Origin of the sequence: Lamprobacter sp., from assembly GCF_034860625.1 — a bacterium.
Lineage (GTDB): Bacteria > Pseudomonadota > Gammaproteobacteria > Chromatiales > Chromatiaceae > Lamprobacter.
In genome coordinates, this window is the sequence record NZ_JAYESN010000016.1 from 1 (window position 1) to 57,671 (window position 57,671).

At 62.5% G+C, this 57,671-nt stretch carries 46 protein-coding genes and 1 pseudogene (1 of these 47 running past the window's edge); 22 read left to right on the top strand and 25 right to left on the bottom strand.

The features are described 5' to 3' along the window. A pseudogene (locus VBE63_RS06170) lies at nt 1–237 on the top strand (hypothetical protein); the annotation flags it as partial. Further along, nucleotides 234–707: a hypothetical protein gene (locus VBE63_RS06175; RefSeq protein WP_323682130.1), complete on the top strand. Its 474-nt coding sequence runs from the start codon at nt 234–236 to the stop codon at nt 705–707. The pseudogene VBE63_RS06170 and the gene VBE63_RS06175, both read left to right, overlap by 4 nt. A gap of 81 nt (nt 708–788) precedes the next feature. Here the strand turns inward: VBE63_RS06175 and VBE63_RS06180 are convergent, their stop codons facing one another. Genes VBE63_RS06180 through VBE63_RS06190 form a run of 3 tightly spaced genes read right to left on the bottom strand, consistent with a single transcriptional unit; the run spans nt 789 to nt 6,434 of the window. Next, a complete protein-coding gene (locus VBE63_RS06180; RefSeq protein WP_323682131.1) occupies nt 789–1,349 on the bottom strand; it encodes a Uma2 family endonuclease in 561 nt (186 codons plus the stop codon). 55 nt (nt 1,350–1,404) lie between these two features. After that, nucleotides 1,405–3,939, bottom strand: coding sequence for a DEAD/DEAH box helicase (locus VBE63_RS06185; protein ID WP_323682132.1), 2,535 nt, complete (start codon nt 3,937–3,939; stop codon nt 1,405–1,407). Continuing rightward, nucleotides 3,936–6,434, bottom strand: coding sequence for a site-specific DNA-methyltransferase (locus VBE63_RS06190; RefSeq protein ID WP_323682133.1), 2,499 nt, complete (start codon nt 6,432–6,434; stop codon nt 3,936–3,938). The genes VBE63_RS06185 and VBE63_RS06190 overlap by 4 nt, the downstream gene beginning before the upstream one ends. A 315-nt stretch (nt 6,435–6,749) precedes the next feature. Here VBE63_RS06190 and VBE63_RS06195 point away from each other — a divergent pair, with 315 nt between their 5' ends. Next, on the top strand, nt 6,750–7,148 hold the full coding sequence (locus VBE63_RS06195) for a nucleotidyltransferase domain-containing protein (protein ID WP_323682134.1): 399 nt from the start codon (nt 6,750–6,752) through the stop codon (nt 7,146–7,148). Beyond that, nucleotides 7,105–7,743, top strand: coding sequence for a hypothetical protein (locus VBE63_RS06200; protein WP_323682135.1), 639 nt, complete (start codon nt 7,105–7,107; stop codon nt 7,741–7,743). The genes VBE63_RS06195 and VBE63_RS06200 overlap by 44 nt, the downstream gene beginning before the upstream one ends. An 88-nt stretch (nt 7,744–7,831) precedes the next feature. Here VBE63_RS06200 and VBE63_RS06205 read toward each other — a convergent pair whose 3' ends face one another. After that, nucleotides 7,832–9,649, bottom strand: a complete 1,818-nt coding sequence (locus tag VBE63_RS06205) for an AAA family ATPase (protein WP_323682136.1) — start codon at nt 9,647–9,649, stop codon at nt 7,832–7,834. A gap of 372 nt (nt 9,650–10,021) precedes the next feature. On the opposite strand from VBE63_RS06205, the gene VBE63_RS06210 reads away from it, so the two are divergent. Both VBE63_RS06210 and VBE63_RS06215 read left to right on the top strand, forming a co-directional pair. Continuing rightward, entirely contained in the window at nt 10,022–10,273 is a 252-nt protein-coding gene (locus tag VBE63_RS06210; protein WP_323682137.1) for a type II toxin-antitoxin system Phd/YefM family antitoxin, read from the top strand. Between the two features lie 9 nt (nt 10,274–10,282). Further along, nucleotides 10,283–10,726 (top strand): type II toxin-antitoxin system VapC family toxin, encoded by a 444-nt coding sequence (locus VBE63_RS06215; RefSeq protein ID WP_323682138.1) that lies wholly within the window; start codon nt 10,283–10,285, stop codon nt 10,724–10,726. A 12-nt stretch (nt 10,727–10,738) separates the two neighbouring features. On the opposite strand, the gene recQ is transcribed toward VBE63_RS06215, so the two are convergent. Beyond that, on the bottom strand, nt 10,739–13,114 hold the full coding sequence (gene recQ / locus VBE63_RS06220) for a DNA helicase RecQ (protein ID WP_323682139.1): 2,376 nt from the start codon (nt 13,112–13,114) through the stop codon (nt 10,739–10,741). A gap of 250 nt (nt 13,115–13,364) precedes the next feature. On the opposite strand from recQ, the gene VBE63_RS06225 reads away from it, so the two are divergent. Together VBE63_RS06225 and VBE63_RS06230 are read left to right on the top strand one after the other, a co-directional pair. Continuing rightward, nucleotides 13,365–14,204 carry a transglutaminase-like domain-containing protein gene (locus VBE63_RS06225; protein ID WP_323682140.1) on the top strand — a complete coding sequence of 280 codons (840 nt, stop codon included), beginning with the start codon at nt 13,365–13,367 and terminating at the stop codon, nt 14,202–14,204. Between the two features lie 42 nt (nt 14,205–14,246). Next, nucleotides 14,247–14,459, top strand: coding sequence for a hypothetical protein (locus VBE63_RS06230; RefSeq protein WP_323682141.1), 213 nt, complete (start codon nt 14,247–14,249; stop codon nt 14,457–14,459). Between the two features lie 17 nt (nt 14,460–14,476). Here the strand turns inward: VBE63_RS06230 and VBE63_RS06235 are convergent, their stop codons facing one another. The 4 genes from VBE63_RS06235 to amrB form a co-directional block, all read right to left on the bottom strand. Then, entirely contained in the window at nt 14,477–15,448 is a 972-nt protein-coding gene (locus VBE63_RS06235) for a hypothetical protein (protein WP_323682142.1), read from the bottom strand. A gap of 73 nt (nt 15,449–15,521) precedes the next feature. Then, entirely contained in the window at nt 15,522–16,874 is a 1,353-nt protein-coding gene (locus tag VBE63_RS06240; RefSeq protein WP_323682143.1) for an HlyC/CorC family transporter, read from the bottom strand. A gap of 15 nt (nt 16,875–16,889) precedes the next feature. Continuing rightward, a complete protein-coding gene (gene amrA / locus VBE63_RS06245; protein ID WP_323682144.1) occupies nt 16,890–17,459 on the bottom strand; it encodes an AmmeMemoRadiSam system protein A in 570 nt (189 codons plus the stop codon). A 16-nt stretch (nt 17,460–17,475) separates the two neighbouring features. Continuing rightward, nucleotides 17,476–18,288 (bottom strand): AmmeMemoRadiSam system protein B, encoded by an 813-nt coding sequence (amrB, locus tag VBE63_RS06250; RefSeq protein ID WP_323682145.1) that lies wholly within the window; start codon nt 18,286–18,288, stop codon nt 17,476–17,478. Nucleotides 18,289–18,523: 235 nt separating this feature from the next. Between amrB and amrS the strand changes: the two genes are divergently transcribed. From amrS to VBE63_RS06265, 3 genes are all read left to right on the top strand, one after another. After that, on the top strand, nt 18,524–19,666 hold the full coding sequence (gene amrS / locus VBE63_RS06255) for an AmmeMemoRadiSam system radical SAM enzyme (protein WP_323682146.1): 1,143 nt from the start codon (nt 18,524–18,526) through the stop codon (nt 19,664–19,666). 102 nt (nt 19,667–19,768) lie between these two features. Next, nucleotides 19,769–20,449, top strand: a complete 681-nt coding sequence (locus VBE63_RS06260) for a Uma2 family endonuclease (protein WP_323682147.1) — start codon at nt 19,769–19,771, stop codon at nt 20,447–20,449. 133 nt (nt 20,450–20,582) lie between these two features. Further along, nucleotides 20,583–21,599 carry a recombination-associated protein RdgC gene (locus tag VBE63_RS06265; protein WP_323682148.1) on the top strand — a complete coding sequence of 339 codons (1,017 nt, stop codon included), beginning with the start codon at nt 20,583–20,585 and terminating at the stop codon, nt 21,597–21,599. 14 nt (nt 21,600–21,613) lie between these two features. On the opposite strand, the gene VBE63_RS06270 is transcribed toward VBE63_RS06265, so the two are convergent. From VBE63_RS06270 to VBE63_RS06285, 4 genes are all read right to left on the bottom strand, one after another. After that, nucleotides 21,614–22,621: an NAD-dependent epimerase gene (locus tag VBE63_RS06270; protein WP_323682149.1), complete on the bottom strand. Its 1,008-nt coding sequence runs from the start codon at nt 22,619–22,621 to the stop codon at nt 21,614–21,616. Nucleotides 22,622–22,705: 84 nt separating this feature from the next. Continuing rightward, nucleotides 22,706–22,906, bottom strand: a complete 201-nt coding sequence (locus VBE63_RS06275; RefSeq protein ID WP_323682176.1) for a Trm112 family protein — start codon at nt 22,904–22,906, stop codon at nt 22,706–22,708. A 195-nt stretch (nt 22,907–23,101) separates the two neighbouring features. After that, a complete protein-coding gene (locus VBE63_RS06280; RefSeq protein WP_323682150.1) occupies nt 23,102–23,407 on the bottom strand; it encodes an RNA-binding protein in 306 nt (101 codons plus the stop codon). A 282-nt stretch (nt 23,408–23,689) separates the two neighbouring features. Next, nucleotides 23,690–24,112: a hypothetical protein gene (locus VBE63_RS06285; RefSeq protein ID WP_323682151.1), complete on the bottom strand. Its 423-nt coding sequence runs from the start codon at nt 24,110–24,112 to the stop codon at nt 23,690–23,692. Between the two features lie 219 nt (nt 24,113–24,331). Here VBE63_RS06285 and VBE63_RS06290 point away from each other — a divergent pair, with 219 nt between their 5' ends. Next, nucleotides 24,332–26,122 (top strand): putative bifunctional diguanylate cyclase/phosphodiesterase, encoded by a 1,791-nt coding sequence (locus tag VBE63_RS06290; RefSeq protein ID WP_323682152.1) that lies wholly within the window; start codon nt 24,332–24,334, stop codon nt 26,120–26,122. Nucleotides 26,123–26,185: 63 nt separating this feature from the next. On the opposite strand, the gene VBE63_RS06295 is transcribed toward VBE63_RS06290, so the two are convergent. From VBE63_RS06295 to VBE63_RS06315, 5 genes are all read right to left on the bottom strand, one after another. Continuing rightward, nucleotides 26,186–26,503: a P-II family nitrogen regulator gene (locus VBE63_RS06295; RefSeq protein ID WP_323682153.1), complete on the bottom strand. Its 318-nt coding sequence runs from the start codon at nt 26,501–26,503 to the stop codon at nt 26,186–26,188. Between the two features lie 104 nt (nt 26,504–26,607). Beyond that, complete coding sequence (locus tag VBE63_RS06300; RefSeq protein ID WP_323682154.1) at nt 26,608–29,349, bottom strand: DUF2309 domain-containing protein; 2,742 nt, start codon at nt 29,347–29,349, stop codon at nt 26,608–26,610. Between the two features lie 109 nt (nt 29,350–29,458). Beyond that, entirely contained in the window at nt 29,459–29,905 is a 447-nt protein-coding gene (locus tag VBE63_RS06305) for a putative inorganic carbon transporter subunit DabA (protein ID WP_323682155.1), read from the bottom strand. A gap of 179 nt (nt 29,906–30,084) precedes the next feature. After that, nucleotides 30,085–30,879 (bottom strand): hypothetical protein, encoded by a 795-nt coding sequence (locus tag VBE63_RS06310; protein ID WP_323682156.1) that lies wholly within the window; start codon nt 30,877–30,879, stop codon nt 30,085–30,087. A gap of 12 nt (nt 30,880–30,891) precedes the next feature. Then, on the bottom strand, nt 30,892–32,571 hold the full coding sequence (locus VBE63_RS06315; RefSeq protein ID WP_323682157.1) for an NADH-quinone oxidoreductase subunit L: 1,680 nt from the start codon (nt 32,569–32,571) through the stop codon (nt 30,892–30,894). A gap of 263 nt (nt 32,572–32,834) precedes the next feature. Here VBE63_RS06315 and VBE63_RS06320 point away from each other — a divergent pair, with 263 nt between their 5' ends. Then, on the top strand, nt 32,835–34,754 hold the full coding sequence (locus VBE63_RS06320) for an ExeA family protein (RefSeq protein WP_323682158.1): 1,920 nt from the start codon (nt 32,835–32,837) through the stop codon (nt 34,752–34,754). Between the two features lie 137 nt (nt 34,755–34,891). After that, nucleotides 34,892–35,950, top strand: a complete 1,059-nt coding sequence (locus VBE63_RS06325) for a general secretion pathway protein GspB (RefSeq protein ID WP_323682159.1) — start codon at nt 34,892–34,894, stop codon at nt 35,948–35,950. Nucleotides 35,951–36,174: 224 nt separating this feature from the next. Here the strand turns inward: VBE63_RS06325 and rapA are convergent, their stop codons facing one another. Together rapA and tsaA are read right to left on the bottom strand one after the other, a co-directional pair. Further along, nucleotides 36,175–39,114 carry an RNA polymerase-associated protein RapA gene (gene rapA / locus VBE63_RS06330; RefSeq protein ID WP_323682160.1) on the bottom strand — a complete coding sequence of 980 codons (2,940 nt, stop codon included), beginning with the start codon at nt 39,112–39,114 and terminating at the stop codon, nt 36,175–36,177. Between the two features lie 238 nt (nt 39,115–39,352). Then, the gene (gene tsaA, locus VBE63_RS06335; RefSeq protein WP_323682161.1) at nt 39,353–40,063 is read right to left on the bottom strand and encodes a tRNA (N6-threonylcarbamoyladenosine(37)-N6)-methyltransferase TrmO; all 711 of its coding nucleotides are present in this window, start codon (nt 40,061–40,063) and stop codon (nt 39,353–39,355) included. Between the two features lie 308 nt (nt 40,064–40,371). On the opposite strand from tsaA, the gene purL reads away from it, so the two are divergent. After that, nucleotides 40,372–44,709, top strand: coding sequence for a phosphoribosylformylglycinamidine synthase (gene purL / locus VBE63_RS06340; protein ID WP_323682162.1), 4,338 nt, complete (start codon nt 40,372–40,374; stop codon nt 44,707–44,709). A 3-nt stretch (nt 44,710–44,712) separates the two neighbouring features. Here the strand turns inward: purL and nifA are convergent, their stop codons facing one another. Both nifA and nifL read right to left on the bottom strand, forming a co-directional pair. After that, nucleotides 44,713–46,281 carry a nif-specific transcriptional activator NifA gene (nifA, locus tag VBE63_RS06345; protein WP_323682177.1) on the bottom strand — a complete coding sequence of 523 codons (1,569 nt, stop codon included), beginning with the start codon at nt 46,279–46,281 and terminating at the stop codon, nt 44,713–44,715. A 127-nt stretch (nt 46,282–46,408) separates the two neighbouring features. Next, on the bottom strand, nt 46,409–48,139 hold the full coding sequence (nifL, locus tag VBE63_RS06350; protein WP_323682163.1) for a nitrogen fixation negative regulator NifL: 1,731 nt from the start codon (nt 48,137–48,139) through the stop codon (nt 46,409–46,411). 489 nt (nt 48,140–48,628) lie between these two features. Here nifL and rsxA point away from each other — a divergent pair, with 489 nt between their 5' ends. The 7 genes from rsxA to VBE63_RS06385 all read left to right on the top strand — a co-directional run bounded on the left by rsxA (nt 48,629) and on the right by VBE63_RS06385 (nt 54,485). Continuing rightward, complete coding sequence (gene rsxA, locus VBE63_RS06355) at nt 48,629–49,204, top strand: electron transport complex subunit RsxA (protein WP_201246821.1); 576 nt, start codon at nt 48,629–48,631, stop codon at nt 49,202–49,204. 78 nt (nt 49,205–49,282) lie between these two features. Next, on the top strand, nt 49,283–49,810 hold the full coding sequence (locus VBE63_RS06360; RefSeq protein WP_323682178.1) for an RnfABCDGE type electron transport complex subunit B: 528 nt from the start codon (nt 49,283–49,285) through the stop codon (nt 49,808–49,810). A 32-nt stretch (nt 49,811–49,842) separates the two neighbouring features. Then, nucleotides 49,843–51,369 (top strand): electron transport complex subunit RsxC, encoded by a 1,527-nt coding sequence (gene rsxC, locus VBE63_RS06365; RefSeq protein WP_323682164.1) that lies wholly within the window; start codon nt 49,843–49,845, stop codon nt 51,367–51,369. Beyond that, nucleotides 51,363–52,496 (top strand): RnfABCDGE type electron transport complex subunit D, encoded by a 1,134-nt coding sequence (locus tag VBE63_RS06370; RefSeq protein ID WP_323682165.1) that lies wholly within the window; start codon nt 51,363–51,365, stop codon nt 52,494–52,496. The genes rsxC and VBE63_RS06370 overlap by 7 nt, the downstream gene beginning before the upstream one ends. Next, nucleotides 52,496–53,290 (top strand): RnfABCDGE type electron transport complex subunit G, encoded by a 795-nt coding sequence (locus tag VBE63_RS06375; RefSeq protein ID WP_323682166.1) that lies wholly within the window; start codon nt 52,496–52,498, stop codon nt 53,288–53,290. Before VBE63_RS06370 ends, VBE63_RS06375 begins: the two co-directional genes overlap by 1 nt. 124 nt (nt 53,291–53,414) lie before the next feature. After that, a complete protein-coding gene (locus VBE63_RS06380; RefSeq protein WP_323682167.1) occupies nt 53,415–54,125 on the top strand; it encodes an electron transport complex subunit E in 711 nt (236 codons plus the stop codon). A gap of 99 nt (nt 54,126–54,224) precedes the next feature. Further along, on the top strand, nt 54,225–54,485 hold the full coding sequence (locus VBE63_RS06385) for an RnfH family protein (RefSeq protein ID WP_323682168.1): 261 nt from the start codon (nt 54,225–54,227) through the stop codon (nt 54,483–54,485). A 141-nt stretch (nt 54,486–54,626) separates the two neighbouring features. Here VBE63_RS06385 and VBE63_RS06390 read toward each other — a convergent pair whose 3' ends face one another. The 3 genes in view from VBE63_RS06390 to VBE63_RS06400 are tightly spaced (each overlapping or abutting the next) and all read right to left on the bottom strand, a layout consistent with a single transcriptional unit that may run on beyond the window. Next, the gene (locus VBE63_RS06390) at nt 54,627–55,373 is read right to left on the bottom strand and encodes a DUF1828 domain-containing protein (protein ID WP_323682169.1); all 747 of its coding nucleotides are present in this window, start codon (nt 55,371–55,373) and stop codon (nt 54,627–54,629) included. Next, the gene (locus VBE63_RS06395; RefSeq protein WP_323682171.1) at nt 55,370–55,849 is read right to left on the bottom strand and encodes a hypothetical protein; all 480 of its coding nucleotides are present in this window, start codon (nt 55,847–55,849) and stop codon (nt 55,370–55,372) included. Before VBE63_RS06395 ends, VBE63_RS06390 begins: the two co-directional genes overlap by 4 nt. Next, nucleotides 55,846–57,671, bottom strand: partial view of an EAL and GGDEF domain-containing protein gene (locus VBE63_RS06400; RefSeq protein WP_323682172.1) — the 3' portion only. It continues 829 nt past the right edge of the window; the window shows 1,826 of its 2,655 coding nt (coding positions 830–2,655); its start codon lies off the right edge, out of view; its stop codon occupies nt 55,846–55,848. The genes VBE63_RS06395 and VBE63_RS06400 overlap by 4 nt, the downstream gene beginning before the upstream one ends.

A 57,671-nucleotide genomic window follows, 5' to 3' on the forward strand; every position in this document is an offset into this window, starting at 1 on the left:
GGGCGCGGCAGTGCAATCTGGCTGTTTGGCTCGGCACTTGACGATCGCGCCATCGGCGGTGATGTTGATCTCTATATCGAGCCGAACGCACCGGTCGTGGACAATCTCTTACTCGCCCGTCAGGCCTGCGCGCGCGAGTTGGAGCGGCGGCTCAAGCGGCCATTTGATGTGGTGGTGCGACGCGGCTCGCCAACGGCCTTCATGCGCCAGGCCGTGGCGGAAGGACAACAGTTATGAGTGTGCACGCAGAGGTGTTGGCGGAAACCGTTCAGGCTCTGAGTCAAGCCGCGGCACGCTTACGCGCCACCCATGGTGATCTGGCGGGGCATTTCCCGCTGACATCGGTGCGGCTCAACACCTTGAGCCAAATCGACCAGGAGCGGCTTGATACCCTGGCCGTGCGTTATGCGCGTTGCCAGGATCTGCTTGCACCGGCCATGCGTGCGCTGGCCCGGGCGCAGTTGGAGCCAAAGGCGGACGCGAGCTTCCTTGCGCTCCACGCGCTGATGCAGAAGCAAGGTATTGTCACCACAACCGCTGATTGGGAACGGCAGCGCAGTCTGCGCAATGCCGTCGGCCATGAGTATCCCGATCCGGAGACGATTGCCGATCTGCTCAACGGCATCCACGCCGAGACCCCGGCCCTGCTGAGTATGGTCGAGCGACTGCGACAAGTCGCGAGCACGCTCGTTGCTGAGCATCACTGATTCCCGCCCATGCATCTCGTCGGGTTGTTACGCAGATCGCGCGGTTGAGGCAACGCTCGCTCGCTTTAATGAGCCTCGGCGTCAGCTCCAGAGGTTGCTGAGCTCGAGCATCAGTGCCTCGAAGGGGGCGACCGCGATGCAGCCGTTGCCGGCTGCCTCCGCGAGTAACCGCCATTCGCCGCTATCCAGTCCATAGGCCTCGAAAGTTCGTCGTTTGGGATCAACGAGCCAGACGTAGGCAACCCCGTAATGGGCGTAGAGGGGCATCTTGATGTGACGGTCTTTGCTTTCGGTCGAGGGGGACAAGATCTCGCAGACCCAATCCGGGACGATCTCGAAGCGATGTCCCTCGGGGATTTGAGGCATGCGTGCTTTGCGCCAACCCGCAAGGTCAGGAACCGCGACCTCCACATCGGTGATGAAGTGGATCTCGGGCTCGACGATGATCCACCAGCCGCCGGGTCCGCCCCGACCGCGCCCATAGCTGCCGACCAGATCGTAGGTCAGCTCGCTTTCTGCTTTCGCGTGAGGTCCGGCTGGCCGAGGTTGGGTGTGCAATTGGCCGTTGAGGATCTCTCCTGTCAGCCCCTCGGGCAGGGTTTCGAGCTGTTCGTACAGCGTTTGCATGTAAGCATGTTGCATGGCTGTTGCCTGTTTGACGGCCTTTGTAGGAGCGCATTACTCATTGTTTGATCAATCAACAAATCTGCCCATGCGCATCAAACAACGCATCCAACTGCGGGTTAGCGGTGACCAGCAAGACCTGTCTGCAGATGTTGGAGTCATTCATCTCCAGGTGCTGGAAGTGATCGCCGCTGACTTTGCGTAGCAGTTGAATCCGTCCAAACAGATGCCCATGCTGTTCGGCAAAGCGTGCCAGGCCGATGGCCTTCTCAAAATTGTCAGATCGACTCGGGTCATGCGGTTCGAGGATGTCGAACAGATAGCTGGGCTCTTCTCCATCGACAGCGGTTTGCTGGCGCACCATGACCAAATCGGGAAACATCGGCCGAATGTCGCTGCCGGTTTGGTAGGGGATCTCCAGCGACCAGGACTTGCGATCCAGGTTGCGCAGCCAGGCCAAGCGGTCCGGCTTGGCCAGTTCTTGTTCAAGCAGTTCACGCTCCCAAGTGCCAAGGTCCGCCCGAAACTGGCCGTCTTCCTCCAGATACAGGTGCTTCGGGTAGATCGGTGCGTTTGCGCTGCGACGGAAGTCGATGCTGGCTTCTAGCCGCCAGTCGATCGGCTGCGGTTTGGCGGTTGCGAGGCGCAGTCGGTCGTAACGCTGTCGCTCCTTCTCGCCTAGCTTGCCGATGGCCTGTTTGTGCTGATCGTAGAGGCGATTGAACGCCTGCTCGGCCTTGGCTTCGAGATCCGCGATGCTCTGCGGCTGACGGCTCAGGACGATGACTTCGACCTTGACCTCCAAGGCATCGCGCTCAGCCTGGGCTTCCCAGTAGGCTTGATGCAAGGCGTTGCTGAACCGGCGGCCCGCCTCGGCAAACTGTCGCTCGATGTCGGCCTCGGAGACCTCCAACGCGTAGTCGCGCACCGGAGTGCTGAGGCCACTGCCAAGCAGTTCCGGGTGATCCGGGTCGGACTCTGCGGTAATGGTGGTCACCTTCACGCGCGTGATCGCTGCCTCGGCCTTGGCATAGCGGTCGTCTGCTTTGAGTTGTTCAACCGCTTGTTGCATCCAGGCGATCATCTGCTGCTTGGCCTGCTTCCAGGCGGACGGCTCGATCGCGTCGATATTCAGCCGCCGACCCAAATCGACATAGCGCCGGATCGGACTCTGAGCGCGCACGGCGTTGACCCGATAGGTCTTGAGCGCTTCGCTGGCGGCAAAGATCGCCTCGGTGCCCGGTCGCCGGGTCAAGATCACCAGCTCGCGGCTGGAGCCGGTCTCGGCCGGCGGTGTTTCCTCGACGTTGTTGAGATCCTGAATCACCGCCTCGACCGCATCCTTGTCGAAATGAGGCAGGAACAGATGCACGTCGTTCAGCGTTGCATCGCGCTCGATCCGCCGCGCCAGGGGGGTGCGCACCATGCGTCCCAGCAACTGGGCGATGTAGGTGTGATCCTCTGCCCGGCGAAAGGACATCATCACTTCGGCGCGCGGGCAATCCCAGCCGGTCGACAGACTGGTCTTGAAGAAGACCACGCCGATGTCCTTGTTCTCATCGATGCGCGAGGCATCCACTCGACGGATGTTGTGACCACGGATCGCCAGGTCGCCGCAGTCATGCAGCGCATGCACCGCCTCGCCTTCGCGCAGGGGCTCGCCGATGGCGCGCTCGATGGCGGCCAGCGCGGCAGCCAGATCGGTGCGCGAGGTCTGGTTCTCGCCGCCGTTCTCAATCTGCACCACCAGCACCGGCCAGACCCGCTGCGGCTCGTGCTCTGCTGTGCAGTAGGCGTCCCAGGCGCGGCGCATCTTCATCCAGGTGCAGGCGGCCTCTTCGAGCAGCGTCATCTCCGCGTCGCCTGCCTGGTCTGGGTGGTGAATCGGTACCCGATCTTTCAGCAAGCCTGATGCGCGCACATCGGCCACCGGCACGCTGACCTTGTGCTGGCTGTGCGGTGCCTGCTCAAGCAGATCGATGAAGCGCTTGGGTGTGGCCGAGATGCCGATCACCAACGGCATCGGGATCAGACCGCTTGCGGCATGCCCAAGCAGAAAGCGTTGCACCAGGGTGCGGGCCTCGTTGCGGTTGCGGGCACTGGTCATACCACGATGCGCTTCGTCGATGACTAGATAGAAGCGCTCCGGGCCTGAGCGGGCAGTGTTGGTGAAGGTGCTCCAAATCGGGTAAGCACGGCTGTCGCCGCGGCGGGTCAGGCGCTTGTCGTTGCCGAGCTTCTGGATGTTGATGAAGTGGATCACGCCCGGCTCCAGGCGCTCGCGATCGAAATCGGCATCGATGGTCAGCAGGCGCTGCTCGCCGATGCGATCCGAGACCTGGTTGATGCGCTTATGCGTCTGTTCGTTCAGCTCTGGCATGTCGGAGAGCCAGAGGATGGAGGCATCGGGTTGGGCCTCCAGGCCCAGCGCGCCGAACAGGATGTCCTCGAACAGCGCGGCCATGATCACCGTTTTGCCGCTACCGGTTGGCGCCGAGAAAGCGATGGCCTGTGGATACTGTGGACTCGCCAGTGCGCGCGCCTGCCTGACGCGCACGCGCAACTGCTCCAGCGCGGTTTGCTGAAAGTCGAACAGCTCGAATTTCATCGGCCAGCCTCCCGCTGCGCGGCCTGGGTCGGGTCGATATTGATTAGGAAGTTCTCGAGGTAATCCCGGTAGAGCTGCACCGTTTCCAAGGCCGGACTTGAGGCCGTCAGACGAGCGCGTGCCTCGGCGGACAATTCCTGGAAGGCCTCCTCGGCATCGGTGACGATGAACAGCAGGCGCAGATCGGCGCGCCCATCGAGTGCCTGCAGCAAGGGTTGCATGGCGCCTTCATCGAGCAGGACTGCGAAGGGGTTCTCCGGCGGTGCGAAGAAGTCGGGATCGGGCGCTTCGGTGGGCAACTCCGGTCGCTGCCCAATGGCCCCGGCCTTGAGCCAGAGCAGCGGCAGAATCTCGCGAAAGGCGCGTTTGAGCGCGACCCGATGTTGGTCGAGAAAGTCCAAGCGGAAGTAGGCGAGATTGGCGGCAAAGCCCTCGGCGAGCGGGCGCTTTTCTTCCTCGGTGATGCGCAAGGGGCCAAGCAGGTTCTGCACCTCTGACTTGATCCGATCGAAGACCGCCTTGGTCGTCGCGACAACGTAGAGGTCGGAAATCTGATCTTGGCCCTCCAGCGCATCCAGCCAGTCTGAGGCGGCTTCCTCGTGGAACAGGACGCTGGCGGAATGATCCTCTGAGACGATATAAGCGTTATCGCGCGTCACGAGCTTTTGCGGCAGATCGGGCAGCAGCGCGACCAGTTGCTTTTTGCGTGCTGCCGTGTTGAGTGCGGCCGGATCGACGAAGCCGATATGGACGATGCGACGCGGGCGCTCGCGCTCGACCGTTCCGCCGGTTAGATAGTCACCCGGTAGCGGGGTGCCGTCGTCACGCTGCCCGCGAATGGTGAATTGGCTACGCGGCCAGGTCACCGAGCGGCAGATGCCCTGAGCTTCCCAAGCCTCATCGCCCGGTTGTAGCCCACGAGCGCGCATGGCTTCCGCTTCGTCGCCCGAGACCTCGTTGTTGGTGACCAGGATGCAGCGGCGCTGGCCTCCGTCGGTGGCATTGAGCAGGTTGACTGCATTCAGGGTGGTGCCACTCCCACAAAAGAAATCAAGAATAATCGCGTTTGGCCGATCCGCAACAAAAAAGCGGATGCAATCATGGACTGCGTAAATGCTTTTCGGAAAGGGAAACTTAAGGTCAGGAATAATTTCTGACAGGAAACGTGACCCGTATTGAGTCGCATCATGCGAGCTAATTCGCCATTGACTAGCCGGGACCGCCCGCACAAAATCCGTATCAATACTATCGACAATTATCGACCCGTCAGGGCCTCTGCCGATTTCCTGAAACTCACCTCTATGGATCTTCGCGTACTCGCCATCTTTTAGGATGGAGATAACAAATCCCCGTTCCCGTGAACCAGTAATGCGGACCCTTCCTTGCAGCAGTCGCTCCCTGAAAGTCATTGCTGACCACTGCCAAACTCCCTCGCTTCCGTCTTTACGAATTGGCAGTACAGGCACTAAACCATTTATTGGTTCAGGTAACGAAACCCCTGCTGGCAGAGCATCGCCAACGAGTTCGACCTTCGGAACGTCGGGGTCAACATAGATTGGAAAAAAGCAGCCGGGCGAATGGCTTCTCGTCGTATTGGTACCTGAGCGACGCAACAGATCCCATCGGATGTTGCCTGTATGAGTTCTGCCTTTGGCTGAAACCCAATCGCGCTTCAGTCGAAGTCTCTGCGGCGCAGAGTCTCCCAGAGTTACGAAGAAGATATATTCATCACTTCGAGCAAAACCACCTTCACGCGCAACACCGGCGGGGTTAATAAGGGTGCTGACCATTTGCAGCTTGCAACCCTTGAATACATCTTCTAGTAGAAGACCTAGATGCGTATACTCTTTTTCATCTATGGTGATAATCAATACTGCTGCAGATGGATTCAGTAACCTTCTTGCCAATTGCAAACGCTTTTCCATAAAAGACAACCACTTGGAATGTCGCCAGGCATCATTCTTATCGACATAGTCATTGTTGTACTTCCAATCCCGAGCCCCGGTGTTGTAGGGCGGATCGATATAGATGCAGTCGACCTGTCCCGCATAGAGGTAGCCCAACAGTTGCAGCGCATGGTAGTTATCGGCCTCGATCAGACCATGCCAGGGCGCATCGGCTGGGCCGTTCTGTACCTGATCGATGGGGGTGAGCGAGGGAAAGATCGGCTCGCCGAACTGGCGCACCACCACCAGCTCCGCCAGCGGCCAGTCGAAGCGCGCGCCGGCATCTGCTGTGCCTTCGGGGCGGACGCATTCGGCCACCCCATCGCGGACTCGGCGCACCTGCCAGCGCTCGGTGAGCGACTGACCTTTCTTCGCCACCAGATCACCACGCCTGGGTGCCACCTTCGGCAGCGGTACCAGCTCTGGCAAGTGACGGTCGAACACCAGCCCAAACTGCCGCGTCTTGCGCACCTCCGCCCACTCGCGCTTGAGCTGATCGCGCACGCGTGGTTCTGAGACTTGGGCGATGAGGTCGTCGATCGAGGCCACTATGGGCTCCTTGGCGGGATGGGAAACTTGGATTCTGGCGCTCTTGCGACGGGTCGACTGGATGCTCGGTTGGCCCGCTGGGTTGGGGGGCAGATTGTTGCTGAGCAGGTTGTGCCGACGATGAGCAGGACTATCTGGCCTATGTTACAACTGTTGAGCCCTCTGGTAGCGAGCGAGGCTGGCGGCAGAGCGAAGCCCGGATGCTGTGACCTGTTTTTTGCTGCGCTGACGGCCACGTTTCGTTTGAGATCAGACTTCTGGTCAGCAACACTGTCGGCGCTGCAAGCATGATGAGCAACGGAAACGACGGTAACCGTGAAAACCTGGATGAACGGTGGCTTTGACTTTCATCGATTCCTAGATCGGCAGGCGCAACAAGCGCGCGAGGCCCTTGCCCGCTCGTCAACCCTACTGGAGCAAGCACGCGTCTGCGCGCGTCCGATCTTGGAGCGCTATGGCGCCGAACGCGCCTTGGTTTTTGGCTCGGTCGCCGCAGGACAGGCACATCGGGGTTCTGATCTTGATCTGCTGGTCTTGGGGACCGCCGCTGCTGATTATTGGGCCTTGCGGGAGGAGCTGGAGACGGCCTTTGAGCGCCCGCTTGACCTTATCACCGAGGCTGATGATCCTCAGATTATTCAACAGGCATTAGCCCAGGGGGTGACGATCTATGGCGCGGAATCCACAACTGCTGCGTGCGCTGATCGAGGATGAGCTGAAGAAGCTTGCCCGCTTGGAGCAGAGCTTCCAGCAGATCGAGGCCAAGCTGGCGCTACCGCCGGATGGGGTGCCCGACTACGATCGCGGCGCGATCGGCTATCTGCTGCACAGTTTCTACAACGGCTGCGAGAACATCTTTCGCGCTATCGCCCGGTTCTTCGAGAACGATCTCGGCGCTGATTCCTGCCTTGATCGCGCCGGTCGCTTTCGGCGAGAAGCTCGCCACCTGATCCTCTGCGGGCCGCCAGAGCGCGATCCATACCTAGGACTTGTCCGGTTTTTCTGCCCGCGGGAGTTCTGCCAGCCGCTGCGCCCCTTCCCGTCCGAACCGAAACTCAGTACCGCTCCCGATTCAGGGCTGCGTCGTCGTCTTCGCGCGTGGCGTGAAAGTCATCGTTTCGCGCTATACGCTCGAGCGAATCAGCGAGATATCTCATCCATGGAACGCATGGTTACGCCACGCTTGTTGACGGTGCCAATCTCGAAGCCCGATCGCATCTCATTCAATTCGGGTCGATCGAGGATGTCTCGGGCCGGCGGTCCCGGCCAGATTCCATCCTGTCCTATCGGGGCATGGGCAAGGATCTGACCGAGGGTTAGCGGTGAGCAGCAAGACCTGTTTGCAGATACTGGAATTGCCCTTCGGCGCCACCAGCTCCTTGTCTGTGGGCGGTGGGTCATGCCGGTCCGGCCGCAGCCATCGCCGCCGGCACGCTGCGCCACACCAAGCGCTCAAAGCCCAGCGCCACTACGGCATGGGTATGCAGGCGCAGGCGCTCTCCGTAGGCCCGTTCTAGCCCCTGGCTGTGGCGCGCGAGCTGCGCCTCGGCGGCGTCCAGGCTGGCCGCCACGGCCGGCAGGCTGACGAGTGCCTCGCGTGACTGTGCACGCAGGGTTTGAGCCGTCAGCCCGATGTCCTTCAGGTTCAGGTACTTGAACTCCAGCAGATGGTCGAGCAGCGCAAAACGGCGCATCTCCTCGCGCACGATCAGCGACAGATCGGCATGGCCGCGGTCGATCGCCGTCTCCGAGTCCATGACGTAGAAGATGTCGGCGAAGAGCGCGACCAGAAAGACGGTCTTCACCGTCAGCTCATTCGACCAGCGATCGTCGCGGTTATCGAAGACGCGCAGATGGTTGGCCTCCAGCACCGCGATCAGCGGTGCTAAGTCGCCTTTGGTATAGAGGGCCTTGGCTGCGACGCGCAGGCTTTCACGCGCGGGATAGTCGGGGAAGAGCCCGTCGCGAAACCGCTCAACATAGAGCTTGCGGATGACCAAGTTCGGGATGCCCAGCACCAGTTCACCAAAGGGCGTCTGATCCTTGAGCGTCAGTGCGCCGAGAAAATACAGCAGTGAGCCCAGAAAGGGCGCGTCCCGAGGCGCGCGGCGCATGTCCTCGACGCCAAAGCGGTGCGCCAGACTGGCGATGACCGGTGGATGCTCGGGGTCGAGCGCGGCGCCGATGACCTCCGCGCCATGCGGCTGGCGGGCAACGAAGTCGATGCGGTTGCGGTCCATCGCCAGATTGCTGTCGAGCATCTCGCGCGGGGGCTGACCGGTGGCGGCCAGGGCCTCGAAAAAGTACAGCGCCAAGGTCGGGTTGTAGAGTCCAGGCCCAGGCTCATAGCCGAAGCGATAGCCGTTGTACCAGGCGCGCATGGTCGCCAGCATGCGTGCCGACCAGTCCGGGTCGCGTGCCTGTTCACCGGCGAGTTGCTCAAGCACCGATGCCACCTCGGCCTCGGTGAAACCGCAAAGATCGACGAATCGGGCATCCAGGCTGATGTCCTTGGCGACGTTATAGCCGCTGGAGATATCCGCTAGCACCACCGGCGAGACGCCGGTGATAAACACCCGGTCGATGCCCGCGCCCGAGGCCAAGGACTTGACCGCCTTGAAGACCGTCTTCAGCAGCCCCTCGCCCGAGACCAGGGCATCGTAATCGGCCCGGCGCCCTTGCATCAGCTCGTTGGCGAAGTTGTCGTATTCATCGATTAGGAGATAGAGATCATGGCCCTGGGCGCGGGCGGCGCTGACGGCAGAACGCAGTGCGACCAAGCCGTTGTCCGCGCGCAATCCAAGCGCGTCAACGCTCAGGTCGGCGTCGCCGAGTTGCGCGCGGTAGCGCAGAAAGAATGCCTTGACCTGACCATTGATGTGATCGTGCAGGGCCTGGCGAATCTCGGCCAGACTGCCACTGGCATCGACCATGGAGAAATCCCAGCGCAGCACGAAGTAACGGTTACGCCGTGCAGTAGGATCGCGGCCGATGGCGAGCATGCCGAACAGCGCCTCGAATTCCCCTGCACGCGCCAGATCGTAGTAGTTCTCCAGCGTGGTCAGCCAGGCGGTCTTGCCGAAGCGGCGTGGACGCAGGAAGAGGATCTGATCGCCGAGGTTCTCCAGCGTGCGGATGCGATCGGTGCGATCGGCGTAGTAGTAGCCCTCGCAGATGATCTTGTGGAAGTCAGCGATGCCGTAGGGGAATTTCATCGCGGATGACCAAAAGGCGACGCAGGTCGGCAGTATAAAGGAGCCGGGACGCTGGATCCCCCCCTGGTGCGGCGCCGACACCGCGCCTGCGCATCAACTTCGCATGGTATCGAGAAAGGCTGGCGCAGGATGAAGCCCGGATGCTGTAGCCTTGAGATCCGCGGTCGTGGTCGTTTGACGGGTCAGCCCCTCCACCGGCCTGCGTCAATCGGCTAGACTGCCTGCATGAGCTGCGCCCACTGCATCCCCGGCATGAATTGCTCGGCAAAGCCTTGATGGACGTGCTGATCGGGCTGCTGCAACAGCTTGCCAACCCCTTTGGCGTTGCCTCATCACAGCGTCGAGACGGCCCATGAGGACATTGAAATGCCGATGACTACAGTCACTTCGAGTGATTTTGCGCGTGATCTAACCGAGGCGAAGAGGGCGGCCAGTGCTGGCCCGGTGATCGTCACCGACGGGGGGCGACCGGCTTACGCGCTGCTGAAGATCGACGACTACTACAGACTGACTAGAGATGCGCCGAAAAGTCTCTTGGCGATCATGGAGGCAATACCAGGCGGGGATATCGACTTTGATCCGCCAACACTCACCGGGAACGATCTAAAACCCGCGGACTTCTGATGAGCGCGCATGTTCTTACTCGATACCAATGTCATTTCTGAGTTACGCAGCGGCAAACGACGGCCATCTGCAGCCGTTCGAGCCTGGGCAGACACCGTACCTGCACACCAGCTCTACTTATCTGCCGTGTCGGTGCTAGAACTGGAGATGGGAGTGCTGCGCATGGAGCGTAAGGACGCACTGCAGGGAGCCATTTTGCGCGCATGGGCCACAACGGTCATCCAACAATTCCAGGATCAGGTGCTGCCCTTCACAGCACAAACGGCGCAGCTCTGTGCACCAATGCATGTGCCCGACGCACGCAGCTTCCGTGATTCAATGATCGCGGCAACAGCGATTCAGCACAGACTCATACTCGTCACCCGGAATGTGTCAGACTTTGAAGGGTTGGGTATCGCGCTACTGAATCCATGGGCACCACAACGGAGTCCGGCTCCAAAATCAATGGATTGACCGAGTGCTCACTTACACTTGATCCATGCCCGCCCGCACGCAGCGCAGCACCCCGTAGTCGTATTCGCCGTTGAGGGCGTCGAAGGCGGGTTTTAGTGCCATGGCCGAATCAGGGGGGATCTGCTCAAGCGCGTAGCGGATGGTCTTCAGTTCTGCTTCGGATAGCGATACGGCTTCGCGCAACGACAACTCGCCAAGCTTGATGCAGCGCGCGAGATGGCTGTAGACGGTGGTGGGCTTGAGCGCGCGCCGTTGGGCAATCTCGTCGATATCGGCCCCGGCGCGTGCGAGTGCTAGGGTCTCGCGGACGGTGTCACTGAGGCCGCTTTGCCAGATCCGGCCGCTGGAGGTTGTGCCGGATGCGGTGCCAGCAGCGCCCGCACTCAAGCCAGCTCCGGCCGGAGTTCCTGCCCGGATTCCAGGCCCAGCGCCAGCGCCGCCGCTGCCACGGACGGCGCCCCCTTGGACATCACGCCCGCGCTCGGGGCGCAGCTTCTCTGGTGGCAGCGGCGGCAGATGCTCGGGACGGCCGTGCTCGGTCTCATGCATCAGCAGTTCGGCAAGAAAGGCCTCGCCATAGCGCTCGAGCTTGACCAGGCCAACACCGCTGATCCGCGCTAGCTCATCGGGGTTGCGTGGTCGGTAAGCGACCAGCTCGCGCAGGGTGCTGTCGGGGAAGACATGGAAGGGCGGCACGCCTTGCTCATCGGCCAGCGCGCGGCGGCGACCACGCAGGCGCTCCCAGAGCGCGTTGGCCTCGGGGTCGGTGGGCGCTGCAGCCGGTGCGCGGCGCTCGGTGCTCGAGCGCTTGCGGTCGGGATCGCGGCGCAGCTTGACCTCCTGCTCGCCGCGGAAGAGCGGCCGGCAGGCCTCGCGATTGAGCCGCAGCCCGCCGTGGCCCTCGATATCGACTTGGGCCAGCCCCGCCGCCACCAGCTGCCGATAGACCGACTTCCATTGGTCGGCGCTCAGCTCCTTGCCGATACCGAAGGTGCTGACCCGATCATGACCGAAGCGGCGCATGCGCGCATCGGCCTTGCCGAGCAGCACATTGGTCAAATAAGCGGCGCCGAAGCGCTCGTCTGTGCGATGGATGCAGGACAGCGCCTTTTGCGCAATCACCGTGCTGTCGTCGTAGCAGTCGACCGGGGTCAGGCAGGTGTCGCAATTGCCGCAGGCTGGGCTGCCGGTCTCACCGAAATAGTCGAGCAGCACCTGGCGCCGGCAGCGGGTGGTCTCGCAGAGGCCGAGCAGGGCATTGAGCTTGTGCAGGTCGACCAGCTTGAAGCGCTCTTCGGCCTCGGAGTTCTCGATGAAGCGGCGCAGGCTGACGACGTCGCTGAGCCCGTAGGTCAGCCAGGCATCAGCTGGCAGCCCATCGCGGCCAGCGCGCCCAGTCTCCTGATAATAGGCCTCGATGCTCTTGGGCAGATCCAGATGCGCGACGAAGCGCACATCGGGCTTGTCGATGCCCATGCCGAAGGCGATGGTGGCGCAGATGATCACGCCCTCGCTGCGCAGGAACTCGGCCTGGTGGGCTTGACGCATCTGGGCGCTGAGCCCGGCATGATAGGGCAGTGCATTGAAGCCCTGGGTGCGGAGAAAGTCAGCGGTCTCCTCGACCCGCTTGCGCGATAGGCAATAGACGATGCCGGCATCCTGAGAATGCTCCTGGCGCAGGAAGCGCAGTAGCTGCTGGCGCGGACTCTGCTTCTCGACGATGCGGTAGCGGATGTTTGGCCGGTCGAAACTGGAGACGAAGTGCCCGGCCTGCTCGAGCTGCAGGCGGGTGATGATCTCGTTGCGGGTCGGGCCATCGGCGGTGGCGGTGAGGGCGATGCGCGGGATCTGCGGCCAGCGCTCGTGCAGGTGATTGAGCTGCACGTACTCGGGGCGGAAGTCATGGCCCCATTGCGAGACGCAGTGCGCCTCGTCGATCGCAAACAGGGCGACCTGCGCGCGCTCGAGCAGGGCGAGGAAGCGCTCGGTCAGCAGGCGCTCGGGGGCGACATAGAGCAGATCCAGCTGGCCGCTGAGCAGGGCCTGCTCGACCTGGCGTTGCTGGTCTAGATCCAGCGCGGAGTTCAGGAAGGCCGCGCGCAAGCCCAGCTGACGCAGGGCGTCGACTTGATCTTGCATCAAGGCGATCAGCGGTGAGACAACGATGCCGGTGCCGGGGCGTAACAGCGCCGGGATCTGGTAGCAAAGCGACTTGCCGCCGCCGGTCGGCATCAGCACCAGTGCATCGCCGCCGCCGGCGACATGGCTGATGATCTGCTCCTGCGCACCGCGGAAGCTGGCGTAGCCGAAGGTGCGGCTGAGGATCTCGAGTGCGGTGGATGTAGAGAGCGAGGTCGGCAAGCTGGGCGAGAGGGTTGGCGCGTCCATCGATGTTCAGTGGCGGCTGCAAGCGTTGAGGGCGTTAGAGAGCCTGTTTAGCCTCCCGTAGTCCGGCGAAGGGGTCAATGTTTAGATCGCATGCTGGGCTTTTGTTCAGAGGCTTGACGCTGCATGCTATAGGCTTACCTGGCGCGCGTCGGTCTCCCGAGCGAGCGACCTCTGGTGCTGAACTGAGCCTCTGGTTCGGAGCCGAGCGTGTGCTAATGGCGCATGATGCCTTTCGGCAGGAGAAGTTGTAATGACCAACGCACAGCAAGCCTTCGCACAACTCGCCCGGCAACCGGATGACGGGATCGATCTCGCTGCTGCGGCACTGGCGGTGAGCGGCCTGTTTCAACAGGACTTAGCAGCCAATGAAACCCTCGCGGCCTTGGATCGACTGGCCGCTGAAGCGGGTACGCGCCTGCTGCCACAAGCCGATGTGTTCGACAAGGTGAGGGCGCTAAATCAGTTTCTGTTCGAGGAGATTGGCTTCGCTGGCAATCAAGACGACTTCTACGACCCACGCAACAGCTTTCTGGATCAGGTGCTGAGCCGTCGGCTCGGTATTCCGATCACCCTTTCGGTGCTCTATATCGAGATCGCTCGTCGCCTTGGCCTGCCAGCCTATGGGGTCGGCTTTCCTGGACATTTCCTGGTCCGCATCGGCCGCGGCGATACGGCCTTGATGCTGGATGTCTATGCCGGCGGGGTCGCGCTGCCAGAAGCTGAGCTGGATCAGCGTCTAGCCGATCTCTATGGCCGAGGCACGCTGAGTATTCAAAGCCATCCGGCGCTGCTGCGCCCGGCGACCAAGCGCGAGATCCTGGTGCGGATGTTGCGTAATCTGACTGGCATCTATCGCGACCGCGGCGAGCGGGTTAATCGGCTTGCAGCGCTGACCGCCTCACTGACACTAGCGCCGAACCTGCCTGATGAACTGCGCGAACGCGGTCTTCTGTACCGTGATCTCGACTATACGCCGGCGGCGCTTGGCGATCTGCGCCGCTTCGTCGAGGTCTCCGATGATGCTGAACAGATTGCTGCCGTGACAAGGATCATCGATGAACTGGGCGGTCAACCGATGCGGCTGCATTGAGGTGATGGCCCTCGCTCTCTAACTTATTAAGGAGAACCTTTAGTGAAACTGCTCGTGTTGTTGCCTGTCATCGTTGTCTTGGTCATCCTCGCCATCGGCGCCATGTCCTTTTTCAAAGGTCAAACCACCGCGGTGAACCTTTACCATATCTGTGGCAAAAAGGTAGGTTGGTATGAGGCGATGTTCCTTGATCCCATCCGAGATAAGTCAGGCTGTGAAAAGTATGGGCCAGTGCCTTGCTCAAATAATCCTTGAGTTTGAGCACAATGTACTCAGGGTGCGGCTTGACGCAGGGCTCCAGCCCTTAAATCCATCACCCGAATATTCTCCTCAAGAGTGAAGACCAAGTTTGGCTTGATGACGGTGTCTCTCACGATCTGCATCACCGGTCGCCCGTATGTGTCGTAAACAAGCATCCCATTGTCAATGACTTGTTTCTCTTCGAGATAGAGGTATTCCAGGCTCAGGCGGATGTTGAGCTGGTGATCTGCTTCCGGCAATCTCCTCGGTTTGATGATGGGAATCGATATCTGCACGCGATCATCCGGAGCCTCGATCGAGTAGCTGTCGAGGTTTTGGCCAAACAGGATGGCCCCGTCAAGGGCTAGCGCGCTGGTGATTCTGATCGGGTAAAGGATTCTCGGGTCATTGATCTCGACCAGCTCAAGCTCGAGATCAATGCGATCCTTATTGACCGCTAACGGGTTAGGATAGCGCGCGATGATATTGAAAACAATGTCATTCAGAGTCGTTTCACGAAATTCATAGATTTCAATCTGGTCTTCTTTGCTATAACCCGGCTCGCAGGTTCTAAATTCGGTGCATTGCATTTTAATATATTCGGTCTTGACCGTCTCGCCATTCTCCGCCTGATAAGAGATATGTTTTTCACACTCGCCGCAGTCTTCTGGGCAGGTGCATTCGTTTTCAATCGCTGCGCGTTCAGTTCCGCTTTCGGAGATGATATCTAAAAGCGGGTTAGGCGCAGGCGCTTCATCTTCGGATGTGAGTGGTTCGCGGGAAGGCTGCAGGCTGGGTTTGACGAGGCTTTCGCAAATGCCATTGCCGCAGCAATGCTCAATCATGGTGGCTTTGCAGATTCCCGCATCGCAAACGCTTTCAAAGCAAGTGCCGGATGAAGGGCAGTCACTGTCTTGCTGGCATTGTGGTTGCCGGCCACATCCTGACATCAAGGTGAGCGTCAAGAGGGTCGACAACATTAGACGGTAAAGCCGCTTCAACATGGATCACTCTCGTCTGATGAATCGAATCGTCCGAACAAGACATTGCTGAATCCAAGACATTGCTGAATCAAGGTCAGCGTCCTGGCCATTTGCCATCTCCAAGGCCATGGCTTGCCGGCTGAGTTTGCGCAGCAACTGCTTGCTTGAGAGGCGATTGGAGCAGCTGGCGATAGCGGACGGTCTTCACCGCAGTCTCATCGGTCTGGATAATCTCAAGTGGATAGCCGTGCAGTTTGAGACTGGTGCCTGGCTCCGGAATAGTCTCGAGATAGTCGATGATAAGGCCATTGAGGGTCTTCGGCCCATGGGTTGGCAGCGACCAGCGCATGGCTCGATTGAGCTCGCGGATGGTGATGGTACAGTCGATGAGCAGGCTGCCGTCGTCACCGCGATGGATATCCGGATAGGCATCGGCGGGGTCAGTGGTGAACTCGCCGACGATCTCTTCGAGCAGGTCGGCGAGGGTGACGAGACCCTGGAAATCACCATATTCGTCGACCACGAGTCCAACCCGCTGACGCGCACGCTGAAAATTCACCAGTTGCTGATACAGATGGGTTCCCTCGGGAACAAAGTAGGGCTCGCGCGCAATCGAGCGTAGGTAGTCCTTATCCAGTTGACCTCGGCCAAAGCCATGCTCGAGTAATGCGTGCATCGCGGTGCGCGAATGGATCAGGCCAACGAGGTTATCGAAGCTGCCGTCGAACAAGGGCAGCAGGGTGTAATTGGCGCGGCGGATCGCGGCAATGATCTCGTCTGCGGGATCTTGCAGATCAATGCCTTCGACCTCGTTGCGCGGGATCATGATCTCCTCGACCGTGGCATTCTCCAAGTCCAGGATCGCGATTAGCATGTCGCGGCTCTGCGGTGGGATCATCGCACCGGCCTCATTGACCACGGTGCGCAGTTCTTCGCGGCTGAGGGCGTGGGCCTGGCTCGACTGCGGGCGCACGCCCATCAAGGCGAGTAGACCATTGGTGATCAGATTGACAGCGGCGACGACCGGATACAGCAGCTTCAGCAAGGGTGTATAGACAAAGGCCGCGGGGTAGGCAATGCGCTCCGGATGCAACGCGGCTAGGGTCTTTGGGGTCACCTCCGAGAAGATCAGGATAATCAACGTGAGCAGCCCAGCCGCGGCGGCGATGGCGCCTTCGCCACCGAGGCGCAGCGCGATGACGGTGGCGAGCGAGGAGGCCAGGATGTTGACGAAGTTGTTGCCCAGCAGGATCAGGCCGATCAGCCGATCGGGGCGTTCGAGCAGGCGCTGAGCAAGGATGGCGCCGCGCTTGCCGTGCTCAGCCTGATGTCGCAACCGGTAGCGGTTCAGCGTCATCAACGCCGTCTCGGAACCAGAGAAGAATCCGGACAGCAGCAATAATGCCCCTAGCGATGCGAACAGGACAGACAGCGGGATTTCGTTCACGACGGCGGCGCGGAATTACTCGCTGAAGGATTCGGTCCGGTAGCGAGCGACCTGGATCTGCTCAGACCAGTGTTCAGGGGCGAGTCCCGCTTTTTGTTTCAGATGCCGCAGAAAGGTCTCGCGGCTTGGAAGCTGTGCCCAGACCGAGGGCAAGAAGGTGCCGCGCCGCGCCCCCTCGCGGAGGATGAGCCCATCGAGACCGGGCTCGATGGCCGCAAGCAGCTCAGCCTCGTTGCTGAATGCGATTGGCTGTGGTGGAGTCAGCACGGAGATCTCGATCTTCAGATCGTCGAATTCTTGGGCCGACAGCGGTGCGAACCTTGGATCTAGGAAGGCCGCGGCATGCGCGTTCTCGGCGACGTCGCAGGCGAGGGCGGTGATAGCCTCCAGATGGCCAATACAGCCCCGTAATCGGCCTTGGCGTTCCAGCGTGACGAAGCTCGCCCGTTGCTCGCGTAGGCGGGAGGACTCCTGTTCGGCGACGATGGGCAAGGCACCGTCCTGATTGAGACCATGCCTAATGGATTGCCGCGCGATCTCAAGTAAGCGCTGCCGTGCGGGCGCATCCAGTGATGCTGCACTCATGGCTGGGGGAGGAAGATCAACCGAACGCATAGGCGCCATAGCCTACCACGCGGTCGCGCGGTCCAGCGGTATCACCCGAGTTACGCAGATCAAGCAGCCGCGCTTTGCCTTGGTGTCGCTTGGCCAATTGCAGCAGGCCAGCGATGGCATGGCGGCCGCAAGCCTGCTCAGAGCCAATGCGCTCTGGCTGCAGGTTCAGGATGGACTCCGAGGTGCGCGCATCGAGTGCTTGCCCAGTGGCGTCATCCAGATAATGACTGAGATCAGAGCTGATCAAGATCAGGCTTTCGTCTTGCGCCCAGAAAGGCTCCAGAATCTCGGCGACCTGTTGGGCATCGATCTCGCCGACGAGCATCGGAACGATGCTGAAGTGCTCGAGCAAGACTTGGAGAAATGGAAGCTGTACCTCGATGCAGTGCTCGCCATTAAAGGCTTGATCATGACGGCTGACTTGCGGGTAATCGGCGATCAGGCGCTCGACGACTTCCTCGTCGATCGGCACTTGACCCAACGGGGTTTCAAAGGCAGAGGCGCCAGAGATCGCGATCCCGCGCACCGGGATTCGGTGTGGCGGCCCCAGGATCAGTACCCGCTTGATCTGTGCCGCTTGCTCGGCGATGGCCGCGTAGGCGCTGCCAGCAATAGCGCCCGAATAGACATAGCCGGCATGTGGCACGATGATCGCCTTGGCGCGTTGGAGCCGCTTGTCGCCGGCGCGTGCAACGCCCTCGGCGACAAAGCCTCGCACGTCGGCGCTCAGCTGTTGTGGATCAGCGGTGTAGAAGAGACCGGCGACGGCCGGCGCTTGTACCCTTCGCATCATTGTCATGTTACCTCGTGCAACGAGACCATTACGCCATGCTGGGCCGGCCCAGGCTAACCTACAGGCGGTTTCCATAGAAGGCTTCCTGTTCAGGACGCGCGCTGCGATTTCGGCTACCTCCGACGATAGCGCCCTGACTAGCGCCCTGACGGCAGGGTAACCGGTGGCCGACATGCCGACTACAATTTTAGTCAAGAAAGCGTGAGGCTTCAGAGCAAACGATGGAGCAAGAAACAGGCGCATGATGTTCAAGTCGACAGCCAACACACAAGATTCACTAGGTCCACGAGGTCTACAACATCGTCAAGCCCGCGGCCATCCCACGCCGTTCTCTCATCAGCTGGATGACGGGCGGATTCAATGCGATATCTGTCCGCGCGCCTGTGCGCTCCATGAGGGGCAGCGCGGACTCTGTTTCGTGCGTGGGCGCGAGGGCGATGAGATCCTGCTCTATGCCTATGGCCGCGCTAGCGGTTTCTGTATCGACCCAATCGAGAAGAAGCCGCTCAATCACTTCCTGCCGGGCACCTCGGTGCTCTCGTTCGGTACCGCCGGTTGCAACCTGACCTGCCGCTTCTGCCAGAACTGGGATATGAGCAAATCCCGCGAGATGGATCTGCTTGCCGCCGAGGCGACGCCGGAACAGATCGCGGATACTGCGCTCAAGCACGGCTGCCACAGCGTCGCCTACACCTACAATGATCCGGTCATCTTCCTCGAGTATGCCTGTGACACCGCTCATGCCTGCCGGGAGCGAGGCATTCGCAACGTCGCCGTCACCGCGGGTTATATCAGTCCCGGCGCACGCGAGACCTTCTTCGCCGAGATGGACGCCGTGAACGTCGATCTGAAGGGCTTCACGGATGACTTCTACAAGCGTCTCTGCAGCGCCCGACTCGGCCCGGTGTTGGAGACCCTGGAGTACCTGCGTCAGGAGACCGACGTCTGGCTCGAACTGACGACCTTGCTGATCCCGGGCGAGAACGACAGCGATGCCGAGCTGGCGCGGATGGCAGCCTGGGTGGTTGAGCATCTGGGGCCGGATGTGCCGATGCATTTCAGCGCCTTCCATCCCGCCTACAAGATGCTTGATGTGCCGCCGACGCCAGCGGCAACCCTGACCCGCGCGCGGCGAATCGCGCGCGAGCAGGGGGTGCAGCATGCCTATACCGGAAACGTGCATGACGGCGAGGGCAACAGTACCTGGTGCCACGCCTGTGGGCATCTGCTGATCGAGCGCGATTGGTACCGGCTTGGGCGCTGGGGCTTAACGGCTGAGGGGGCCTGTGAGCATTGCGGCACCCGCTGCGCCGGGGTGTTTGAGGCCGAGCAGGGTGATTTTAGTGCGCGCCGGGTGCCGCTGCGCCCGACGGCGTTGGCCTGAGGTCCCGTGCGAGTGGTATTGATGCCGGGTGACCGGCTAAGCTGAGTCTTGTGTAGCCAACAGCCTCAAGGGTGATCAGCCATGTCTGGGCATGTCCGACCAATGATTCCTCAGCCGCCGGTCAAGACTCGGCTTGCTCATGTCGCGATTCCGGCCGAGCTGCTGGCTGATGCCGCCATCGAGGACCACCGCATTTTCCTTCAACAGGCCAACTGGGATGATTTCGAGCGCGTTCTGGCCATGCGTGGCGAAAGATCGGTGCCGAGAATCCTCTATGACCGAGGAGTCATTGAAATCATGAGCCCATCTTCGCATCATGAACGGCTGAAATCGCTCATCGGTTGCCTCGTCGAGGTCTATTGCCAGGAGCAGGATATCGAGTTCACCACCCTTGGCAGCTGGACGCTCAAGGAGGCGGCCAAGGAAGCCGGCCTGGAGCCTGACGAGTGCTACATCTTTGGAACCGACACCACGCTTGAACGGCCGCATCTCGCCATCGAGGTGATCTGGACCTCGGGCGGGATCGATAAGCTCGATCTGTATCACCGGCTTGGTGTTGCTGAGGTTTGGATCTGGCGGCGCGCGCGATTGACGCCCTATATGTGGGGCGATGAGCAGTACCAGCCGGTGGCAACCAGTGAGATCCTGCCCGGTCTCGACCTGAGGCTGCTTGAGCGTTTTCTCGATGGCGATGACACCACCTCGGCGGCGATACGTGCGTACCGAGCTGCGTTGAGTCAGGCATCTGCCGATCCTGCAAGCGACCTGCCGTCTCGCGGTTAATCGTCGTCGGCTGCAGCTCCAGCCAGCCTCAACCAGGGGCGGTTCAGACCGCACCCATTGCCCGCTTTCTCGAAACCACTTGCGCAGACAGCAGCGAGGTTCATAATGCCGGGCTTTTTGCGGAGACTCGGCCATGTTCAAGAACGCCAAGGTGTATCGGCTTCAGGTGCCATTCGAGCTCGATCAGATGGGCCTACATGCGCAGTTGGGCGAGCGCCGTTTCCGCCCCTGTGGTCCGGTCGAGACCGCCACCATGGGCTGGACCGCGCCGCTGGGGCCGAAGGCCGAGATGCTGGTGCATACGGTCGGCAAGGTGCATCTGGTCGCGATGCGCCGGCAAGAGCGGCTGCTGCCAGGCTCAGTAGTGACCGAGGCGGTGGCCGAGCGCATCGCCGAGATCGAGCAGGCCGAGATGCGCGAGGTCGCCCGGCGCGAGCGCACCCAACTGCGCGAGGAATTACTCGCCGAAATGTTGCCCAAGGCCTTCACCCGCTCGCGGGTGGTGCGCGCCTATATCGACGCTGCTGAGGGCTGGGTGGTCATCGACGCCGGCAGCGACAAGGCGGCTGAAGAGCTGCTGGCGTTGCTTCGCGAGAGCTTGGGCAGCTTCCCAGTCAAGCCGCTGGAGCCGCAGGTCATCGCTGCTGAGCGCCTGAGCAACTGGATACGCTCCGGCAAGGCCGCCGACGGCATCGAGCTCGAGGATTCTTGCGTGCTGCAGGACGCCGAGGATGCGCGCTCGACGGTGCGCTGCCGGGGTCAGGATCTGAGCGCGCCGGAGATCCGCAACCATCTGGAGACCGGCAAGCGCGCGGTGAGCGTCGGTATCAACTGGAAGGAGCGGTTTTCGCTGTTGCTGGGCGAGGATCTCAGCCTCAAGCGCTTGCGCTTTGCCGATGAGGTGACGAATGAGCTCGACACCGGCGACGCCGATGATGAGGGCGCTCTGCTGGATGCGGAGCTTGCGCTGCTCTCGCTTGAATTGCGCGCCGTTCTGGCCTGCCTCTGTGAAGAGTTTGAGGTGTTGTCTGAGCCATCGGTCCCAGCGCCGCCCTCGGCGCTCGACATCCAGGCGCCGAGCCAGCCGAAGACGACGAGGGTATCGGCAGCGGAGGACGCGACCAGTACCGACACCCCGCCCTGGGCTTGAGCTTCACACCTGCGTCACACCTGGTAGTAGTCGCGATACCAGTCGACGAAGCGGCGAATGCCGTCTTCGACGCTAGTCGCCGGGCGATAGCCGAGTTCGTCGACCAGGTCGCTGACATCGGCATAGGTGTCTGGTACATCGCCAGGCTGCAGGGGCAGCAGCTCCTTCTCCGCGGTTTTACCCAGACATTGCTCCAAGGTCTCGATATAGTGCATCAGCTCGACCGGGCTATTGTTGCCGATGTTGTAGAGCCGGTAGGGGGCGCTGCTAGTGGCCGAGTCGGGGGCGCCACCACTCCAGTTCGGATTCGGCTCGGGAATGCGATCGAGCACCCGGATCACGCCCTCGACGATATCGTCGACATAGGTGAAGTCGCGCCGATGTTTGCCGTAGTTGAAGACCTGAATCGGCTCACCGGCGAGAATGGCGCGCGTGAACAGGAACAGCGCCATGTCTGGCCGGCCCCAGGGGCCGTAGACGGTAAAGAAGCGCAGTCCAGTCGTGGGTAGCCGGTATAACTCGCTGTAGGTATGCGCCATCAGCTCATTCGCCTTCTTGCTAGCGGCATAGAGGCTCAGTGGGTGATCGACGTTGTCGTGGACCGAGAACGGCATGTTGGTGTTGGCGCCATAGACCGAGCTACTCGAGGCATAGACCAGATGCTCGACGCCGTTGTGCCGGCAGCCCTCGAGAATGTGGGCAAAGCCGACCAGATTGGTGTCGACATAGGCCAGTGGGTTTTCGATCGAGTAGCGCACGCCGGCTTGGGCTGCGAGGTTCACCACTCGATCGGGCTGATGCTCGGCGAAGGCCTGCGCAATACCCTCGCGGTCTTCGAGATGCAGGCGCAGATCCGTAAAGCCGGGATGGCCCTGGGTCCGCGCGAGCCGTGCCCGTTTGAGCTCGACATCGTAGTAATCGTTGAGGTTATCGATACCGACGACCTCGTCGCCGCGCTCGAGCAGCCGAATCGATAGCGCTGAGCCGATAAAGCCAGCGCTTCCCGTGACGAGCACCTTCATGCTTGTAACCTCCTCAGCGCACTTGATGCGCTATGAATAACCTCGAACTGCTGGGCATCAGAGTGGCCGCACCTAGCGTTGCCCTCATGATGACTTCTTGCGCCAAGCCTCGGCCTCTTCCTCGCTCAGCACGCGCGCTTCGTCCTCGAGCATCACCGGGATGCCGTCGCGGATCGGATAGGCGAGTCGGGCCGCGACGGCGACCAATTCCGCGTTGTCCTTGTCGTAGATCAGTGGGCCTTTGGTCACCGGGCAGACGAGGATATCGAGGAGCTTCTTATCCAACATGATCTTCTCTTGGGCGGGGTGGATGTCTGGAACAAACCAGAATCCTACCTCAGCTTGGCCTGTTCCGTGTTGCCGATTCGTCAGCGGGGGCTGCAACGCAAAACGGCCGGAACGAGAGTGATCCCGTTCCGGCCGTTGATCTCACCGGAAGCCCCTTTCCTCGGCCGAGGAAAGGGGCCCTGTGATCAGGGCTTACCAGCGACGACCGCCGCCAGCACCGCCACCACCGCCGCCACCTGGACGACCACCACGCTCAGCGCGCGGCTTCGCCTGATTGACACGAATCGGACGGCCCTTCATCGGCTGCTCATTGAGTGCCTTGATAGCGGCGTCCGCCTCGCTGTTGTTAGGCATCTCGACGAAGCCGAAGCCCTTCGATTCGCCCGTGAATTTGTCCATGATCAGGTTCGCGCTTTCGACTTCGCCGTAAGCGCCAAAGGCTTCACGGAGCTCATCCTGGGTCACGCTGTAGGCCAAGTTGCCAACGTAGATATTCATCAGTCTCGTCTCTCTGGAAATACACACCGTAGGAAAGTGAACCGCCGCAGACCGGTGTGCACATCAAGCGGCCGTAGCGGTGGATGAACAGGTCATCCGTCGGGTCGATAAAGCGAGGTAAAGCGTGAGGCGGGGTTGCGCAGCCCGAACTCCATCGGCTTGCACAACGCGATGATCGATGGCGGGAGCATACACTGGTCGTTAGGTGGTTGAAAGGAAAATCTTCCGCCGCTGAACCATTTCAGTGATCGGCTGAGACCACAGGCTCAATTGCCCCTGGGGTTAATCAGCTGTCCCCTGACAAGAGGGATCGAGACCCTTTGCATGCCGCTCGGCTTGGGCAATATTGATGAACATCTGAATCTCTCGCTCGCGTCGGCTGGGGGATAGGGTCTTCTCTTTTGCTGCTTGCCAGGCCGCATCGATCTTAGGATAGAGCGCCTCAGCAGCCGCTAGATCGCCGCGATCACGGAGGATGGCGGCCTTCAGCATCAGCCCGCGCTCGAGATTGTCGGCATGGCCTTTTGCGATAGCCTGATCGACCAGCATCAGCGCTTGGTTGTGGCTGCACTGGCCGAAGGCGATGAGCGCGAACCGATTCTCAGGCCCCATCGGATCTTCGGCGCAGCCGCTAAGAAGCAGGACGGACAGCAGGCCAGCGATACCGAATGGGCCAAGCCGGGCGTGCAGGTTGATTGGGGTCATGAACGATGGTCCTTCTGCAGGTTGGGTGGGCAAAAACCGCCTCGAGCACCTGGTGATGCCGATGTCATTTTAGCGAAGTCTCGCGCCTCAGCCTCAAGCCCTTATGAAAGAGGCTCATGTCGATGCTACTTGATTGGCGTCGATGCCACTTGATTGGCTGACCCAGATTGCTAGAATCAAGGATCGCGATAGGATCGCTCCATAGGCTGTGCACCACCAATGCCAGAAGGACCCTCCAAGCAAGCAGATGTCACCGCCCTGGGGACGGGGAACAACGCCAGCGCCGATGTGCAAGATCCCGAGAGTCGCTTGCGCGAGCGCAGATTGCGCCTTGCGATCGCCGCGGCTGGCATCGGTGTCTGGGAATACGATCTCGAGCAACCTCAGCTCTCTTGGGATGACTGGATGCACAGGCTACATGGTCTGGACGCTCGGCATCTGAAGATCGACCTTGCCACATGGCGCCATCTGGTCCACCCAGACGACCGTTTTCGTGCACTGCGTGCCATGCTCCGCGTGACCCGGTCGGATGAAGCGCGCCTCGTGCAGCTCCGGGTGCTGTTGCCCTCTGGAGAATGCCGGCATCTCAGAGTGCATGCGCAGCGCATTCAGGACAGGATGACAGAGGGCTACTGCCTGGTCGGCGTCTGCGACGATATGACCGAGCAGCAGCAGGTCTCGGCGCGGATCGAGCAACTCGCACTCTATGACGAGCTGACCGGTCTCCCGAATCGCCGGCTTTTGCTCAACCGGTTAGAGCATGCCATCACCCTGACCGATCGTCAGGCCGGCCATCGGGCGCTGTTACTGCTGGATCTCGACGGCTTCAAACGGGTCAATGATACGCTCGGCCATGCGGTTGGTGATCAACTCTTGATCACCTTCAGTGAACGCTTGCGTGAGGCGCTGCGGCAAACCGATACGGCGGCTCGGCTTGGGGGCGATGAGTTCGTGGTGCTGTGCGAGGCGCTCAGCACGGATTCCGAGGTGGCGACTCGAGAGGCCGCGGGCATTGCCTCGAAGATCGCGCGCTTGGCCGCCGTTCCTTATCGGCTCACCGGTGCCCAGGATCGCCTGCTGTATTGCTCCACGAGCATCGGCATCACTTTGTTCGCCAATGCCGCGTGCAATGCCGATGAGGTGATGAAACAGGCCGATATTGCGATGTACGCGGCGAAGCAGGGCGGTCGCGATACCTGGCGCTTCTTCCAAGCGAGCATGCAGCAGGCGATCGAGTTCAAGGAGAGCCGTTCGCTCGCCTTGCGCCAGGCCTTGGCGCGGGAGGAACTGACGCTGCACTATCTGCCGCTGGTCAATGCCGATGGTCAATGGTGCGGCTGCGAGGCGCTGGTGCGATGGGCCGCCTCGGAGCGGGATCTACGCCGACCGGACGCCTTCTTGCAGTTGGCCGAGGACAGTGGGCTGATCCAGGCCATCGATGACTGGGTGCTGCGTCGCGCTTGCGAGGATTTCGCCTCGATACGCCCTTTGGCTGGCCACCCCGATCTACATCTTGGCGTCAATGTGAGTGTGCGCCAATTGATCGATACAGACTTCGCTCAACGTGTGTTGCGCACCGTCGAAGCGACCGGCCTGCAGCCTCAACAGATCCGGCTTGAAGTGAGTGAGCAGTCGTTGTTCACCGATGTCGAGCGCGCCGAAGCGGCGCTCAAGCGCCTGCAGCAGGCTGGGATTGCCGTGGTCTTGGATGACTATGGAACCGGCCCGTCCTCGCTGATCCAGTTGCAGCGACTGGCCTTTCATGCGGTCAAGATCGATCAGACCCTGATCAAGGATATCGAGCGCAACCCCTCGCAGCTGGTGATTGTGCGCGCCGCGCTCAGTGTGACCAGGGCGTTTTCGATACCGGTCATCGCCGAAGGCGTCGAAAACGAGGCGCAGTATCAACTCCTGCGCGCTGAGGGCTGTACCCTGTTCCAGGGCTATTACTTCGCCACCCCGATGCCGCTTGAGATCCTGTTACAGGGTTTCGAGCGGAGTCTCTGCTGAGGCCCAAGGCAGTCCGAACCTTCCGCAAGCATTGATCGCGCAAGCCTTGTCGGCATGCCGGGGCTACTGCCCGGGCGCCGGCTGCTGGAACTTGTCGAGCCGGGTCACTGAGATATCGCTGGTGAAGACCACGCCCATGTGTTTGTTGAAGAAGGGCGTCAGGCCTTCTAGGATGGGGCCGGCAAGATCCTCGGGAACGGCGGTGATGATCATCACCAACACATCATCGGTATTGAACATCAGATGACCTTCGTGGCTGCCATGCGAGCCTTTGCCGGAGAGGTTATGCACCAGGGTCCAGCCACTGACGCCGGCGCGCTCCAGCAGATCGATCACGAACTCTTGGTATTCCCCCTGAACGATAATCTCCAACTTCTTCATTGAGCTCTGTTTGAGCGCTTGCATCGTGAGTGACCTTATGTCATTGCGGTTTCAATAAAGAGCGGCTTCAAGACGACCCTCAGGAACCGATCAGGCCGAACCGATCAGGCCGATACGGATCGCGCCTCGCGCGACGTCTTAGCGTCGATCGGCGCCCAAGCGCCCGACTCGTAGCCCTGCAGGCATCCGTTCTGCGGGTCCAGTACCAGGAGCTTGATCCAACCATTGCGCACCAGTTCGCGTGGCTTATAGAGCCGATCCAACAGCCCCTGCACCAAGGGCAGCGGGGCTTCGATGAGGGTGAGCAGACGCATCGGCTTGTGATAGGGCCGGTCACCTTTGAGCACCGTCTGCGCGGGTAGCCCAGTGCGTAGATCACTGAGGTTGCCGCTCATCACGCCAAAGCGTCCGGTAATATTGTGGAAGACTTTGCTGCCACTGCCAAAACCTTCATTGTCGACCACCGAGAAATAATGCTCGAGGTTGATCCATTGGGCGACGATCAGCGGGCCGGAGAGGATGCTTTCGAGTAGGCGGCCTTGGGGATCGAGTCGATGATCATAGGAGTGCAGGAAGGCACGCCCGTCCAGATCGAGCCCACGCGTCAGCGCACGACCACCAATGATGAAGCTGGCATTCCTGGACAAGCCCCATTCGGGGCGCACCTGGGTCCAATCGAGCGCGTGGCGCTTGACGCGCCGGGCTGCGGTCTCTGGACTGCCGACGCCCTGCTCTTTGAGCTCGCGGCAGCGTTCCAAGGCGCACAGGCGCCCAGCCGCGGTCAGATCCTCTTGGATGCGAGTCATGCGTGTGAGCAGGGCGGGCGGGAGCTGATCCAGGTCGGCTGGCAGGATCTCATCGGTGGTGGTGTCGTGCAGCAGCGGGATGAACCAGGTCTCTTCCGGGATTGAGATGCCATCTTTGACAAGCAGCTCACGCACCTCGCGCCGATTGGCCATGGCGGCGAAGATGCGGGCGTTGATCAGCCCTTGATCGCCACCGCAGGCACCGCAGTCCAATGCCGACTCATAGGGGTTATTTTCCGAAGTGCTGCCATGGCCGACCACCAGGACAGTGCGGCCAAAGCCCCGGCTGAGGCCGATCGAGCGCAAGGCATTGCCGACCAGCTGTGCCTGGCGCTGGTGACGGAAGCCGATCTTGGCGAGATGCTCAAGCTGAATGCGCGCCTGGTCCGGGTTGACCCGGTACTCGACCTGCAGCGAGCGGATGAAGACCGCCTCGCTGGCCGGCTCGATGTCGAAACGATCGGCGAAGAGGGAGCCACGGCCCCGGCGTTGCCCGAGCGCGATCTCGCGCAGTTCGCGGATCATCGGATTGGTGAGTGCTTCGCGCTTGATGCCAAAATGCCGCTCGGCGGCGCGGATGATCATCTCGTCCTGCAAGTGAGTGATCAGCTCGCGTGCCTCTTCTTCGCTGATCTTATCGATCAGCAGACGCAGCGGCGGCTTTTGGCTCTCTAGCCGTTGCCGCCAGGTGTTGTAAGCCCGCGGCGCAAAGGTCTTGCCCACCATATCGAAGCCAAACAGCAGCCCGACCGCCTCGACCGTTACATAGGGCGCGAGCACCGTGTTCTTGAGGTCGTGCACCACCTCGTGCGCTAGCTCGTAGAGCGAGTGCGAGACCTTGGCATGGGTGTGCGGCATCTCGACGACGACATTCTGTGGCTGCACGACGGCCGGACAGAGCGCGGTCTCGTGGCCCTTGCCGAACTCGATGAAGCTGAGCGGGATGCCGAAGAAGCCGGCGATGCCATAGGTCTCATAGTCGCCGAGTAACTCGAGCTGGCGACGCAGGCGCTCGCTGCGCACATCGATACAGAACAGCGCCTGGACGCTCTCGCAGGGGCTGCTGAGATCCTCTTGGTTGTTCGCATCGAGCTGATTGGCTGCGCCTGGGGTCTTGGCGTTTGCGAGCGTTGGGCCGAGCGCGGCTAGCAGCCGATCGCGATAGGTCTGCTCGAGCGCACGGGTCCAGGTCATACCTTCGCTGGCCTTGAGCGCATAGAGCCCATTGATCAGCTGCAAGAGTCTGTGGTCCGGATACCCGAGCAGCTGATCACGAGCGATGCCGGCACGCTCGGCCATGGCCTGGATACGCGCTGCGCGGGTGCGGGCCTCGCGGGCTCGCTTGACGCGCTCATACTCGAGAAAGAGCGCATCCAGACGCGCCGGGTCGCCACGCTCGAGCGTAACCTCAATGCGGTGCGCGAAGTCCGGCAGTACGCTGCCGGCGTTGAGCTCGCGCCGCAGCAGGCATTCGTGGGGATGAGTTTCGGCAAAGGCTTTAAGCGCCGGCCAGCTGAGGTCGCGTTTCAGGCGTCGACCGGCGTCCTCGAGCAAGGCGAGGGCGAGCACCAGCCGGATGGCCAGGAAATCGACGAGATCCGCGGGATTGCGCTCTTGCCAGTAGTAGTGGCGGGCCTGGGCGCGCCAGCGCACGAAACCGGCCCAGCCATGGAGCTTGCTGAGCTCGAGGGTGAAGTTGTCCATCCAGAAGGCTTCTGGCACGCCGAGACGGCGCATGACCCGATCGATCATCACCTCGGGCTGGTCGGTCTCGGCGAGGATGGCGCCGACATCCATGCCCCGCATCTTCAAGCGCCGGTTGCGCCGCGCGATCCGGCTCCAGGCACGAAAGAGCCCTTGGCGGCGTCCAGGCATGCGCCAAATCGATTGGCCCTCGTCGAAGAAGTCCATCAGTCCTTTGATCAGCAGTTCGTTCAGCGTCTCGCCGATGCGGGTGCCAAAGAGCTGATCGACCGCATCGTAGAGGGTTAGCTCACGACCAAGCTGGGCGGCGAACGCTGGATTGGCATCGGCTGTCATCGCACTGATTCCCGGTTGGCGACCTGGTTGGCGGTCTGCTTGGCCAGGCTAAACTGTCTGGCCTGGCTGAGTTGGCTGAGCTGTCTGGTCTGCTTGGCGCTGATGACGATCACGGCACTGGCTGGCGAAGGCAAGCCAGCACCTCTTCGGCGCAAGGCACGCAATCACCGGGACTGGGTTGATCGAGCCCGGTCAGCATCGCCATCAGCAGGCGTTTGAGGAGAGCGTCAGCACCTGTTCTGGATTCAGCTCCATCTCCGGCATTGGCGCTGGTGTCCGCTTCACTGAGGATGTTGGCATCGGCTATGTTGTCGGCAAGCCAGGCGTCGACCTGGTCGCTGACCAGCGTCTCGAGTACGGCGAGGTCGATATCGCCCTCGGCGAGCATGCGCTGATAGTCGTTGCGGCGCAGCCAGCCGCGGGCATGGAAGAGGCGGCTCGCCTCGGCCACAGCCTGCTCAAACGGCAGGTGTTCGAGTCCGTGCAACGGGTTGTGATGGATGAAGTTGCGCATTGGCCAGAAAAACGGCAGCACCTCGCCGGCCATGGTGACCATGGAGCGGATCTTGAGACGCTGGCCGAGGCTGGGCAGGCTGTGCGGATCGACTTCCGATGTGCGCTCCGCGGTGCCTCTGAGCCTGTCCGCTGAGGTGGACCTGGTTGATTCCGGAGCAGGATGCTCGCTGGCCGAGCTGGCGGAAACGGGTCTAGCGGAAGCGGATTCGGAGCTGCTAGTCATAGGGCACGCTCTACCAAGAAGAGTCCAAACAGGGCCAACCCGAGCATGCCGGCGCCCTGAGCGACTGCGCTTGCCGGCTTAAGATCAGGATACTGGAGGTCGTCGCGCGGGATGCCAAAGACGATGCCAGTAAGCAGATTGGTACCGGCCCAGGTCCAGAGCAGCCATGAGATCCCGAGCGGCAACAAGGTGACCAGATCATGCCTGCCGACACCGCCAAAGGCTAGATCGGCAATGGCGAAGAAGCTAGGAGAAAAGGGCACGGCAATGGCGACCAAGACGGCGATGATGAACAGGGTCGAGAAGCGGGGCATGCGCTGCCCGAGCCCGGGATAGAGGCCAACGCGCGCGATACCAAAGCGGCGCGCCAGGCTGTCGAGCAAGAACAGCAGCGGCAGCAAGGGGAGCGCGAGTCCCAGTGCCGGCAGCAAGGGCGGTACCTGATGGGCAACGCCGACCCAGATCAGTGACAGCGCCGAGCTGTAGAGCTGCGCCAGCCAGATTCGCCCGTCGCGCGCACTCAGCATCCGAAAGGCATAGAGGAGGGATGTGGCGCCACCCCAGAGGGCGAAAGCGGTCATCAGGGTGGACGCTTGATCCTCAGCGAGCGCGAGTCCGAGCGCGATCAGGCCAACCCCCGCGAGCGGCATCAGCAGGATGAGTGCGGCCTGAGTCTGGGGTTGTCCAAGCCGACCCGGACGGGTCGACTGCAGCAGCAGATTGACGCCGATACTGAGCGGGAACAGTGGCAGCAGCAGGCCGGCGAGCAGGAAGCAGGCTAGGGTCAGCATCAATCTTTGACCTCAAACCCAGCGCAGCAGCGCGTTCAGGCGCTTGGAGGCGGCCAATATCGCCTCGCCGGAGCGGCTGTAGAGGTCGGCGATATAGAACTCGCGCGACATCAGTGCATAGAGGCTGATATAGGCCCCACGCCAGCGTCGGTTCAGGGGTTGGCGCTCGGCGGTGGAACGGAACACCATCAGCCAGCCACCCGCGATGAGCGCGATCAACAGCAGGAGCACCAACATGAAGGAGGTGACATTGACGGAAGCGGCTGCATACAGGGCCTCACGAAACGCCGGGTCAGGATAGAGCAGCGCATCGAAGGCATGGCCGACCAGCACATAGGTCAGGATCACCAAACCGAACGAGAGGATGACATAGATCAGTACCGAGAACGGCCGCTCGCCACCAATCTTGTAGACGAAGAACAGGGTCTGAGCGCCGGTGATCCAGCCGAAGAGCAGCAGAATGAGTGCGCCCTGATGATGCAGGAAGCCTTCATTGACCAGTTGGTGAGCGCCGAAGACGATCAATAGCGGCACGGTGATGGTGATGCCGGCGAAGATCACCCAAGAGACCGGAGGATGCGGTACCTTGCGCTCGACCATGAACCGATAGATCTCGCCTTCAGGGATGTTCGGGTCCTTACGCGCGTTGCCAATGATGGCGCCGGAGCCAAGGAAGAGCGTCGCCTTGAACACACCATGCGCGATTAGATGATAGATCGCCAGCGAGAAGGCGCCGAGGCCGCATTCCATCACCATGTAGCCCATCTGGCCCATGGTCGAATAGCCCAGCGCCTTCTTGATGTCGCTCTGCATCAACATCATCAGTGAGCCCATGATGGTGGTGATCAGCCCAACCGCGAAGGCGAGCAACAGCACCCCTTCGGTGTGCACGAAGATCGGCGCGAAGCGGTTGATCAGGAAGCCGCCGGAGTTGACGATGCCGGCATGCATGAGTGCCGAGACCGGCGTAGGTCCGTCCATGGTATAGGGCAGCCAGGTATGCAGCGGGAACTGCGCCGATTTGGCGAAGGCCGCAAGCAGGATCAGGACGCCGAGGGTCTCGGCGAGTGGTAGTCCGAGCAGTGTGGTGGTCTCGGGAGCGGCTGCCATGGCCGCGAACACCTCCGGCAGGGCCAGGGTGCCGAAGGCATGGTAGATGAGCGCAACGGCGGCGAGCAGGGGCAGGTCGCCGACCCGATGAGTGAATAGGGTCCAGAAGGCGTAGCGCGTCGATGCCGGACGACGGGTATCGTGATTGAGCAGGAAATACAGAAAGATACCGACCAGGTGCCAGGCGAGCAGTAATGTCAGCAGATCGCCGGCCATGACCATCAACAAGATCACCGCGACGATGCCATCGAGCAGTGCGAAGAACCGGGTGTAAGCCGGATCATCCTGCATGTAGCGCACCGAAAACACATGCACGACCAGGCTCACGCCGCTGACCAAGAGCGCCATCAGCGTGCTCAGCCAGTCGATGTAAAGGCTGAACAGCCCGAGGCCAAGACTGACCAATTGGCCAGGATCGGCGCTGAGCTGATCGGCGAATAAAAGCAGTGCGAACAGGAGCGTACCCGCACTCGCCCCCACGCTGATACGCGCGACCGACTCACCGAGACGCCCGGCCCCGAGCTGAACGGCGAGGGCCGAGAGAAGCATCAGTAGGGGGAGGGCGTAAGCCAAGTGGACCATGGGTTAGCGCAAGCGTCGGTCTGATCAGCAGTCAGGTGTATTGCGCTAGAAGCCTAGGCGGCGCGCGCAAATCGCCTGGCGAGTTTATCAGGATTGGTCTCGATCAGGCTTTCCCGGATCGATACAGCCGCCTTTGTCCAAGGCGATGGCGCCTGCTGCTTGCTATCCTTATGCAACAGCAAAGCCTTATGCGACAGCAAAACTGTGCATCCCGTATCGGGAAGCCCCTATTTCTCCGTCCGCGCAATCGCGCAGGTTCAGCCGTGTACCTCAACTATTTCGGCCTCAGCGAAGCCAGTTTCTCCATCACCCCAGACCCGCAGTATCTGTACCTGAGCGAGCAGCACCGCGAGGCCCTGGCGCACCTGCTCTATGGGGCTGGCGAGAATGGTGGCTTCGTCTTGCTGACCGGCGAGGTCGGCACGGGCAAAACAACGATCTGTCGTGCCTTTCTAGAGCAGACGCCGGAGCAGGTCGATGTCGCGCTGGTGTTGAATCCAGCGATGACCGCGATCGAGTTGATGCATGCGATCTGCCAAGAGTTCGGCGTTGCAACACCCGACCATCAGGACTCGGTCAAGGTGCTGGTGGATCGGCTGAACAGCTTCCTGCTCGATGCCCATGCGCGTGGTCGTCATCCGGTGGTGGTCATTGATGAGGCGCAGAACCTGCGACCCAGGGTGCTCGAACAGGTACGGCTGCTGACCAACCTCGAGACCTCGAAACAGAAGCTGCTGCAGATCTTTCTCATCGGTCAGCCGGAGCTGCGCGAGATGCTGGCCTCGCGCGAGCTGCGACAGCTCAACCAGCGCATCACAGCGCGTTTCCACCTGAGCTCGTTGTCAGCGCGCGAAACGGCCGCTTATGTCGATCACCGGATTGCCGTGGCTGGTGTGCAGAGGCCGCTGTTTAGCGCCGCGGCCCTGCGCGAGGTCCACCGGCGCTCGCGTGGCGTGCCGCGCTTGATCAACCTGATCTGCGATCGCTCGCTGCTCGGTGCTGCCGTGAGTCGGCGCATGCAGGTCACGCCGGCCATTGTGCGCCGGGCCGCGCGTGAGCTGCTGGCTGGCGAACAGCCTCAGCAATGGCCACAGCGCCAGTCGCCATGGGCGATGGCTGCAGCTCTGGTCTTGGCCCTCGGGCTCGGTGGCTGGCTAGGCGCCTCTGGCCTCTTTGAGCGCGCACAACAGCAGCTGGATCGAGCGGCCCAGGTCTGGGCCGAATTGAGCGCTGAGGAGGGCGCCGCGGTGCACTTGGCGGATGCCGATGCAAGCCAAGCAACCGATACCAGCGTCGCTGGCGGCAAGACTGAGCAGGCGCAGGACCAAGATGCGCCGCCCCCTGCTGATTCAGAGATCGGCGGTGAACAGATCGCCGGGGCAACCTCTGCGCTAGGAGCCGGGTCCGAAGCAATGTCAGATGAGCATTCCGGCGTCGAGTCTGGGGAAAATCTGGCCGCAAAGGCGGCAGAATCTCTCACCACTGTTGAGGATGCTCATACGACGCTGCCCGCAACCCATGATGGCATTCCACGCATCTCACTCGCGCGGATCAGGCCGCAGGTGCCAGAAGCCGACCTGAGCGAGCTTCCCGAGCTCTTGCTCGAGGAGGGCGAGTCGGTCTCGGCGCTGGTGCGGCGCTGGGGCTATGAGCCAGAGGTCGCTGCCGACTGTCAGGAGGTCACAACCCTAGGGCTCGACTGTGAGCGCTCTCGCGAACGCTGGAGCGACTTGCGCCTATTCGATCGGCCGGCCGTGCTGCAGCTCAGAGTCGATGGTCAGGAGCGGTATGCGCTGATCACCGGCATCGATGACGAATATGCCGTGCTCCAACGCGATGAGACACTGCGTCGCGTACCGATCGCCAGCCTCGATGAGCGCTGGTCGGGGGATGTGCTGATGCTCTGGCGGCTGCCGCCCAACGCCGTGCGGATGATCGGCCCCGGCACGAGCGGCGATGCCGTGCGCTGGCTCAGGGAGCAGTTGGCTGCGCTGCCCGACGCCTCGCTGAGCGATACGACCAGCAGGCACTATGACGCCAACTTGAGGACAGTGGTGCGGGAGTTTCAGGCTGCGCGCGGACTTGCGGTCGATGGCATCGCTGGGCCGCGCACCCTGATCCTGTTAAACAATGCGCTTGCAGACAACGAGATTCCGCGTTTGAGCCGGTCACGGAATCCCTAAAGATGCGCTTTCCGCCTGATCGCAGGACGCCACAAGCCGGAAAGCCCAGCACTGATGTGCTTGTCCTAAGTGGTCTGGTCGTCAGTGCGAATATCTCTAGCAGCGATTGACTGATTGGCTGATAGCCTCAACCCCCTATGTCTTACATCCTGGAAGCTCTGAAGAAATCGCAGCAGGCGCGCGAGATGGGTCAGGTGCCACGCCTGCAGGCGACGGCCTTTGATGATCCACCTGAGTTCGCTCGCTCCCAGCCCTGGGTCTTGGCCGCCGTCGGGCTGGCAGCGCTTGCGGCGGTGCTTGCGCTCTATGCTGCGCTGCGACCAACGGGCGCTCCTGATGCATCAATGGCGGACAGTGGCCCGTCTGAGCGAGTTGTCAGCGCCGACATTGGCGCCAGCAACAGCGCCGATGTCGGCGCGGTCAAGGATGCGGAACTTAGACCGGCTTCCGGTACAGCAGGCGATTCTGAATCGGAATCTCCAGATGGCCTTGACGGGCTTGCCGTCGCCTCTCAGCAGGGCGCTCGCGCGATCGGCCTAGAGCCTGATGAAGCGAGAACGGCAAACGCCTCATCAGGAGCAGCATTAGGTCTGAGTGACCCGGATGATCTCAGTGTCGAGCCGCAGGTGCTCATCGTGCCAGCACCACCGAAGCCGGGTGAGCGCCTCCCGCGCGGTGCCGATGAGCTGAGACGTGCGCTGCTCGGCCCCGATGTCTCGCCCTCGATCGAGCGCCGGCAGTCAAGCTCGGAGCGAACTGCCCCGCCGGCGCAGGATTCAACGCCAGTGCCACCGGAGCTGATTGCCGAGATCGAGGCGTTCAAGCGGACATTTCAAACCGAGGCTGGCACTGCATCCAGCACGAACTTCCAAGCGCCGGCGCGGGACAAGCCGGCCGTTTCAGAATCGAGCCCAGAATCGAGCCAAGTCAGCACCGACAGCAACGCTCAGCCGCATCGCCAAGGGAGAGCGGCTGACCGGCCGCCACCCTTATCATCGCGCTTGCGACAGCAGCTACCGCCGTTTCTGATGACGGTCCATGTCTACGACAAAGATCCCGCCCGGCGCTTCGTCTATCTGAATGGCTCGAAGGTCCGCGAAGGCGGGTTGACGCGCGATGGCTTCTTCGTCGAGCAGGTCCTCGCCGATGGCGCGATTGTGCGTTACGAGGAGCATCGCTTCTTCCAGTCGCCTTAACAGGCAACCGATGATCCTATAAACCGCAGATGACGCAGATTTTCACAGATTAAAATAATATAAAACAAGATCTTAGCAGGTTTAGCAAGGCCACCCATCAGGTGAAGCGATGAACGGCTGCAATGCATTGAAATCTCTGCGTTAACCTGCGCCATCTGCGGTTGAAATGCGCTTTTTAGGATGATGCCTGATGCCCGAGCTGGTTTTCGGCCCCCCGAGCCAGCCTAAGCAAAGGCGATGAGGCGGACAGCATCCAAGCGCAGTCGACTATTGGCGAGCGCCTCAGCCAGCGCATCTCGCTCCGCTGCCAGGGCCTCGATCTCCTCGGCGCGTACCGCCGGGTTTCGACGCGCCAGTGCCCGCAAGCGCGCGAGCTCGGCGTCAAGCTGCTCACGCATCAGCTGACTTGCCTGCTCCCTTAAGGCGCGGCTCTCGCGGCTGGCCTGCTGCTCAACTAGGGCCACCATCGCCTCGATGACCTTGCTCTTGGCCTTTAACAGCGCGCGTGCCAGCGGTCGGCGTGGACGCAGACACTTGCCGCCAAGGGTATTCGGGTCGATCTCAGCGCTACGCTCTTGGCCCTGTTCGTCGATCAGCATGCGCCGCGCCGTCGGTGGCAGGAAGCGCTGCGCATTCAGAATCGGCGGTGCTGGGCATTCGGCCACATAAACCGCCTCCAACAGCAAGGCGCTGGAGGCAAAACCGGGGGCTTGGGTCAGAACCAATGCGCTCGTGCCCATGTGCGAGCCTGTGATCAGCTCCAGTGCGGCACGCGCCATGGGATGCTCGCGGGTCAGGAAGCCTCGGTCTTCATGCGCGAGACCATGCTGGCGGCTGAAGGTTGCCGTCATTCCCTCATCCGGGAGCTCGGGGAAGCGCTCTTGCAGCATGTGATTGCCGGGACGAACCACGATACTGCCACCCGGACCAATCTCACGCTCGACACCAAAGGCATCCCAGAGCCCGGTCAAGAAGGTCTCGAGCGTCGGATCTTGATCTTCCGCCTCGAGCGCCTCGACCAGTGCCGCGCCGCGCGCGGGTCGATGCGAGCTGAGCTCGAGCAGCCGATCCCGACCAGCGGCGAGCTCGGCGTCGAGCCGCGCGCGCAGGGTCTTGGCCTCGGTGATGAGGCTGTCGATCTCGGCAGGCGCTGGCGCTGGGTCTGCGAGCAAGGCCTCCAGTGTCTCACGCTGCTCCCAGAAAACTGCTGGGGCTGCGGGTTGATGGGCAGAGAAGGCATCGAGACCCTCATGATACCAACGGAAGAGGATCTCATCCGCGGTATCGGCTCGGTAGGGGACATGGATGCGGATGGTCTCGGTCTGGCCAATTCGGTCGAGACGCCCGATCCGTTGCTCCAGCAGTTCCGGGTCGGCGGGCAGGTCGAACAGCACCAGATGATGGGCGAACTGGAAGTTGCGCCCCTCGCTGCCGATCTCGGAGCAGAGCAGGATCTGGGTGCCTTCCTCGGGGTCGGCAAAGAAGGCGGCGGCGCGGTCGCGCTCGACAATCGGCATGCCTTCATGGAAGACCGCAGCCTGGATGCCGGCGCGCTCGAGCAGGGCTCGGCGCAGATCGAGCAGGGTCTCGGCGGTGGCCGTGATCAGCAACAGCTTAGCGGGCGCGAGGGCTCGCAACTGTGCGATCAACCAATTGAGCCGGGGGTCGCTGTTGAGCCAGTCCGAGTTTTCGATCGCCGCCAAGAGCGCATTGATGGGGTCGAGCGCATCCATGGCATCGATCGCATCCAGCGTGCCGGCTGTGGTGGCAGCGCGCTGGTCGGCCTCCTCCTGGGGGTCGTCTGCTCTGTGCCGATCGCCCTGATCGCCCTGATCGCTTGAAACATCCTGTGTCAGTCGTGCAGGATGCAGCTCGCGTTGCGGAAAGCCGCTGATCGCCGCGCGAGTATTGCGGAACAGCACCCGGCCGGTGCCGTGGCGGTCGAGTAACTGATCGATGATGGCCTGGCGATCCTCTTTGGTCTCGGAATCTGTGGTTGACGCCATCTCGGCGTCATCGAGCAATGTATCGAGCTGCGCCTGCTCCTCTTCGGTCAGCGGCGTTTCCTCGAGCAGACGGCTGACTAGCGCAGCTACCGGGGCGTAGCCCTGCTCCTCGTCCAAGAAACGCTGGTAGTCACCGAACCGCTCCGGGTCGAGCAGCCGCAAGCGGCCGAAATGACCAGCGCGACCGAGCTGTTCAGGAGTCGCGGTCAGCAGCAGCACGGCTGGCGTGATAGCCGCCAATGCGGCAACCAGGTCATAGGCAGGGCTGCTGGCCTCGGGTGACCACTCCAAGTGATGTGCCTCGTCACAGATCAGCAGATCCCAGCTGGCATGAAGCGCGGCATCGGCCAGGCTCAGATCCCCGGTCAGCAGGTCCAGGCTGCAGAGGATCTGCTGCTCGGACTCGAATGGATTCGGCGCATCAGCACCTCCCGCCAGGGCATTGGCGCGGGCGTGATCGAACAACGCAAAGCGCAGATTGAAGCGTCGCAACAGCTCAACCAGCCATTGGTGCAACAGCGGCTCAGGCACCAGGATCAAGACCCGGCGCACGCGCCCGGCCAGCAGCAGTCGATGCAGGATTAGACCAGCCTCGATGGTCTTGCCAAGACCGACCTCGTCAGCCAGCAACACACGCGGATGATGGCGGTCCGCTACCTCAGCGGCGATATGCAGCTGGTGCGGAATCGGGCTGATGCGCGCACCGAGCAGCCCGCGCGCGGGAGCGGTTGCCAGCTGCGCGGTCTGATCCAGGGCCTGCATGCGGAGCCGAAACCAGTGATCACTGTCGAGACGCCCAGCCCGCAGGCGCTGCTGTGGGCGGCTGAGGCGCAGCCTGGGGTCGATACGGGTCTCGGGCAGCGGCTGTTCGTTGCCCGCTGTGTCGCGCACCAGATAGGTGATGAATCCATTGTGCTCGAGCAGGTCGACCACGGTCAGGTCTTGACCTTCGAGGTCACGCAACAGCTCGCCGGCGGCAAGCCGAGCCCGCCACAGGGGCGTATTGTCGGCTGCATAGGTGCGGCGCTCACCGGTTGCTGGAAACAGCAGGGTGACGCGCCGATGCTCAACGGCTTCGACCATGCCGAGCCCGAGCTCGGGCTGAGTTTCAGAGAGCCAACGTTGGCCAACGGCAAAGGCGGGGGCGGGCTCAGGCATAGGGCAGCTCGGGCGACTGAAGGGCGCAGATCAAAAGGACGGAGGTGAAATCCAACATAACAGGCGAATTATCCGGACTTTTGCCTTTGCTCGCTCGACTGCGTGATCTGAACATCAAGCAGGCGGCGATGTAGCCTGGCCGCAAAGCAGCGATCAGCAACCGCCTCAGGGTTTTTCCCGCTGCGCACAAGCGCCAGTGGGGTCCAGCGATTTGCGATGCGCGCGTGCCAGCGCGGCGCTATCTTGGCCGCACGCTGGTGACCAGCACGCGCTCGGCATCGATGCGCCATTGAATCTCCAGGTCGTAGAGCTGCAGCGCGAACTCGCGCCGTTCAGGATAGCGATCCATGTAGCCGGGACGGGGATCTTGGGCGATCACCTGCTCGATCAGATCGCGCAGCCGCAGACGGTTATCGACGTCCTGCTCGTTCATCTGGCGGTGGGCTTGTTCGCTGAAGTCGACCCGGAAACGGGCTTCCGGACGGGTATTGGCGAAACCTCCCACGGCGTCAGTAATCGCATCGGCATAGGGCACATAGGGCTTGATATCCAGAATCGGCGTGCCGTCGAGCAAATCGGCGCCAGCAACTCGGAGCATCAGTCGTTTGCCTTGACGCTCGAGTCCGTGCTGGGCAACCGCCGAGATCCCGATCGGATTCGGTCGATAGGGCGAGCGGCTGGCGAAGACCCCGACCTTGTCGCGTCCGCCTAGTCGCGGTGGCCGAACCTGCGCGCGCCAACCGGCCTGGAGGCAGTCCTGGTGGAAGACAAAGACTAGCCAGACATGGGAGAAGCCTTCAAGCCCGGCGAAGGCCTCTTCGCGGTCATAGGGCGGCAGGAGCTCGATTCGCGCCTCGGCGGCGGTGACCAGCCGCGGCTGCCTCGGAATGCCGAATTTGTCGGTATAGGGTGAACGGCAGAGGCCGATCGGCTCGAACTCAAAACGCATCTGGTGGTTGCCCTCTTAGTAGCCTTTGTAGTGGCCTTTTAGCTGCCTTTATATTGTCATTCGCCCTGACTTGCAGACCATAGGCTCTATGCCCTGCGGTTCTTTGCTGTCCGGTGATCAGGTCAGATGGCTATAGCTGCCTGTTTAGCTGCCGTTCGTCGTTGCCTTCTCAGAAGGCGAGTGTCCGGTAAAGCCTAGCGCAAGGCAGGGGGCTGAGATGAGTTGTCGCTGATCCAGGCCCTATAGGGTCTGGCTCGCGTATCATCTACGGGCTGATTCTCGCGATCCCTGATTTGGAGTCCGTTCTGATGCGCATCTTGCACGGCGCGCCCGCTTTGTCCGATTTTCGTCTGTCCAAGCTCGAGGCGCGGTTGCGCGCATCCGCTGTTCCCGATTGCAAGCTGACGGCTGAGTTCGTGCACTTCGCCGATCTGGCGCGGCCACTCGATGCCGCTGAAGAGGCCGTGCTAGTCAGATTGCTGCGCTATGGTCCAGCGCCCGAGACGCCTGATCGATCGACGCCGGAGCTCAAAGAGGATTCCACCCCAGGCTTGAGCGACAGTGCAGTCCTCGCCGCTGGAGCTGGATCTGGAACTGCGGTCGCCTCTGCTGGCGCCGATGCGCTCAGCGATGCTGCGCTGCTTCTCGTCGTGCCGCGGCCGGGAACCATCTCGCCTTGGTCATCGAAGGCGACCGACATCGCCCAGCACTGCGGACTGGACGCTGTGCGCCGGCTCGAGCGTGGTACCGCTTATCGCTTGCAGCCGCTGACCGCAGAAGGCCTCGACGAGACCGCGCTCGCGACCGCTGCCGCGCTGCTGCACGATCGCATGACCGAGGTCGTGCTGCGCGATCCGGCCGAGGCCGCGCGCCTGTTCATGCAGGCTGAGCCGCGCGCGCTAACGCGGGTTCCCTTGCTGGCCGGGGGGCGCGCGGCACTGGAGCAGGCCAATATCGGGCTTGGCCTCGCGCTCTCCGCCGACGAGATCGTTTATCTCGCCGAGCGTTTTACCGCGCTCGGCCGCGATCCGACCGACGTCGAGCTGATGATGTTCGCGCAGGCCAATTCCGAGCACTGCCGCCACAAGATCTTCAATGCCGACTGGGTCATCGACGGCGAGCCGCAGCCGCAGTCGCTGTTCGCGATGATCCGCCATACAACAGCCTGCTCGCCGGCGGGCGTGCTCTCCGCCTACAAAGACAACGCTGCGGTGATCGCCGGCTGGCCAGGCCAACGCTTCGCCGCGTCCGGCGAGGGCGACGGCCGCTATCGACGCAGCGATGAGCCGCTGCACATCCTGTTCAAGGTCGAGACCCACAACCATCCAACCGCGATTGCGCCCGATCCAGGCGCAGCGACTGGCTCCGGCGGCGAGATCCGCGACGAGGGCGCGACCGGCCGTGGCGCCAAGCCGAAGGCCGGCCTTTGCGGCTTCTCGGTCTCGAATCTGCGCATCCCCGGCGCCGAGCAGCCCTGGGAGCACGATTGGGGCAAACCAGGGCGGATCTGCTCGGCGCTCGAGATCATGCGCGATGGGCCGATCGGCGCCGCCGCCTTCAACAACGAGTTTGGTCGCCCGAACCTGGCCGGCTACTTTCGCAGCTTCGAGCAGCAGGTACCGCGGGCGGGCAGCGGCGTCGAGGAGCAGGGACCGCGCGCTGGGGGTGACGTCGAGCTGCGCGGCTATCACAAGCCGATCATGCTCGCCGGCGGCGTCGGCACGGTGCGCGCGATGCATGTCGAAAAGGGTGAATTTCCGGCGGGTGCGCCGCTGGTCGTGCTCGGTGGGCCGGCAATGCTAATCGGCCTCGGCGGCGGTGCGGCCTCGAGCATGGCCAGCGGCACCAGCGCCGAGGATCTCGATTTCGCCTCGGTGCAGCGTGCTAACCCGGAGATGCAGCGTCGCTGCCAAGAGGTCATCGACCGCTGCAATGCGCGCGGCGAGGCGAGCCCGATCCTGTTCATCCACGATGTTGGCGCCGGCGGCTTGTCGAATGCGCTGCCGGAATTGGTGCACGATGGCGGCCGCGGCGGGCACTTCGAGCTGCGTCGGGTACCGAATGCCGATCCAGGCATGTCGCCGATGGAGATCTGGTGCAACGAGGCGCAGGAGCGCTATGTGCTGGCGATCGATCCGGCGAGGCTGGCCGAGTTCGAGGCCATCTGCGCGCGCGAGCGCTGCCCCTATGCGGTGGTCGGCGAGGCGACCGATGATGAGCAGTTGAGCCTGAAGGACAGCCAGTTTGGCACTGTCCCGATTGAGATGCCGCTGTCGCTGCTGCTCGGTAAACCGCCACAGATGCAGCGCGATGTGCGCTCGGATGCGGCCGTTGGTGATCCGCTCGATCTGGCTGCAATCGACCTGGCCGAGGCGGTTGGGCGCGTATTGCGCCTGCCGACGGTGGCCGCTAAGGGCTTCTTGATCACGATTGGCGATCGCAGCGTCGGCGGCTTGGTTGCGCGCGATCAGATGGTCGGCCCCTGGCAGGTGCCGGTGGCCGACTGCGCGGTTACGCTGACCGATTTCGATGGCTGCCACGGTGAGGCCATGTCAGTTGGTGAGCGTGCCCCGATCGCGCTGCTCGACGCGCCGGCCTCGGGGCGGATGGCCGTGGCCGAGGCGGTCACCAACATGGCCGCCGCCGATGTCGCCGCGCTCAGCGATCTGCGACTCTCGGCGAACTGGATGGCTGCAGCGGGACATCCGGGTGAGGATGCGCGGCTGTATGAGACGGTGCGCGCGGTCGGCCTCGAACTTTGTCCAGCGCTGGGCATTGCGATCCCGGTTGGCAAGGACTCGATGAGCATGAAGACGGTCTGGGAGCGGCCAATATCGGAACAGGAAGCCGCTTCTGCGGCGGATGACGTTGACAGCGGATCGACAGAAAGCACTGGCATTGCGCAGGTTACGAACAGCTCAGAAAGTCGCGGCGCTGCTGGCGATGATGGACGTACGGAGCGCGTCGAGATGGCCGCGCCGCTCTCGCTAGTGATCTCGGCAGTGGCGCCGGTACCTGATGTGTGCCGCTGCCTGACGCCCTGGCTGCGACTCGATCTCGGCGACACGGTGCTGGTGCTGATCGATCTCGGGCGCGGGCAGGATCGCCTTGGCGGCTCGGCGCTGGCCCAGGTTTATGAGCACCTCGGCGAGGTGCCTCCGGATCTGGATGACGCCGAACTGCTGAAGGGCTTTTTCGCCGCGATCCAGATGTTGCGCGCCGACGGGCTAATGCTCGCCTATCACGATCGTTCCGACGGCGGCCTGCTCGCGACCCTGTGCGAGATGGCCTTTGCCGGACGCTGCGGGATCGACTGTGATCTGGGCGCACTGCCCGGGCTCGGTGATGCGGCTGAAGAAGACGAGGCGCTTTCGGTTTCGGTCGCTCAGGGCGACGCGTCTGCAGCGGGTATTGCGAAGACAGCGAATGTCGCGAGCGCTGGCGGGGGTTCAGCCGGGGATGCGTTGCGCGGGACGCGGCGCGACCCGCTCGCCGCGTTGTTCGCCGAGGAGCTTGGTGCGGTCCTGCAAGTGCCTGCGTCTGAACTGGCGGCGGTGATGAAAAGGCTCGCCGACCATGGCCTCGGCGCCTGCGGCCAGGTGCTTGGCGTACCGCGCACCGACGGCTTGATCCGCATCCGCCAAGGTGATCGGCTGCTCTTCGAGGCCAGTCGCGCCGAGCTGCAACAGGTCTGGTCCGAGACCAGTTGGCAGATGCAGCGCTTGCGCGACCATCCGGACTGCGCCGATGAGGAATTTGCCCGCATTGCCGCCGACGAGGCCTCTGCGCAGATCAGCGCCGATGCGTTGGGTCTAACAGTCAGATTGCCGTTCGATCCGGACGAGGACATCGCCGCGCCTTTGATTGCGACGGGTGCCCGACCACGACTCGCGGTACTGCGCGAGCAGGGTGTTAATGGCCAGATCGAGATGGCCGCTGCCTTCGATCGCGCCGGTTTCGACTGCATTGATGTGCACATGTCCGACCTGCTCGAGGGTCGTCTGGGGCTCGACGGCTTCCAGGGGCTGGCTGCCTGCGGGGGCTTCAGCTATGGCGACGTGCTCGGCGCTGGCGAGGGCTGGGCCAAGACCATCCTGTTCAATCCCCGCACGCGCGCGCAGTTCGAGGCCTTCTTCGCGCGCTCAGACCGCTTTGCGCTCGGCGTCTGCAATGGCTGCCAGATGCTCGCCAACCTGCGCGAGTTGATTCCCGGCACCGAGCATTGGCCGCACTTCGTGCGCAATCGCTCGGAGCAATTTGAGGCGCGGCTGCTGATGGTAGAGGTGGCGCCTTCGCCATCGATCCTGCTGCAAGGGATGCAGGGCGCGCGGTTGCCGATCGTCGTCTCGCACGGCGAGGGCCGCGCCGAGTTTCGTGACTTGGCGCAGCAGCGGGCCGCAGGGCCGATGACCGCGCTCCGCTACATCGAGGCCGATGGTGAGCCGGCCATCCGCTACCCGGCCAACCCGAACGGCTCGCCAGATGGCATCACTGGGCTCTGCAACACCGACGGTCGCGTCACCATCATGATGCCGCACCCGGAGCGAATCTTCCGTACCGTTCAGCAGTCCTGGCATCCGGACGATTGGGGCGAGGATAGCCCCTGGATGCGGCTGTTTCGCAATGCGCGCGTTTGGCTGGAGTAAGCGTTAGAACTGCTTCACCTTGATATTCATCGTCTGAATCCGATAGGCGATCTGGCGTGGTGTCATGTTGAGCAGGCGCGCGGCCTTGGCCTGGACCCAGCCGGCTTGCTCCAGCGCGGCGATCACCCGCTCGCGCTCGTCGACGTCCGGGTCTTCGAAGTCGATCGCGTCGTCTGCGGCGCCAGCGCTTGAGCCCAAGCCAGCGGGCGAAGAAAACGCCGCGCGCGGTTCCGGCAGGTTGCCGACATCGAGCCCAGTGAGGTCGATCACGTCGCGGTCGATGATGCCGCATTCGCTCATCACCGCCGCGCGCTCCATGCAGTTCTCGAGTTCGCGCACGTTGCCGGGCCAGTCGTAGCGCATCAGCACGCGCAGCGCGCTGTCGGTGATGCTGAGCTCGCGACCCTGCTGCTTGGCGACTTTGGCGACCAGGAACTGGGCCAGCTCGGGCACATCTTCGATGCGCTCACGCAGTGCTGGCATCACGATCGGCATCACATTGAGCCGATAGTAGAGGTCTTCGCGGAACTCGCCGGCCTTGACCTCCTGCTCTAAGTTGCGATTGGTGGCCGCGATCACCCGCACATCGACCTTGATGGTGCGGCTGCCGCCGACGCGCTCGAATTCGCCCTCCTGCAGCACGCGCAGCAGTTTGGCCTGGAAGGCTGGGCTGATCTCGCCGATCTCATCGAGAAACAGGGTGCCGCCGTCGGCCTGCTCGAAGCGGCCCTTGCGCTGGCTCACCGCGCCGGTGAAGGCGCCTTTCTCGTGACCGAACAACTCGGATTCGAGCAGATTGTCGGGCAGCGCCGCACAGTTGAGCTTGACGAAGGTACTCTGTGCGCGCGGCGAGTTGTAGTGGATGGCGTTGGCGATCAGCTCTTTACCGGTGCCGGATTCGCCACGCACCAAGACCGTGGTATTCCATTTCGCGACCTGACGCACCTGTTCGAAGACGATACGCATGCGCTGGGTGTGGCCGATGATGCTGTCGAAGCCGTGTGTGCCTTTGACATGGCGGCGTAGGGCATCGCGCTCCTCGCGCAGCGCGCGGCGCTCAGCATCGACCGAGCGTGCCAGCAGCACCGCCTGGCCGATGAGATTGGCGACCATCTCGGCGAAACGCGCGCGCTGTTGCAGGTGCTCATCGCGCACCGACGGCTGCAGCGCGAACACCCCCACAGCAGGCCCGTCGCCGATGCGGATCGGCACGCCGATGAAGGGCAGGTCGCGGTTGAACATGCCGAGCTTGTCGAGGAAGCGGGGCTCGTCACTGACCCGTTCCAGCAGCCATTCGCGGTTGGTCTCGAGGATGTGCCCGATGACGCCCTCGCCACGGCGATAGCGCACCTTCTCGAACGGGGCCGCGTCGTCGTCGTGCAGGGCGCTGATCAGTAGATCACCGGATTCCTCGTCGAGCAGGCTGACCATGCCGAGGCAGAGACGGCCACGCTCGTGGAGGGTTTGCAGGACCGCGCGCAGGGTCTCGCTGAGCTGCAGTGAGCGACTGAGGATGCGGCTGACATCAAAGAGCGCGGCGAGCTGCGCCTCGAGCAGATCGGCCCGGTTCATGGCTGGTCCTGTTTCTGGGGGCGTACCGGCGGTTGTATTGGAGGCCGCTTCTGGGCGCGTCACGATGCGCATGTCCAGCGCTGGCGCGTCCGCGAATTCCTTGTCGTCTATCGTCACTGGATCTCGGTCAGTCACGGGGCAGGGCGTTGGTTAGGGTGACAAGGAGGCGGCAGCCATTGCTGTAGTCTGGATCAATCTCGATGCTGCCGCCATGCTGGTTGGCGATCTCCTGCGCGAGCGGCAATCCCATGCCGGCACGGCCGCGACGGTTGCGCCAGCCGATATAGAAAGGCTCGAAGGCTTTGTAGCGATCGCCGCTCGGGAAGCCCGGGCCGCTATCCTGGATGCAGACCTCAACCGCGTCATCGAGCGCGCGGGTGCTGATGTGCAGCTCGCGCTGGCCGGTTGCACCCTCCCGGGTTGCTTGCAAGGCGTTGTCGATCAGGTTCTTGAACAGCGAGCGGAGCTCGGTCTGCCGGGCGGTGATCTCGGGCAGCACATGCGCCGGGCGCCAATCGACGGTGACACCAGAGGCCAACAATGCCTCGGTTTCGAGCGCGAGGACATGGCGCACGAGCTCGTTGACGTTGACGCTGACGCCGGCCTCAATGATCTCGTCTGGGAGTGCCGCTTGCAAGGTTTTCAGCGCCTGCTCGCTGGTCTCGGTGATCTGCGCGAGGGTCGGTGCAAAGCCCTCGAGGGTACCGGCGCCATTGGCGAGCATGGCGCTGGCGGCGCGGAGCAGATTGAGTGGGGTCTGAATCTGGTAGCTGGCCGCGGTCAGTGCCTCGCGCATGCCCTGGGTCAGGCGTTGCTCGGCGATGCGGGCGCGCAGGTGCTCCAGGTGCGCGCGCTCGATCTCGCGATGGCGGGCGGTGACATCGGTGGCCAGCAGCAACAGACGCGCGTCACCATGCTTGCCGCGTCCAAAGTAGCTACGGGCGCTGCCGTCTTGCTCACTGATGCAGGTGCCGGAGCAGGAGAACCAACGCGGTCCGAGGTGGCCGGGAGCCTCGAGACTGACCTCGACATTCTTGAAGTCCTCACCTTTGCCGCTGGCGGGAACGGTACGATCGATGGGATCGAAGCCGGCCTGCTCGCGCAGCGCAGCGCGGATCAGCGGTAAGGGCTCGCGACCGCGCAGGTCGCCAAAGAGCTTCTTGTACTCCATGTTGTCGAGAATGATCTCGCCCTCGGCATCCAGCAACACCATCACCGTTGGGGCCGCGTCGAGCACATTCTCGATACGCGTCTTCTGCTGCCTGAGAGCGGAGGCCAGCTCATGCTCGCGCGTCACGTCTCGATGCATGCCGAGGAAGTAGGCAATCTCGCCGCTGCTGTTGAGCACGGGCGAGATGACCAGTTCGGCGAGGTACTCATCGCCTCCCTTACGCTGGTTGACCAGGGTGCCGGTCCAGGTCTTCTTGCGCTGGATGGTGCGCCAGAGCTGCCGGTAGATGCTGTCGGGTGTCGCATTGCTCGATAGGATCGACTGATTCCTGCCCAGTACCTCATCGCGGAGATAGCCGGTCAGGTGCTCGAAGGCTGCGTTTACATAGAGGATATTCGCCGTCGAGTCGGTGATCGAGATGGCGACTGGGGATTGCTCCACGGTCTCGAAATAGAGCCGGGGCGGCAACGGATCAGCGGCATCACCGGCCATCAGTCGGAGGGCGGTGATGACCTCGGGCGGAGTGCCTACAGGCGGCTCGCGTAGGAAGCCTTCGATGGCATTGCGCACCATCGACTCGTCGTTGTCCGAGGTGGCCATGGCAGAGGGGCTGGCAGCGATCTTTGTGGGCGGGTTGTGGTGGGGCTGCGAATGGGATGCACTGCCCTCGGGGGATGATCGAGCCATGGGTGTCTCCTCTATCCTGACCTGTCGTTGTTGTGCCTGTGCCGCGCGCAATCAGAAGCCGATGATCGGCCACGCCGCGGGCCTACTATTTAAGCATACTTCATGCCAGGTTTCATGCCGTTTTACGCGTTCTGCTGTTGCCTACTGCTGCCTTGCCCTGACTAGCCCTGACTTGCACTGCATCGACCTGCAACAGCGTCCGCCTTGTCGGTTTTACGACAATGTGCTGCACCGCAGCATCTTGGCTGTCTCGTCCACGACAGTCACGGGGCAGCTCGTTGGCATCGGTCAGTGTCACTCGGACAAAGGCAATGCCGGCCAAGGCCCGGTTTGATGCGGTTTTCGCCCAGCGCTGGATTGATCTGCGCCACTGATGGCGGTGGTTGCGGCGTGATGGCATCAGGTTTGCTTTATGACCGCCAGCCTCGAGTGCGAGCGGCCTTGGCTGCGCGCTCACTGCCAGCTTTCGGAGCGCCTTGCCGATACGCCATGACCGAATCTCTGATGCTCATCCTCGCCACCGCCCTGGTGAACAATGTGGTGCTGGTCAAATTTCTTGGCCTCTGCCCCTTCATGGGCGTCTCCGGGAAGCTTGATACAGCGCTGGGCATGGGATTGGCAACCACCTTCGTGCTGACCCTGGCTGCAGCGGCGAGTTGGCTGCTAGAGCATTGGGTGCTGGAGCCGCTGGAGATCGGCTTTCTGCGCATCCTGACCTTCATTTTGGTGATCGCGGCAGTGGTGCAGTTTACCGAGATGATGGTGCGCAAGCTCTCGCCGATGCTGTATCAGGTGCTCGGCATTTTTCTGCCATTGATTACCACCAACTGCGCGGTGCTCGGTGTGGCGCTGCTCAATGTGCAAGAGCAGCATAGCTTTGTCGAGAGCCTGCTGTATGGCTTTGGCTCGGCGCTGGGTTTCACGCTGGTGATGGTGCTGTTCGCGGGACTGCGCGAGCGCCTGGCGCTGGCGCAGGTGCCGGCGACCTTCGCCGGGGCGCCGATCGCCTTTATCGTCGCCGGGCTGTTATCCCTAGCCTTCATGGGCTTTGCTGGGCTGGCCTGAAGTTCGTGAAGCACAGGCGCTCCGGTGCGGTGACTGACGCTTTTGACTGACTCATCATCATTGGAGCATGTCGACATGATGGTTTCTGCAATCCTGAGCTTGACCACCCTTGGCCTGGGGCTGGGCGCGCTGCTCGGCGTGGCGGCACGCTTCCTGAAGGTCGAGGAGAGCCCACTGGTGGCCGAGATCGAAGCCTTATTGCCTGGATCGCAGTGCGGCCAGTGTGGTTTTCCTGGCTGCGCCCCGGCAGCAGCGGCGATTGCCGAGGGCAAGGCCCCAGTAACGCTCTGTCCGCCGGGTGGCCGGGCGTTGGTGCAGGCGCTCGCGGAACGCTTGGGGGTGAGTGTGGATCTGAGCGCCGTCGCCGAGCAGGCGCCGCAGGTTGCTTTTGTGCACGAGAAGCTCTGCGTCGGCTGCACCAAGTGCTTCAAGCGCTGCCCGACCGATGCCATCGTCGGCGCCAAGGACCAGATCCATGCGGTGTTCGAGGATGCCTGCGTGGGCTGCGGCGACTGCGCTGAGGTCTGCCCAACCGAATGCATTGAGATGCGTCCCGCCACGCTCACACCGAGCAATTGGGTCTGGCCCAATCCGCTGGCTGCATGAGCCAGAGGCTGCACTTGCTGAGAGAGTCCCGCATGCGCTTATTCAACATCCGCGGTGGTGTTCATCCGGAGGATCGGAAAGATCGCTCCGCTGGTCGGCCCATCGAGCCGCTACCGCTGCCGAAGTTGCTGCACATCCCGCTACAGCAGCATATCGGCGCGATCGCCAATCCGCTGGTGCAGCGGCGCCAATACGTCGCCAAGGGCGAGCTGATCGCGCGTGCCCAGGGCGCGGTCTCGGCGCCGATCCACGCGCCGACCTCGGGTCGAATCGTCGGCCTCGGGCTCTATCCGGCGAATCATCCCTCCGGGCTCTCGGTGCGGACCATCAGCCTGCAACCGGATGGCAAGGATCGCTGGCATAAGCGCATCGCCGGAGTCGATGATCCCTTTGCATTGGAGCCTGACGAGATTGCCCGACGGGTCGCCGAGGCCGGCGTCGTCGGCATGGGTGGCGCCACCTTCCCAGCGGCGGTCAAGCTCGGACTCGGCAAGCGTTATCGGCTCTCGACCTTGGTCATCAACGGCTCCGAGTGCGAGCCTTATCTAACCTGCGATGATCAGCTGATGCGCGAGCAGGCGGCAGCCGTTGTCGATGGTGCGCGGATCATGGCGCATGCGCTCGGTGCGAGCCGCCTGATCATCGGTATCGAGGGCAACAAGCCCGAGGCGCTGACGGCGATGCAGAATGCTACCGCCGATCTCGATGGGGCCGAGGTGGTGCGTCTGCCGCTGCGTTATCCGATGGGCTCGGAAAAGCATCTGGTGCAGACGCTGACCGGCCAGGAGACGCCGGCGCGCGGCCTGACCGCCGATATCGGCGTGGTGGTGCACAATCCGGCCACCGCCTTCGCTGTGCGTGAAGCGCTGCGCTTCGGCCATCCGCTGGTCTCGCGTGTGATCAGCGTCACCGGCGGGGCGATCAGCGCGCCAAAAAATCTGCGCGTGCTGATCGGCACCAAGATCGAGGATCTGATCGAGCATTGCGGGCGCTTTTGCGAGGAGCCCGCGCGCCTGATCGCTGGCGGGCCGATGATGGGGCAGTCGATTCCAGAGCTGCGGGTGCCGGTGATGAAGGGTACCAACGGCATCCTGGCGCTGACCGCAGCCGAGACTGGCTTGCGCGAGCCTGCCCCTTGCATCCGCTGCGGCAGTTGCGTGCAGGCCTGTCCCTGCGGTCTGCTGCCGCTTGCCATGGCGGCCCAGGTGCGCGCCGGCGATCTCGATGCCGCGGTCGCGAACGGGCTGATGGACTGCATCGGCTGTGGCTCTTGCGCCTACGTCTGCCCGGCGCATCTGCCGTTGGTTCAGTGCTTCAACCATGCCAAGGGCGAACTCGCCGCGCGTGGGCGCGCCAAGCAGAAGCAGACCGAGACCAAGCGCCTGGCCGAACAGCGGGCGCAACGGTTGGAGGCACAGAAGCGAGCTAAGCGTGAGGCGATGGCCAAGCGCAAGCGCGAGGCGGATGCGAAGAAGCAGGCCGAAGCTGCTGCAAATGAGGCTACTGCGAAGCAGGCGGCAGTAACGGGGCAGGTCACCGCGGAGGTGGATGCATGCTAACTCCATCAGTGGTCGCCAGCCCCCATGCGCATGCGCCGGTCAGCATCGAGCGGACTATGCGGCTGGTCATGCTGGCGTTGCTGCCGGCAACCTTGCTTGGCCTTTGGCAGTTCGGCTGGCCAGCGATCTTTCTGTTCTTGGTGACGCTCTGTGCTGCGCTGCTATTCGAGGCACTGGCGCTAATCCTGGCTGGCAAGCCGCTTAAGCCTAGCCTGCTCGATGGCTCGGCCCTGCTCACTGGCTGGCTGCTGGCGCTGACCTTGCCGCCTTGGGCGCCTTGGTGGATTGGCTTCCTGGGGGCTTTCGTGGCGATTGTCATCGGCAAGCAGGTGTTCGGCGGGCTCGGCCAGAATCTGTTCAACCCGGCGATGGTGGCGCGGGTGGTGTTGCTGGTCTCCTTTCCATTGGAGATGACGCAGTGGGTAGGGCCAGAGCCGTTATTTTTCGCGCAGGCGCCAGGCCTCGGTGATGCCCTGACTATCAGCCTGGACGGGCTGGCTGCGCCCTGGGATGCCATGAGCGGGGCCTCGATCCTTGGCCAGGTCGATCTGGCCCTGCAGCAAGGCGGCGATCTGGGTGCGGCGATGCCGGCGCTGTTCCCGCCGTTGAGCGCGCTGCTCGGCGGCATCCCCGGCAGCCTGGGTGAGACCTCGGCATTACTGCTGCTGCTCGGCGGACTCTTCCTGCTACGCAAGGGCGTGATCGACTGGGTGATTCCGGTCGCGGTGCTACTCGGCGTCGTGGTTCCCGCTAGCCTGTTGCACCTGATTGACCCGAGCCGCTTCGCCGCTCCGCTGCTCCACCTGCTCGCCGGCGCCACCTTACTGACGGCCTTCTTCATCGCCACCGATCCGGTCACCTCGCCGGTCTCGCGGATGGGGCAGGCGGTGTTTGGTGCTGGCATCGGCTTGCTGATCTATCTGATCCGCACCTTTGGTGCCTATCCCGAGGGCGCCGCCTTCGCGATCCTGCTGATGAACGCGGCAACGCCGATGCTCGATCATTATCTGAAGCCGCGCATCTTCGGTCGCGATCGGCGCGGGCAGCCGCTGCCGGTGCCCGAGGAGGCGACTGGCCAGGCGACGGCGGGTCATGCAACTGCACCTGCTACCGGGGAGGGCAAGTGATGAACGAAGATCAGGGATCATCTCGAGCCTTGTCCCGCCTGCGGCCTTGGGTGTTGCCGAAACTCGACCGTGAAGGAATCGGCTATCAAACGCTGCTACTCGGGGGCTTCGCGCTCGCGGCCTCAGCGCTGCTGGTAGTTGGGAATCTGCTCACCAAGGGGCCGATCGCTCAGCGCGAGGCCGAGGATCTGCGCGCGTCACTAGAACAGGTGATCCCCGACTCGCTGCATGACAACGATCTGCTCGCCAATCCCTTGCTGCTGCCACGCTGGACGGCGGGCGCGGGTAGCGCGATGAGTAGCGCGGCGGTAGCCGCTGCAAAATCAACCGCGGGCGCCGATGCGGGTCCGACGGCGAGGCCTGCCGCCCGCCGCCAGGGTGCCGATGCGATCACTGTCTACCGCGCGCTCGACGGGCTGGATGTGACCGCCGTCGCGTTCGAAACCCTCGGCCAGGGCTATGCCGGCCCGATCCGCGTGCTGCTCGGTATCCGCGCCGACGGGCGCATCCTCGGCGCGCGCGTGCTCTCGCATAGCGAGACGCCGGGCCTCGGCGACAAGATCGAGATCAGCCGCGACGATTGGATCACGGCCTTCAATGGTCTCAGCCTGCGCGATCCGCCGCCCGAGCGCTGGGCGGTGAAGAAGGACGGTGGCGTCTTCGATCAATTCAGCGGCGCGACCATTACTCCGCGCGCCGTGGTCGCGGCGATCAAGAGCGGGCTCGAGACCTTTGCCGCAGAGCGCGATGCGTTGACCGCCTCGGCCGTCATCAGGGTTGAGACCAGCCAATGACTCACCGCTCTTTTCGGACTTGCTGTGTCAGCACCATCGGTCGAGCACTCCTTGTTCAGCTGCGCCCCTGGTTCAGATCCAAGCGCTTGTTCGATGATTTTTTGGCTCACTGGACGCTTTTGTGATGACCGCAGACGGCGATGAAACCACGCGCGAACGCACCCCTTGGGGCCAGATCGCTCGCGATGGGCTCTGGGACAACAATGTGGTGCTGGCGCAGATGCTCGCGCTCTGCCCACTGCTGGCGGTCACCGGCACCGCCACCAATGGCCTCGGGCTCGGGCTTGCCTCGCTGGTGGTGATGGTAGCCTCCGGGCTGCTGGTGTCGAGTCTGCGCGGACTGATCACGCCGCAGGTGCGCATTCCGGTGTTCGTGCTCATCATCGCCACCCTGGTGACCCTGGTCGATCTGGCGATGAACGCCTGGCTGCACGATCTGCACAAGGTGCTCGGGCTGTTCATTCCGCTGATCGTCACCAACTGCGCGATTCTCGGTCGCGCCGAATCCTTCGCCTCGCGCAATCGGGTCGCGCCGGCGGTGTTCGACGGCCTGATGATGGGCATCGGCTTCACGCTCGTGCTGATGACGCTCGGCGCGCTGCGCGAGATCATCGGCTCCGGCACCCTGTTCGCCAATGCTTCCTTGTTGCTCGGCGAGACGATGGGCTTCTTGGAGATGACGCTGATTCCGGACTATCGCGGCTTCCTGCTGATGATCCTGCCGCCCGGCGGCTTCCTCGCGCTTGGCTTTCTGCTCGCCGGGCAGCGCTTGCTCAAGCGCTTCCGGCTGCCAATAGGGCGCGGCGCCGCCAAGACCTCGGCCGCCTCGCGCTGAGCCTGTTTTCATGGAGCCAGCAATTCCCGGTGAACACTAACCTGCTGAAAAATTCGGCCGTATTTTTGCGAGAACCGCTGATAAGGAGCAGATGAACCCATGCACATCGGTGTCGCCTACGCAGACAAGTTTAAACGCACCTGGCTTCGGCTTGATGTCCCGGACGGCAGCACGCTGCGCGAGGCGATCGAGCACTCCGGCCTGCTGCGTCAGTACCCGGATATCGACCTCGACATCCAGCGCGTCGGCATCTTCGGTAAGCTCAGCAAGCTCGACACCCCGGTCAGCGATGGCGACCGCGTCGAGATCTATCGCCCCATCACCGTCGATCCCGAGACGGTCGAGCGGCGCGATCAGTGAGGGGCGTGCCTGATCGGCAGCATGTCGTAGACCGGCGCTAACCCTGCAACGATTCTTGCAACGATATTAGGGGCGATCGATCAAATCAATCAAATCGTTATGCCGGTTCAACGCCTGGTTCGTGAAACGATCCTTGACCGGCTAGTGCAGCATCTGCGTCGCAATCAGTCCTTTTAGGGCGCCCGGCTCGGTGAACTCAACCGTCTTGTCAGTGTAGTAGTTGGCGCGCGTGTATTGGCTGATCCCAACGGCGCGCGCGGACTCAACGGTGGCGAGCACATAGAGCGGCACGGCACGGCGCTGAGCGTCGAGCCAGGTCATTTGTGCTTCCATCAATCGGTGCGCGCTGGTAGCCGCAAATACGGCAATCGGGGTCTTGCTGCAGAGATACAGGTCAGCCAAGATAGATTGGCTCTCATCGGCGGGCACATTGCGGTGTGTCTCGATCTGAGCGTCGCGCGCGACGGCCTCGATGAGCGCAACCACCTGTTCACGAAACACAGAGGCCACACGCGACCTTGGCTCAATCGCCAAACCCTGGAGTTGAGCCGCTGCTTCGGCAACGGCCAGCACGCCGGCCTCGAGGTTGGCGTCATCAGCGAACGCAACGAGCTGCTCGCCATCTTCATCAACCCGCACCCCAAGCAGTTGTGGCAGTACCGCCAAGCGCGCCTGTAAGCGCGTGCTCTCTGGATCAACGCCAGCGGCTGCAAGCCGAAACAACGCCTCACCGTTGTCATCCAATCGCCACCAGCGATCCGATTCGCGGCTCACGAAGACCACCACACGATCACCGTCGTCATAACGCCAAGGCGTGACGATGTGGCCATCCGCGTCCACAGCCGGGCCTACCCATGAAAATTCACGGCAAAGCGTTTGCAGGTTCATAACAGTTGCTCGTCGTCAGGCGCGATACGGATGCCGCAGCGCTCACAAAACAGCGAGATCAGTTGGTTGCGATCTTGCTGGTTCTCCGGGTCCAAGGCGGTTGGTGCGTGTAACGCTAGTTCTGGCGCTCCGGGTAGCTGGCGCTCGGTGTAATCCCTGGTTGTCTTGCAGTTCACCAACACATGCACACCCTTGTGACTCGGATGGTAGTGCAAGATCAGCAGCGGCAACAGACCACGCTGCGTTTGCTGAAACAGATAGCCAAAGAATGCGCGGCGCACTCGCGTCTCGCCCGAGCGAACCAGGAACAACACGCAGAGATCATCAGCCACTTCGAGTAGGCCGCTGTGGCTTAACCTGGGGCCTCCGAGCTGCTGCAGGGGCTTTGGCAACTGCCGCCGGCGCAGCGGCTTGAAGGACACCGCGCGTAGACGCTTCGGTCGGCACTTGAGCGCCTTCAGTTCAGCGCGATTCACAACGCCCCACCTTGCCAGACACAGCGCCCTGCAGCGAGTGCGCGTTCGAACTCCTCGATCGGCATCGGCCGGGCGAAATAGTATCCCTGGTACCGATCGCAGCCGAGGGCGGCGAGGCGCTCGCGCGCGGTCTCGGTCTCGACGCCCTCGGCGATGACGGCAAGCCCCAGGCTTTGTCCGAGCGTGACGATGGTGCGCACGATGGCGACATTGCTGTGATCCGACTCCAGATCGCGCACGAACGACTGATCGATCTTCAGCTCATCCACCGGCAACTGCTTCAGGTACGACAGCGACGAGAAGCCGGTGCCGAAATCATCCAGCGAGAACCTGATCCCCAGCGTCTTCAACCGCCGCATGGTCTCGGTGACCCGATCGAGGTCATCGAACAGCAGGCTTTCGGTGATCTCGAGCTTGAGCAGATTGGGATCGGCCTGCGCACAGTCCAGCGCCTCGGCGACTCGTTCGATGAAATTCGCCTGCTGAAACTGTTTCGGACTGACGTTGACCGACAGACTGAGCTGTTTCAGCCGCGGATCATGCCGCCAGCGCGCCAACTGCTCGCAGGCGCTGTGCAAGATCCACTGGCCCATCGGCAGGATCAAGCCCGACTCTTCCGCCAAGGGGATGAAATCGCCGGGGGAGATCAGGCCCTTGCTCGGATCTTGCCAGCGCACCAAGACCTCGGCGCCGACCGCTTGGCCTTGGCGATCGACCAGCGGCTGAAAATGCAGCCGCAACTGCTCGGGGATGGCCTTACGCAGCAGGGCCTCGAGCTCGACCCGATGCTCCAAGGCCTGCTGCATGCCCTGATCGAAGAAGTGCAGGCAATCGCGACCGATCTTTCTCACCTGCAGCATGGCCGCATCGGCACGCTTGAGCAGCGCGGTGACGGAGTCGGTGGCGCCATCAAAGAGGCTGACGCCCATGCTGGCGGTGATGACATACTCGCTACCATCGATCTGAAGCGGCTGGCGGATCGCGGCCAGCAGGCGCTCGCCGGTGTGCTTCGCTTGCAGCAGCGAGGCCTCGGCCTGGGTGTCGAGGTTTTCGATGATGACGACGAATTCATCGCTGCCGAGACGGGCGACGGTATCGTCACCAGCGACCGCGGCGACCAGATTGCGAGCGATCTCGATCAAGACCTTATCGCCGACGTCATGGCCTTGGGTGTCGTTCAGCGCGCTGAAGTCGTCGAGGTCGATGAAGAACACCGCGCCGTGATGCCGCGACCAGTCGCTGGTGCGCAAGGCCTGTTGCAAACGGTCGATGAAGAGTCGGCGATTGGGCAGCTTGGTCAGTACATCGAAGTAGGAGAGGCTGTGAATCTGGGCCTCGGCCTGCTTGTGCCGAGAGAGATCCTCAAAGGCGCCGACATAATGGCTGACGCGGCCTTCCTCGTCGGTGACCACGGAGATGTGCAACCATCCTGGATAGATCTGACCGTTCTTGCGCCGGTTCCAGATCTCGCCTTGCCATTGCCCGTGCTGGTTGAGATCCTTCCACAGCTCGCGATAGAAGGCGGCACCATGGCGCCCCGACTTCAGTAAGGCGGGCGTCTGTCCAATGACCTCGTCCTGGCGGTAACCGGTGGTCTCGCGGAAGGCGCGATTGACGCGCAGGATGCGTTGCGCCGCATCGGTGACGACCATCGCTTGTCGGGTCTCGAAGGCGGTGGCGGCGATGCGCATCTCGCGCTCCGCCTCTTTCTGCCGCGTGATGTCCTCGGTGAAGATGACGATACCGCCAATCGACGCATCGGCCCGATACCAGGGCCGCACCTCCCAGCGTTGCCACTGGGTGCGGCCATCGGGGCGGATGA

Bases quoted from the DNA above. Each gene is read 5' to 3' on its own strand.
- VBE63_RS06175 (WP_323682130.1), top strand. From the start codon at position 234: ATGAGTGTGCACGCAGAGGTGTTGGCGGAAACCGTTCAGGCTCTGAGT.
- VBE63_RS06180 (WP_323682131.1), bottom strand. From the start codon at position 1,349: ATGCAACATGCTTACATGCAAACGCTGTACGAACAGCTCGAAACCCTG.
- VBE63_RS06185 (WP_323682132.1), bottom strand. From the start codon at position 3,939: ATGAAATTCGAGCTGTTCGACTTTCAGCAAACCGCGCTGGAGCAGTTG.
- VBE63_RS06200 (WP_323682135.1), top strand. From the start codon at position 7,105: ATGGCGCGGAATCCACAACTGCTGCGTGCGCTGATCGAGGATGAGCTG.
- VBE63_RS06205 (WP_323682136.1), bottom strand. From the start codon at position 9,649: ATGAAATTCCCCTACGGCATCGCTGACTTCCACAAGATCATCTGCGAG.
- VBE63_RS06210 (WP_323682137.1), top strand. From the start codon at position 10,022: ATGACTACAGTCACTTCGAGTGATTTTGCGCGTGATCTAACCGAGGCG.
- VBE63_RS06215 (WP_323682138.1), top strand. From the start codon at position 10,283: ATGTTCTTACTCGATACCAATGTCATTTCTGAGTTACGCAGCGGCAAA.
- recQ (WP_323682139.1), bottom strand. From the start codon at position 13,114: ATGGACGCGCCAACCCTCTCGCCCAGCTTGCCGACCTCGCTCTCTACA.
- VBE63_RS06225 (WP_323682140.1), top strand. From the start codon at position 13,365: ATGACCAACGCACAGCAAGCCTTCGCACAACTCGCCCGGCAACCGGAT.
- VBE63_RS06235 (WP_323682142.1), bottom strand. From the start codon at position 15,448: ATGTTGAAGCGGCTTTACCGTCTAATGTTGTCGACCCTCTTGACGCTC.
- amrA (WP_323682144.1), bottom strand. From the start codon at position 17,459: ATGAGTGCAGCATCACTGGATGCGCCCGCACGGCAGCGCTTACTTGAG.
- amrB (WP_323682145.1), bottom strand. From the start codon at position 18,288: ATGACAATGATGCGAAGGGTACAAGCGCCGGCCGTCGCCGGTCTCTTC.
- amrS (WP_323682146.1), top strand. From the start codon at position 18,524: ATGATGTTCAAGTCGACAGCCAACACACAAGATTCACTAGGTCCACGA.
- VBE63_RS06260 (WP_323682147.1), top strand. From the start codon at position 19,769: ATGATTCCTCAGCCGCCGGTCAAGACTCGGCTTGCTCATGTCGCGATT.
- VBE63_RS06265 (WP_323682148.1), top strand. From the start codon at position 20,583: ATGTTCAAGAACGCCAAGGTGTATCGGCTTCAGGTGCCATTCGAGCTC.
- VBE63_RS06270 (WP_323682149.1), bottom strand. From the start codon at position 22,621: ATGAAGGTGCTCGTCACGGGAAGCGCTGGCTTTATCGGCTCAGCGCTA.
- VBE63_RS06280 (WP_323682150.1), bottom strand. From the start codon at position 23,407: ATGAATATCTACGTTGGCAACTTGGCCTACAGCGTGACCCAGGATGAG.
- VBE63_RS06285 (WP_323682151.1), bottom strand. From the start codon at position 24,112: ATGACCCCAATCAACCTGCACGCCCGGCTTGGCCCATTCGGTATCGCT.
- VBE63_RS06290 (WP_323682152.1), top strand. From the start codon at position 24,332: ATGCCAGAAGGACCCTCCAAGCAAGCAGATGTCACCGCCCTGGGGACG.
- VBE63_RS06295 (WP_323682153.1), bottom strand. From the start codon at position 26,503: ATGAAGAAGTTGGAGATTATCGTTCAGGGGGAATACCAAGAGTTCGTG.
- VBE63_RS06300 (WP_323682154.1), bottom strand. From the start codon at position 29,349: ATGACAGCCGATGCCAATCCAGCGTTCGCCGCCCAGCTTGGTCGTGAG.
- VBE63_RS06305 (WP_323682155.1), bottom strand. From the start codon at position 29,905: ATGGTCACCATGGCCGGCGAGGTGCTGCCGTTTTTCTGGCCAATGCGC.
- VBE63_RS06310 (WP_323682156.1), bottom strand. From the start codon at position 30,879: ATGCTGACCCTAGCCTGCTTCCTGCTCGCCGGCCTGCTGCTGCCACTG.
- VBE63_RS06315 (WP_323682157.1), bottom strand. From the start codon at position 32,571: ATGGTCCACTTGGCTTACGCCCTCCCCCTACTGATGCTTCTCTCGGCC.
- VBE63_RS06325 (WP_323682159.1), top strand. From the start codon at position 34,892: ATGTCTTACATCCTGGAAGCTCTGAAGAAATCGCAGCAGGCGCGCGAG.
- rapA (WP_323682160.1), bottom strand. From the start codon at position 39,114: ATGCCTGAGCCCGCCCCCGCCTTTGCCGTTGGCCAACGTTGGCTCTCT.
- tsaA (WP_323682161.1), bottom strand. From the start codon at position 40,063: ATGCGTTTTGAGTTCGAGCCGATCGGCCTCTGCCGTTCACCCTATACC.
- purL (WP_323682162.1), top strand. From the start codon at position 40,372: ATGCGCATCTTGCACGGCGCGCCCGCTTTGTCCGATTTTCGTCTGTCC.
- nifA (WP_323682177.1), bottom strand. From the start codon at position 46,281: ATGAACCGGGCCGATCTGCTCGAGGCGCAGCTCGCCGCGCTCTTTGAT.
- nifL (WP_323682163.1), bottom strand. From the start codon at position 48,139: ATGGCTCGATCATCCCCCGAGGGCAGTGCATCCCATTCGCAGCCCCAC.
- rsxA (WP_201246821.1), top strand. From the start codon at position 48,629: ATGACCGAATCTCTGATGCTCATCCTCGCCACCGCCCTGGTGAACAAT.
- VBE63_RS06360 (WP_323682178.1), top strand. From the start codon at position 49,283: ATGGTTTCTGCAATCCTGAGCTTGACCACCCTTGGCCTGGGGCTGGGC.
- rsxC (WP_323682164.1), top strand. From the start codon at position 49,843: ATGCGCTTATTCAACATCCGCGGTGGTGTTCATCCGGAGGATCGGAAA.
- VBE63_RS06370 (WP_323682165.1), top strand. From the start codon at position 51,363: ATGCTAACTCCATCAGTGGTCGCCAGCCCCCATGCGCATGCGCCGGTC.
- VBE63_RS06375 (WP_323682166.1), top strand. From the start codon at position 52,496: ATGAACGAAGATCAGGGATCATCTCGAGCCTTGTCCCGCCTGCGGCCT.
- VBE63_RS06380 (WP_323682167.1), top strand. From the start codon at position 53,415: ATGACCGCAGACGGCGATGAAACCACGCGCGAACGCACCCCTTGGGGC.
- VBE63_RS06385 (WP_323682168.1), top strand. From the start codon at position 54,225: ATGCACATCGGTGTCGCCTACGCAGACAAGTTTAAACGCACCTGGCTT.
- VBE63_RS06390 (WP_323682169.1), bottom strand. From the start codon at position 55,373: ATGAACCTGCAAACGCTTTGCCGTGAATTTTCATGGGTAGGCCCGGCT.